The 54,446-nt window shown below is 44.8% G+C and carries 46 protein-coding genes; 24 read left to right on the top strand and 22 right to left on the bottom strand.

Annotated features, from left to right (window positions below):
• Nucleotides 1-1,166 (bottom strand): HD-GYP domain-containing protein (locus tag Q4519_RS15385; RefSeq protein WP_303513735.1); only part of this gene is annotated, 1,166 nt, incomplete at its 3' end.
• A gap of 114 nt (nucleotides 1,167-1,280) precedes the next feature.
• Between Q4519_RS15385 and metA the strand changes: the two genes are divergently transcribed.
• The 10 genes from metA to cobD all read left to right on the top strand — a co-directional run bounded on the left by metA (nucleotide 1,281) and on the right by cobD (nucleotide 18,013).
• Complete coding sequence (metA, locus tag Q4519_RS15380) at nucleotides 1,281-2,207, top strand: homoserine O-succinyltransferase (protein ID WP_232803727.1); 927 nt, start codon at nucleotides 1,281-1,283, stop codon at nucleotides 2,205-2,207.
• A gap of 132 nt (nucleotides 2,208-2,339) precedes the next feature.
• Nucleotides 2,340-6,032, top strand: coding sequence for a methionine synthase (gene metH, locus Q4519_RS15375; protein WP_303513732.1), 3,693 nt, complete (start codon nucleotides 2,340-2,342; stop codon nucleotides 6,030-6,032).
• 135 nt (nucleotides 6,033-6,167) lie between these two features.
• Entirely contained in the window at nucleotides 6,168-6,335 is a 168-nt protein-coding gene (locus tag Q4519_RS15370; protein WP_232803725.1) for a rubredoxin, read from the top strand.
• A 5-nt stretch (nucleotides 6,336-6,340) separates the two neighbouring features.
• A complete protein-coding gene (gene prsT, locus Q4519_RS15365) occupies nucleotides 6,341-9,133 on the top strand; it encodes an XrtA/PEP-CTERM system TPR-repeat protein PrsT (protein WP_303513726.1) in 2,793 nt (930 codons plus the stop codon).
• A gap of 177 nt (nucleotides 9,134-9,310) precedes the next feature.
• Entirely contained in the window at nucleotides 9,311-10,396 is a 1,086-nt protein-coding gene (locus Q4519_RS15360) for an EDSAP-1 family PEP-CTERM protein (RefSeq protein WP_303513724.1), read from the top strand.
• Nucleotides 10,397-10,565: 169 nt separating this feature from the next.
• Nucleotides 10,566-11,387, top strand: coding sequence for a PEP-CTERM/exosortase system-associated acyltransferase (locus Q4519_RS15355; protein ID WP_303513722.1), 822 nt, complete (start codon nucleotides 10,566-10,568; stop codon nucleotides 11,385-11,387).
• A gap of 91 nt (nucleotides 11,388-11,478) precedes the next feature.
• A complete protein-coding gene (locus Q4519_RS15350; RefSeq protein WP_232803721.1) occupies nucleotides 11,479-13,080 on the top strand; it encodes an FAD-binding oxidoreductase in 1,602 nt (533 codons plus the stop codon).
• A gap of 18 nt (nucleotides 13,081-13,098) precedes the next feature.
• On the top strand, nucleotides 13,099-15,900 hold the full coding sequence (gene prsT / locus Q4519_RS15345; RefSeq protein WP_303513719.1) for an XrtA/PEP-CTERM system TPR-repeat protein PrsT: 2,802 nt from the start codon (nucleotides 13,099-13,101) through the stop codon (nucleotides 15,898-15,900).
• Nucleotides 15,901-15,976: 76 nt separating this feature from the next.
• Nucleotides 15,977-16,942: an adenosylcobinamide-phosphate synthase CbiB gene (cbiB, locus tag Q4519_RS15340; protein ID WP_303513716.1), complete on the top strand. Its 966-nt coding sequence runs from the start codon at nucleotides 15,977-15,979 to the stop codon at nucleotides 16,940-16,942.
• Nucleotides 16,943-18,013 (top strand): threonine-phosphate decarboxylase CobD, encoded by a 1,071-nt coding sequence (cobD, locus tag Q4519_RS15335; protein WP_303513714.1) that lies wholly within the window; start codon nucleotides 16,943-16,945, stop codon nucleotides 18,011-18,013.
• A gap of 91 nt (nucleotides 18,014-18,104) precedes the next feature.
• Here the strand turns inward: cobD and Q4519_RS15330 are convergent, their stop codons facing one another.
• The 6 genes from Q4519_RS15330 to Q4519_RS15305 all read right to left on the bottom strand — a co-directional run bounded on the left by Q4519_RS15330 (nucleotide 18,105) and on the right by Q4519_RS15305 (nucleotide 21,759).
• Entirely contained in the window at nucleotides 18,105-18,581 is a 477-nt protein-coding gene (locus Q4519_RS15330) for an Lrp/AsnC family transcriptional regulator (protein ID WP_232803717.1), read from the bottom strand.
• 325 nt (nucleotides 18,582-18,906) lie between these two features.
• A complete protein-coding gene (gene pyrI, locus Q4519_RS15325; RefSeq protein WP_232803716.1) occupies nucleotides 18,907-19,362 on the bottom strand; it encodes an aspartate carbamoyltransferase regulatory subunit in 456 nt (151 codons plus the stop codon).
• The gene (pyrB, locus tag Q4519_RS15320) at nucleotides 19,359-20,294 is read right to left on the bottom strand and encodes an aspartate carbamoyltransferase (protein WP_232803715.1); all 936 of its coding nucleotides are present in this window, start codon (nucleotides 20,292-20,294) and stop codon (nucleotides 19,359-19,361) included. Before pyrB ends, pyrI begins: the two co-directional genes overlap by 4 nt.
• A 146-nt stretch (nucleotides 20,295-20,440) precedes the next feature.
• Nucleotides 20,441-20,668 carry a hypothetical protein gene (locus Q4519_RS15315; RefSeq protein ID WP_232803714.1) on the bottom strand — a complete coding sequence of 76 codons (228 nt, stop codon included), beginning with the start codon at nucleotides 20,666-20,668 and terminating at the stop codon, nucleotides 20,441-20,443.
• A 1-nt stretch (nucleotide 20,669) separates the two neighbouring features.
• Complete coding sequence (locus Q4519_RS15310; protein ID WP_303513710.1) at nucleotides 20,670-21,215, bottom strand: hypothetical protein; 546 nt, start codon at nucleotides 21,213-21,215, stop codon at nucleotides 20,670-20,672.
• Nucleotides 21,205-21,759, bottom strand: a complete 555-nt coding sequence (locus Q4519_RS15305; protein ID WP_303513708.1) for a sigma-70 family RNA polymerase sigma factor — start codon at nucleotides 21,757-21,759, stop codon at nucleotides 21,205-21,207. The genes Q4519_RS15310 and Q4519_RS15305 overlap by 11 nt, the downstream gene beginning before the upstream one ends.
• Nucleotides 21,760-21,968: 209 nt before the next feature.
• Here Q4519_RS15305 and dacB point away from each other — a divergent pair, with 209 nt between their 5' ends.
• Nucleotides 21,969-23,414 (top strand): D-alanyl-D-alanine carboxypeptidase/D-alanyl-D-alanine-endopeptidase, encoded by a 1,446-nt coding sequence (gene dacB / locus Q4519_RS15300; protein ID WP_303513705.1) that lies wholly within the window; start codon nucleotides 21,969-21,971, stop codon nucleotides 23,412-23,414.
• A gap of 91 nt (nucleotides 23,415-23,505) precedes the next feature.
• Nucleotides 23,506-24,198, top strand: a complete 693-nt coding sequence (locus Q4519_RS15295; protein ID WP_303513703.1) for a hypothetical protein — start codon at nucleotides 23,506-23,508, stop codon at nucleotides 24,196-24,198.
• Nucleotides 24,199-24,382: 184 nt separating this feature from the next.
• On the opposite strand, the gene Q4519_RS15290 is transcribed toward Q4519_RS15295, so the two are convergent.
• The 3 genes from Q4519_RS15290 to Q4519_RS15280 all read right to left on the bottom strand — a co-directional run bounded on the left by Q4519_RS15290 (nucleotide 24,383) and on the right by Q4519_RS15280 (nucleotide 27,756).
• Nucleotides 24,383-25,405, bottom strand: a complete 1,023-nt coding sequence (locus Q4519_RS15290) for a GGDEF domain-containing protein (protein WP_303513700.1) — start codon at nucleotides 25,403-25,405, stop codon at nucleotides 24,383-24,385.
• Nucleotides 25,406-25,461: 56 nt separating this feature from the next.
• The gene (locus tag Q4519_RS15285; RefSeq protein ID WP_303513697.1) at nucleotides 25,462-26,700 is read right to left on the bottom strand and encodes a retropepsin-like aspartic protease; all 1,239 of its coding nucleotides are present in this window, start codon (nucleotides 26,698-26,700) and stop codon (nucleotides 25,462-25,464) included.
• A 66-nt stretch (nucleotides 26,701-26,766) separates the two neighbouring features.
• Nucleotides 26,767-27,756, bottom strand: coding sequence for an MDR family oxidoreductase (locus Q4519_RS15280; protein ID WP_303513695.1), 990 nt, complete (start codon nucleotides 27,754-27,756; stop codon nucleotides 26,767-26,769).
• Between the two features lie 154 nt (nucleotides 27,757-27,910).
• On the opposite strand from Q4519_RS15280, the gene Q4519_RS15275 reads away from it, so the two are divergent.
• Together Q4519_RS15275 and csdE are read left to right on the top strand one after the other, a co-directional pair.
• Nucleotides 27,911-29,131 (top strand): aminotransferase class V-fold PLP-dependent enzyme, encoded by a 1,221-nt coding sequence (locus Q4519_RS15275; protein ID WP_303513693.1) that lies wholly within the window; start codon nucleotides 27,911-27,913, stop codon nucleotides 29,129-29,131.
• A complete protein-coding gene (csdE, locus tag Q4519_RS15270) occupies nucleotides 29,131-29,562 on the top strand; it encodes a cysteine desulfurase sulfur acceptor subunit CsdE (protein WP_303513692.1) in 432 nt (143 codons plus the stop codon). The genes Q4519_RS15275 and csdE overlap by 1 nt, the downstream gene beginning before the upstream one ends.
• Nucleotides 29,563-29,639: 77 nt before the next feature.
• Here the strand turns inward: csdE and Q4519_RS15265 are convergent, their stop codons facing one another.
• Together Q4519_RS15265 and tcdA are read right to left on the bottom strand one after the other, a co-directional pair.
• Nucleotides 29,640-30,554, bottom strand: coding sequence for an immunity 49 family protein (locus tag Q4519_RS15265; RefSeq protein ID WP_303513689.1), 915 nt, complete (start codon nucleotides 30,552-30,554; stop codon nucleotides 29,640-29,642).
• 209 nt (nucleotides 30,555-30,763) lie between these two features.
• Complete coding sequence (tcdA, locus tag Q4519_RS15260; protein ID WP_303513686.1) at nucleotides 30,764-31,543, bottom strand: tRNA cyclic N6-threonylcarbamoyladenosine(37) synthase TcdA; 780 nt, start codon at nucleotides 31,541-31,543, stop codon at nucleotides 30,764-30,766.
• A 129-nt stretch (nucleotides 31,544-31,672) separates the two neighbouring features.
• Here tcdA and Q4519_RS15255 point away from each other — a divergent pair, with 129 nt between their 5' ends.
• Nucleotides 31,673-32,500: an ABC transporter substrate-binding protein gene (locus Q4519_RS15255; RefSeq protein ID WP_303513683.1), complete on the top strand. Its 828-nt coding sequence runs from the start codon at nucleotides 31,673-31,675 to the stop codon at nucleotides 32,498-32,500.
• A gap of 25 nt (nucleotides 32,501-32,525) precedes the next feature.
• Here Q4519_RS15255 and Q4519_RS15250 read toward each other — a convergent pair whose 3' ends face one another.
• Nucleotides 32,526-32,864, bottom strand: a complete 339-nt coding sequence (locus Q4519_RS15250) for a hypothetical protein (RefSeq protein ID WP_303513680.1) — start codon at nucleotides 32,862-32,864, stop codon at nucleotides 32,526-32,528.
• A gap of 301 nt (nucleotides 32,865-33,165) precedes the next feature.
• Between Q4519_RS15250 and Q4519_RS15245 the strand changes: the two genes are divergently transcribed.
• The 4 genes from Q4519_RS15245 (at nucleotide 33,166) to Q4519_RS15230 (ending at nucleotide 36,171) form a co-directional block, all read left to right on the top strand.
• Nucleotides 33,166-33,531, top strand: coding sequence for a diacylglycerol kinase (locus Q4519_RS15245; protein ID WP_303513678.1), 366 nt, complete (start codon nucleotides 33,166-33,168; stop codon nucleotides 33,529-33,531).
• Nucleotides 33,528-34,427 (top strand): phosphoethanolamine transferase, encoded by a 900-nt coding sequence (locus Q4519_RS15240; protein ID WP_303513676.1) that lies wholly within the window; start codon nucleotides 33,528-33,530, stop codon nucleotides 34,425-34,427. Before Q4519_RS15245 ends, Q4519_RS15240 begins: the two co-directional genes overlap by 4 nt.
• Entirely contained in the window at nucleotides 34,402-35,175 is a 774-nt protein-coding gene (locus Q4519_RS15235; protein WP_303513673.1) for a phosphoethanolamine transferase, read from the top strand. Before Q4519_RS15240 ends, Q4519_RS15235 begins: the two co-directional genes overlap by 26 nt.
• A gap of 156 nt (nucleotides 35,176-35,331) precedes the next feature.
• Nucleotides 35,332-36,171 carry an ABC transporter substrate-binding protein gene (locus Q4519_RS15230; RefSeq protein ID WP_303513671.1) on the top strand — a complete coding sequence of 280 codons (840 nt, stop codon included), beginning with the start codon at nucleotides 35,332-35,334 and terminating at the stop codon, nucleotides 36,169-36,171.
• A gap of 234 nt (nucleotides 36,172-36,405) precedes the next feature.
• Here the strand turns inward: Q4519_RS15230 and ilvC are convergent, their stop codons facing one another.
• On the bottom strand, nucleotides 36,406-37,893 hold the full coding sequence (gene ilvC / locus Q4519_RS15225; RefSeq protein WP_232803699.1) for a ketol-acid reductoisomerase: 1,488 nt from the start codon (nucleotides 37,891-37,893) through the stop codon (nucleotides 36,406-36,408).
• A gap of 170 nt (nucleotides 37,894-38,063) precedes the next feature.
• Between ilvC and ilvY the strand changes: the two genes are divergently transcribed.
• From ilvY to Q4519_RS15210, 3 genes are all read left to right on the top strand, one after another.
• Nucleotides 38,064-38,942, top strand: a complete 879-nt coding sequence (ilvY, locus tag Q4519_RS15220) for an HTH-type transcriptional activator IlvY (RefSeq protein WP_233054622.1) — start codon at nucleotides 38,064-38,066, stop codon at nucleotides 38,940-38,942.
• Nucleotides 38,943-39,030: 88 nt separating this feature from the next.
• Nucleotides 39,031-39,834: an AAC(3) family N-acetyltransferase gene (locus tag Q4519_RS15215; RefSeq protein WP_233054624.1), complete on the top strand. Its 804-nt coding sequence runs from the start codon at nucleotides 39,031-39,033 to the stop codon at nucleotides 39,832-39,834.
• Nucleotides 39,835-39,917: 83 nt separating this feature from the next.
• Entirely contained in the window at nucleotides 39,918-40,196 is a 279-nt protein-coding gene (locus tag Q4519_RS15210; RefSeq protein WP_232803696.1) for an accessory factor UbiK family protein, read from the top strand.
• Nucleotides 40,197-40,421: 225 nt separating this feature from the next.
• Here Q4519_RS15210 and Q4519_RS15205 read toward each other — a convergent pair whose 3' ends face one another.
• The 3 genes from Q4519_RS15205 to Q4519_RS15195 all read right to left on the bottom strand — a co-directional run bounded on the left by Q4519_RS15205 (nucleotide 40,422) and on the right by Q4519_RS15195 (nucleotide 43,932).
• On the bottom strand, nucleotides 40,422-42,494 hold the full coding sequence (locus tag Q4519_RS15205; RefSeq protein ID WP_303513662.1) for a bifunctional 2',3'-cyclic-nucleotide 2'-phosphodiesterase/3'-nucleotidase: 2,073 nt from the start codon (nucleotides 42,492-42,494) through the stop codon (nucleotides 40,422-40,424).
• Between the two features lie 273 nt (nucleotides 42,495-42,767).
• On the bottom strand, nucleotides 42,768-43,286 hold the full coding sequence (locus Q4519_RS15200) for a methylated-DNA--[protein]-cysteine S-methyltransferase (RefSeq protein ID WP_303513659.1): 519 nt from the start codon (nucleotides 43,284-43,286) through the stop codon (nucleotides 42,768-42,770).
• 1 nt (nucleotide 43,287) lies between these two features.
• A complete protein-coding gene (locus tag Q4519_RS15195) occupies nucleotides 43,288-43,932 on the bottom strand; it encodes a hypothetical protein (RefSeq protein ID WP_303513656.1) in 645 nt (214 codons plus the stop codon).
• A gap of 288 nt (nucleotides 43,933-44,220) precedes the next feature.
• Between Q4519_RS15195 and Q4519_RS15190 the strand changes: the two genes are divergently transcribed.
• The gene (locus Q4519_RS15190; RefSeq protein ID WP_303513654.1) at nucleotides 44,221-46,188 is read left to right on the top strand and encodes an alkaline phosphatase D family protein; all 1,968 of its coding nucleotides are present in this window, start codon (nucleotides 44,221-44,223) and stop codon (nucleotides 46,186-46,188) included.
• Between the two features lie 5 nt (nucleotides 46,189-46,193).
• Here Q4519_RS15190 and Q4519_RS15185 read toward each other — a convergent pair whose 3' ends face one another.
• From Q4519_RS15185 to soxR, 4 genes are all read right to left on the bottom strand, one after another.
• Nucleotides 46,194-46,583 carry an MmcQ/YjbR family DNA-binding protein gene (locus tag Q4519_RS15185; protein ID WP_303513652.1) on the bottom strand — a complete coding sequence of 130 codons (390 nt, stop codon included), beginning with the start codon at nucleotides 46,581-46,583 and terminating at the stop codon, nucleotides 46,194-46,196.
• Between the two features lie 56 nt (nucleotides 46,584-46,639).
• Nucleotides 46,640-47,428, bottom strand: a complete 789-nt coding sequence (locus Q4519_RS15180) for an ABC transporter permease (protein WP_303513651.1) — start codon at nucleotides 47,426-47,428, stop codon at nucleotides 46,640-46,642.
• A 147-nt stretch (nucleotides 47,429-47,575) separates the two neighbouring features.
• Nucleotides 47,576-51,343, bottom strand: a complete 3,768-nt coding sequence (locus tag Q4519_RS15175; protein ID WP_303513649.1) for a metallophosphoesterase — start codon at nucleotides 51,341-51,343, stop codon at nucleotides 47,576-47,578.
• Nucleotides 51,344-51,520: 177 nt separating this feature from the next.
• A complete protein-coding gene (gene soxR, locus Q4519_RS15170) occupies nucleotides 51,521-51,967 on the bottom strand; it encodes a redox-sensitive transcriptional activator SoxR (protein WP_303513646.1) in 447 nt (148 codons plus the stop codon).
• A 77-nt stretch (nucleotides 51,968-52,044) separates the two neighbouring features.
• Between soxR and Q4519_RS15165 the strand changes: the two genes are divergently transcribed.
• A complete protein-coding gene (locus tag Q4519_RS15165) occupies nucleotides 52,045-52,845 on the top strand; it encodes an SDR family oxidoreductase (protein ID WP_303513645.1) in 801 nt (266 codons plus the stop codon).
• Nucleotides 52,846-52,924: 79 nt separating this feature from the next.
• Here the strand turns inward: Q4519_RS15165 and Q4519_RS15160 are convergent, their stop codons facing one another.
• Nucleotides 52,925-54,226 (bottom strand): protein kinase, encoded by a 1,302-nt coding sequence (locus Q4519_RS15160; protein WP_303513643.1) that lies wholly within the window; start codon nucleotides 54,224-54,226, stop codon nucleotides 52,925-52,927.
• Between the last annotated feature and the right edge of the window lie 220 nt (nucleotides 54,227-54,446).

The raw sequence follows: 54,446 nt of genomic DNA, 5'->3' as shown, positions 1-54,446 counted from the left end.
TTTTCGATGGTCAACCCCGCTTCTTCGAGGTCGATAATTGGTGCTTCTGTTCTTGGCACTGCGGGATCAAATACCAATACCTTAGGAAATAATAAACGGTCAGATGCAACTGACATCACCATGCCTATTTGCTCGCTAGATAGTTGTACTACACTGCCTGGCGGATAAATACCTAATAGTTTAATTAATCGACCCAAATAGTCTTTGTTAAACTGTTTTGCTTGTTGCTTAAAGAGAATAGAGAGCGCTTGGTAGGGGATTTTGGCATGTTTAATATTGGTAGGGTGGCAGATATTATCATAGCGATTTACTACTGCTACAATTTGAGCCAACTTATCAATTTCATTAAGCTTTAGTCCTGCAGGATAGCCACTGCCGTCGGCACATTCATGATGCTGTAATATGATAGTTTTAGCTTGTTCGGGAAACTCCTCAATGAGCTGCAGTAAATCAATTGCGTATTTACAATGCATTTTATAAAGGTTTTCTTCCGCGTTACTTAGTGGCGACGCTCTGCGAACGATTTTCGATGGTAGTTTAATGGTGCCGATATCATGAAACAAAGAGCCTAAGCCAAGCATTTTTATTTCTTCTAAGGTGCAACCTGAGGCTTTGCCGAGCATCATGCTAAGCACACTCACATTTAAAGAATGGTAATAGAGCGCCTCCGTTTCTTTGGATTCTCCCATTAAATGTAATACGGTATTTTCCGCTTTCATCAAGGATTCAGCCATTGTATCAATTAATTCTACCGCATCACTAATTGCATTGAGTGGTCGGCTAAGTATCTTCCCCATCACAGATCTGACTTGAGACATACTCTGAGTAAACTCTTTTTCGCATTTTTGTAATTGCCGACGATAGTTTTTCAGTTCTTCAATGCGTTCTTGCTTGTCTTGCCACAGTTGCTTTTGCAACGCGAGTACCGCATCTTCTTCTTCATGAGACAGGGTCACAATAGGTGTGTTGGCTGCTAAGGGTAGGTTATCTGATTTTTCGGGCACGATAGTGACATGCTTAAGCCCTAAGTTGCGGATCACATCAATTTGATCTTGCGACTTAATCTTAAAACTGCTGAATAAAAATGGGTGATTACCCCAGTTAACAGGTAACTTCACATAATTACCGAGTTGTAATCGATTCACCGATATTTTTAGTTCGGCCATATCATCCTTGGCATTAAAGAGAGTCTTATAACTTTAGCATATCGCAAGTCCTAGCTGACAAGCTAACTTCTTTTATGTAGACTTCTGGAAGTCTAGACATTTTTGGAGATAATCATGCCCATCCGTATTCCTGACGCCTTGCCAGCTGTTGACGTGTTAAGATCTGAAAATATCTTTGTGATGCCTGAATCAAAAGCGATGCATCAAGATATAAGGCCCCTTAAGGTATTGATCTTAAACTTGATGCCGAAAAAGATTGAGACCGAAACGCAACTAATGCGACTGCTGTCAAATACACCATTGCAGGTAGATATCGAATTAGTCCGAGTCGATGCGCGAGCTTCAAAAAATACCCCTAAAGAGCATTTAGATGAGTTCTACCAAGACTTTGATCGAGTTAAATCGCAAAAATGGGATGGCTTTATCATTACGGGGGCGCCGTTAGGTACGGTACCGTTTGAAGATGTCTATTACTGGGATAAATTTGTAGAAATAGTGGAGTGGTCTAAGCATAACGTCACTTCTACACTATTCCTATGTTGGGCAGCACAAGCTGCGCTAAATGTGATATATGGGCTGAAAAAACAAAGTCATGAGCAAAAGCATTCCGGTGTTTTTGAGCACCAAACTTTTAATCAGCAGCATCCACTGGTGCGAGGTTTTGATGACTTCTTTCAGGCGCCTTTATCGCGCTATGCCAAGTTCTGTCCAGAAGAAATAATGGCGCAAACTGATTTGAATGTTTTTGCCAACTCCGCAGAAGCGGGCGTTTATCTGGCCGCCACCACTGATTGTCGACAAGTCTATATTACCGGCCATCCCGAGTATGACTATGACACTTTGCACCAAGAATACATTCGTGATCAGAATGAAGGATTAGCGCCGCAAATCCCGATTAACTATTACCCGAATAATGATCAAACCCAAGTGCCCAGAGCCAGTTGGCGTAGCCACGGCAACCTTTTGTACAGCAACTGGTTAAATTACTGCGTCTATCAACAAACGCCGTATGATTTAGATCAGCTTGGCCGTACAGAATAATAGTTGCCAGCGTAGCAAATAGAATAAAGCTACTGATTTAATCGTTATAACTAAGGTTATCGTAACGTCTATCTCAGTCCAAAATATGATAAACTCGCGTAAATTTTGTGCGCGTTACAGGCAGTAGAAGCAATGGAAAACAAAAAGCAGTTATTGGAAGCTCAATTAGCAAAACGCATCTTGTTAATTGATGGCGGTATGGGCACGGAAATCCAGTCATATAAGCTGGAAGAAGCCGATTATCGTGGTGAGCGCTTTGCCGATTGGCATTGTGATGTCAAAGGTAACAATGATTTACTTGTACTAAGCCAGCCACAAATGATTGCTGATATTCACAAGGCTTATTTGGATGCCGGTGCGCACATTCTTGAAACGAATACATTCAACGCCACTACGATTGCGATGGCGGATTACGAAATGGAATCTTTGTCTGCTGAAATCAACTTCGAAGCAGCGAAAATTGCGCGTCGTGTCGCTGATGAAAAAACGGCAGAAGACCCGACTAACCCACGCTTTGTTGCTGGTGTATTAGGCCCAACTAACCGTACCGCTTCTATTTCACCCGATGTAAATGATCCCAGTTTCCGCAACGTCACATTTGATCAGCTAGTTGAAGCCTATAGAGAATCAACCAAGGCGTTAATTGAGGGTGGTGCTGACATCATCTTGATTGAAACCATCTTCGATACCTTGAATGCTAAAGCCGCTTCTTTTGCTGTAGAAACAGTATTTGAAGAAATGGGCATCATTTTACCCGTGATGATTTCGGGCACTATCACCGACGCCTCTGGCCGTACCTTATCGGGTCAAACCACCGAAGCGTTCTACAACTCCATGCGTCATGTAAAACCACTTTCCTTTGGCTTGAACTGTGCACTGGGCCCAGATGAACTGCGCACCTATGTACAAGAGCTATCACGCATTTGTGAAACCTATGTTTCTGCTCATCCGAATGCAGGCTTGCCCAATGCCTTTGGTGAATATGACCTAGATGCTCAGGAAATGGCAAAGCACATTAAAGAATGGGCTGAACAAGGTTTCTTAAACTTAGTAGGTGGCTGTTGTGGTACTACTCCGGCGCATATTAAAGCCATGGCTGATGCTGTGGAAGGTGTCAAGCCGCGCGTACTGCCTACTATTGAAGTGGCATGTCGCTTAAGTGGTCTTGAGCCACTTAACATCAACGCAGATACTTTATTTCAGAACGTTGGTGAGCGGACCAACGTGACCGGCTCCGCCCGTTTTAAGCGTCTAATTAAAGAAGAACAATACGACGTTGCATTAGAGGTTGCACAGCAACAGGTAGAGGCTGGCGCACAGATCATCGATATCAACATGGATGAAGGCATGTTGGATTCGCTGCACTGCATGGAAAAATTCCTCCACCTTTGTGCTACCGAGCCAGACATTTCTAAAGTGCCAATCATGATTGACTCATCGAAATGGGAGATCTTAGAAGCAGGCCTGAAATGTGTGCAAGGTAAAGGTATCGTTAACTCCATCAGCATGAAGGAAGGTAAAGAAAACTTTATCAACCAAGCTAAGTTGATCCGCCGTTATGGTGCCGCCGTGATCGTAATGGCATTTGATGAATTAGGCCAAGCTGATACTCGTGAGCGTAAATTTGAAATTTGTGAAAAATCATATCGAATTTTGGTTGATGAAGTCGGCTTTCCACCTGAAGACATTATTTTCGACCCCAACATTTTTGCTGTTGCCACCGGTATTGAAGAACATAATAACTACGCCGTTGATTTTATTAACGCGGTTAAAGACATTAAAGAAAACCTACCCCATGCGATGATTTCGGGTGGCGTGTCTAACGTATCTTTCTCGTTCCGTGGCAACAACCCGGTGCGTGAAGCTATTCATGCCGTGTTTTTATACTACTGTATTAAAAATGGCATGGACATGGGGATCGTTAATGCGGGCCAACTGGCTATTTACGATGACATCCCTGCAGAGCTAAAAGAGAAAGTAGAAGCCGTAGTACTGAACACTCACCCAGGTGCTACGGAAGAGCTATTGGATATTGCGGCAAAATATGCCGGTACCGATGCCGAAGCTGAAGACCCAAAAGTTGCCGAGTGGCGCAGCTGGCCGGTAAATAAACGTTTAGAACATGCGCTAGTCAAAGGTATCACGGAATTTATTGAAGACGACACCGAAGAGGCGCGTGCGGCAGCAGCACGTCCACTTCACGTGATTGAAGGGCCATTAATGGATGGCATGAACGTGGTGGGTGACTTGTTTGGCGCCGGTAAAATGTTCTTACCACAAGTGGTTAAATCGGCGCGGGTAATGAAACGCGCTGTAGCTTATTTACAGCCTTACATTGAAGCCGAAAAAGGCGAAGGGACGCAAACCGCTGGTAAAGTGGTCATGGCGACGGTAAAAGGTGACGTTCACGACATAGGTAAAAATATCGTTGGTGTGGTACTGCAATGTAACAACTACGAAATTATTGATCTGGGTGTGATGGTGTCGTGCGATAAAATCTTAAAGGTGGCCAAAGAAGAAAACGCCGACTTAATAGGCCTATCTGGCCTGATCACGCCATCGCTTGATGAAATGGTCTACGTGGCTAAAGAAATGCAACGTCAAGGCTTTACTATTCCATTGTTGATCGGCGGTGCCACTACATCAAAGGCGCATACTGCAGTAAAAATTGAACAAAATTACGACCAGCCAGTAGTTTATGTGTCAAACGCTTCACGTGCTGTCGGTGTGTGTCAAACCTTACTTAGTGAAGATGGCAAACCTGCCTTTATTGAGCGTTTGAATAAAGACTATGAAACAGTGCGTGAACAACACGCCCGTAAAAAGCCGCGTACACCACCAGTGACGTTAGAAGCTGCACGCGCCAATGGCTTACAACTCGATTGGGAAAATTACACACCCCCAGCGCCATTAAAGCCGGGTGTACATAAGTTTGAGAATTACTCAATTAAAGAGATTCGCGAATATATCGACTGGACGCCGTTCTTCCTGACTTGGTCTCTTGCGGGGAAATATCCACGTATTCTCAACGACGAAATTGTTGGTGAAGAGGCTAAACGTCTGTTCAAAGACGCTAATGACATGCTTGATGAGCTTGAAGCCTCAGGCAAAGTGCAAGCTGCGGGGATTATTGGCATCTTCCCAGCTAACCGCGTTGGCGATGATTTAGAAGTGTACACCGATGAATCGCGTTCAGAAGTGCTAACGCATTTACGCGGCTTACGTCAGCAAACACAGAAAGGCAAAGGTTACGCCAACAACTGTTTGTCCGATTTTGTTGCGCCGAAAACTTCAGGTAAAGCCGATTACATTGGCGCCTTTGCAGTAACCGGTGGTATTGGTGAATCTGACTTAATCGAGGCATATAAAGCCAATCACGACGACTACAACGCCATTATGATGTCGGCGGTATGCGATCGTTTAGCTGAAGGCTTTGCTGAGCTACTGCATAAAAAGGTGCGTAAAGAAATTTGGGCTTATGCTCCGGATGAAAACTTAGATAACGACGATTTAATTCGTGAAAAATATCAAGGTATTCGTCCTGCGCCGGGCTATCCTGCTTGTCCTGAGCATACCGAAAAGGGCGAGATTTGGAAGCTGCTTAATGTTGAAGCAGAGATCGGTATGAAGCTGACAGAAAGCTATGCTATGTGGCCGGGAGCTGCCGTGTCGGGTTGGTATTTCTCGCACCCAGAGAGTAAGTATTTTGCGGTGGCGCAAATTCAGCAAGATCAAGTTGAAGACTATGCCAAGCGCAAAGGCATGACACTGGTTGAAGCTGAGCGCTGGTTAGGGCCTAATTTGGGCTATAACCCTGATGCATAAGTATGACTAAATCAAGTTGATATCATTTTTTAAGCCGCATTATGCGGCTTTTTTTATATCTGTAAATTTGCCAGCTATGCTTAGCGTATCCTTTCTAAAACGGTAGAGACGATACCAGTCATTATGGAGAAAAGAATGCGGCGATGGCGTTGTCAGATTTGTGGATTTATTTATGACGAACTAAAGGGATTACCAGAAGAAGGGATCCCTGCAGAAACTTTGTGGTCTGACGTTCCTGAAGACTGGACCTGCCCTGATTGTGGTGCAGATAAGGCCAGCTTTGATATGCAGCCGATAAGGTAAAGAGCGTGCGCTATTTATTAAAAGTAGCAAGCATTGTCTTTTTTCATTGTTCCCTGTGCCTCGGCGCGCTATTGCTTAGTGCTTGCGGCGGGCCATCCACAGCGGAACATAAGGCTCTCGCTGAACAGTATTTGCAACAACAAGATTGGACTGCTGCGGCTTATCATTTAAAGCAAAGTATTCAGCAAGATGGTAAGCAAGGATCTGTTCGGCTGCAATTGGGAAAATTATACTTACGGCAATTTCAACTTGATAATGCAATAAAAGAGCTGCGTATGGCGAAAGCCCTGGGCCTCACTGCAGCACTCCCCCCGCTCGCACAAGCATATAGCTGGCAAGGAAAGTACGCCGATATTTTACATCTTCCAGTTAACGCCCAAGCGCCTTATAAAGAGCAAGCAGAGCTGCTTATGTTAAAAATAGAAGCGGCTTTGGTGTTAGACCCACTAGCTGATGTTGAAAGGTATCTTGAAACCTTATCTCAGATCGCGCCTAGCTCGCGTGAATTTTGCTTAGCGCAAGCTTATTATTGGTTGGCCCAGCGCAAATTAGAGCAGGCACAACCCTGGCTAGAAAAAGCGTTAGCGTTAAACCCAACCGATCAACGAAGTTTATGGTTGCAGGCTAAAACCCTCTATTCATTAAAGCAATATGATGACAGCGCTAAGACTCTAGTGAGCTTGCTAGCGCTTTCTCCAACTCGTGTTAGTTACTATCTGCTAGCCGTTGATGTTGCCTTTGCTATGGGGGATCTCGAGTTAGCTGAGCACTATATTAATCAAGTTGAAGACTTAGATAACAAGCAACCACAGCATATCTTTAATCAGGCATATTTAGCCTTGCAGCATAAAAACTTTACTCAAGCGATTGCGCTAACAGATAAGCTGCTTCTAATTCAGGAACATTATGGTGCAAGATTAATTAGTGGCATTAGTCATTATTATTTGTCTAATTGGGAGCAAGCGTACAGCCAGTTTGCTCGCACGGCGGCGCAGCTACCGAGCGAGCATATAGTGCAACAATTGATGGCTGATGTTTTATTAAAATTAGGGCAAGTTGAGCAATCCGCTGAGGTTGCTAATGCTGCTAACTGGCATGATGTTAATCAATTGCCTTTACTCCTTTCGCTCTCTTCTGGCCTACAGCAGCATGGGCAAGTTGAAATGAGTCAGCGTCTATTACACAAAGCGCAACGTATGGTTGAGGCTGGTGGCTCAGGTGAATTAAATACCGGTATTATTCAGTTATTGTCCGGTGATCTTGAGGCTGGTATTGCTTCTCTTGAAGTGGCGCTAAATGATGCTAATGACAGCGAGGCTAGCAGCGGCCAAGTGTTGCTATTTAATGCTTACCTCACAGCGGAAAAATGGCTTCAAGCAGAACGGCTTGCTTTGAGCCTATTTAATACCCCAGAAACTAGAGAGTTAAGCTATCAAATGCAAACTGTCCTATTACTTAAGCAGCAGCAATGGGATTCCGCATTACAATTGCTACAGCGTGCCTTATCAGAGCGGCCTAACGCAACAGGCTTATTATACCTTTCGGCTCGCACGCAGTTTTTTCAAGGCAATATCATGGCCGCTCGAGCCACCATCGAGCAATTACTCCAGCTACAGCCTGATTCTCAGCAAGGGCTAAAGTTGGCGACGTTAATCGATCTAAAAAATCATCAAATCGACCTTGCGATAGAGCGGCTGTCACAACAATCACCAGTGTCGCTGTCAGTTGCTAATCGGTTATTGTTAGCGCGTTTATATCTTCTCCATCAGCAACCTGATGCTGCATTAACTTTATTAATGGAGATGCCAAACCAAGAGAAACTAAGTCAAACATGGCAATTTTTGGTCGCCATGAGCCATCAGCATTTGCAGCATTGGTCGCAGGCCGAGCAAAGCTTAATGAATTTGCTAAGCGCGCAAGGGCTAACAGAGGCAACATTACTTCCTTTGGCACAAGTCATGTTAATGCAAAATCAATATGCCGAGCTATTAGCTGTTTTAGAGCAATACCCTTTACTGGACAGCTCCGCCTATCAGGCTCTATATGTTCGATTGTTGATCCAGCAACAGCGTTGGTCTCAGGCTAAGGTTGCGTTAAGACACGCTAAAATGAACTTTCCAAATCAAGCCGCCACGTTTAATCATTTACTGCTACAGCTCACATTAGCGAGGGGAGAAAGTCAAACAGCGGAGCAGCTACTAGAGCAGCGAATGCAGCAACAGTTTGAGCGGCAAGAAGTGATCGACTTAGTGCATATTTATCGCAATCGCCAACCGGACAAAGCCTTGTTAACACTAGAGTTGGGTTTAAAGCAATTTCCGAAAGACTTGGTGTTACTACAAACACAGGCCCAGTTACTGTGGCATTTAGGTAAGATTAAACAAGCACAGTCAACTTGGCGTTATATTATTACTTTACAACCAAACGATGTCATCGCGTTGAATAATCTTGCTTGGCTGAGCTATCAAAATGGCAAGATAGCTGAAGGCTTAAGCTTGATTGAAACTGCTTATCAGCATCACCCAAATCATCACAAAGTGCTGGATACTTATAGCGCTCTGCTGGTCGCGCAATCCCGTTACCCTGAAGCGATTGTGTTATTAGAAGGTATTCCTGAGGCATCAAGGGAGAAAAGCATGTTATTACATTTGGCCCAAGCATATTATGGTAACAATGATTATGGTAAGGCTAAGCGAGTGCTAGATGAATTGTCGTTAACCGAAATGGAAGCTTCTATGCGGATAGAAGTTCAAGCTTTACGAGCAATGATAGATGCTAATCTGCGAACCACTTCATAAACATCACGCTGTCAGGATCTTTTACACTGTGTCATAGATCGACCCTTGCTTAGTAATAGAAATAGCTCCAACACATTGAAAATATAAGCCTAAAAATAACTGGCACCAAGTATGCAAATACTGATTTCAGAGGCAGCTGTACCGCCTTAGAATCATCTAACATACGAGGTGTACACCATGGATAAGTTTAAGAAAACAGCACTTAATATTGCCCTAGCGGGAGCGGTATTAGCAGGTTTTTCACTTCCCGCACAGGCGACTGGGGTGTTGGCTACAGCCACGATTGAATTGAAAAATCTCCGCTTTCATGATGATGGTGGAACGAATTTTTCGAATCTTAATTTTGGACCAACTTCAACCTCAGGTGCTTTGCCCTCTGGTACTAACAGCACGGGTCTATCTGCGACCTTAGATGGCGTCACTAAAGAAGAGGGTGGCATCGCCGTATTGCCATTTGATGTCATTGCTTCTGGGGGGTCTATAGCATCATTGGAAATTGATCTTGATTCAAATGACTATTGTGTTGGTTCAGGTTGTACCTTAATTAATAATGACTTTAACACTAATATCATGAGTAGCAGTTCACTGGACTTGGTCAACCGTTCGTACTCCGATTCCTTACTACGTGGTACCGCTATTGATTATGACCTAAATCAGGATGGTGTTATTAATGGTGCAGGGGTATTTATTGATCATGACTTAGATCCTCTTACACCTGATGTAGAAGTGTTTGACTACCTTTCTACAGGTACGCATGTCGGTGCTGAGAGCACTGTGGAATTGATGGCGGATGGCTTAGGGTTTGCTGACGTGGATACTCAGTTAACTTCTTCAGTGTCCTTTGTTTGGACTGGCGGTGACACACACTTCAATATCTCATTCGACGCCTCTGCATTTGCCGAAGCGTTTGTTGATGAGCTTCCTTCAGCCCCAGAAAGTGCGAATGCAGTAGCGGAATACAGTCAAACATTTGAGTTAGTTGATGAATTAACGGGGGATATTATTCTAGAGTGGGCTAGCTTAGATTTGAATCGCTCTCGCTCTAGAACGGACGGGGCTCCAGGTTCGCGTACAGCCAGCTTCGCGGGCCCATTAACATTAACTTCAACTGACTTGCTTGTTAATGGTAGAGAGTATAGCTTTCAAGCAACAACAGGGACTACGGTAACTGCCTCCCTTAAAGTTCCTGAGCCAGCATCCATTGCATTGTTTGGGTTAGGTCTTTTGGGACTTTCGCAAATCCGTCGTAAGAAACAAGCTTAAGAAAATCACAAGCACCTAGTTGTCTAGGTGCTTTCTTATTTCTATTCAATTAATTAGCCTAGTGTAAAAAATACTGACAGTCGTATCATATTAAATAGTGGATTATTTATTTGTGTTAGCTTTTAGGCTGGTTGAGTGGTTCCGTATTATGCAGTCATGGAAGTGGTATATGGGCAAACTTAAGCGAAAAATTATTCACTTACCCGGTATCAATTATTTGATACGTAAGGTTGTATCATACAAAGCAAGCCGTGAAGCTAACGAAATCGCCCATCACTTTGACGAATACTTAAAACCACTTATTGCCCATGAACAGCATCTTCGCGATGAAGTACACAAAATCCGCCATCATGTCTATTGTGAAGAGCTTGCTTTTGAACCATCTCGACCAGATGGTATGGAGCAGGATGATTTTGATCCCTTTTCTATCTTCTGTGTGATAGAGCACAAGGCAAGTCATCACTATGCCGGGTGTGTCCGTGTCGTAACGCCACAAACGCCGGATCAGCAGCTACCTTTAGAAAAATATTGTCAAGGTGCCATCACTGATCCTCACTTAAACCCTGTTAACTTTGATCGCAACAAAATTTGTGAAATATCTCGTCTGGCTGTGCCTGCTGAGTTTCGCCGGCGTAATGCTGATAAATTTGCTGGGGCTGAAACTGGCGCGGTGAATGAAGAAACCTACTCAGAAAAAGAACTTCGTTGCTTTCCTTTTATTGCCATTGGCCTTTATTTAAGCGCGGCTTCAATTGTGATTAATCGCGATATCGAGCATTGCTTTGTGATGATGGAGCCTAGATTGGCACGGAGTATGCGCTTTGTTGGGATTAAATTTAAACAAATTGGCCCTACCGTTGAGTACCATGGTAAGCGAGCGCCTTATTACATTAACCCTATTTTATTTTTGCGTAATTTGTCACCTGGCTTCAAAGTGTTGCACCTGAACTTGGAAAAAGGGTTGGCGAAAGATGTTCGCCATTTAGAGTAATTCAGCCCATGGCTTTTCATGTCTTTAACGGGGCGTTAATTGGAGAACTTAACTACACTCAACAATACCGATTCTGGATTGGGGGAGTAATATGGAAGACACACTGCTAGATAAGTATGCCGCGATTGTCGGAGAAACTCATGTGTTAGCCTCGCCCGAGCAGCTACTTCCTTACGAGACCGCAACTTACGAAACATCGAACAAGGTGAAGGCGGTGTTGCTACCCAATTCAACCGAACAAGTACAAGCATTAGTTAAGTTGGCTAACGAGCATCTAGAGCCACTATATCCGATCAGCTCGGGTAAAAACTGGGGTTATGGCTCTGCGGTCCCTACCGCCGATGGTTGCACTATTCTCGATTTAAGCCGGATGACAAAAATAGTTAAATTTGACCCTGATTTGGCTTATGTCACCTTAGAGCCTGGTGTGACGCAAAAACAGCTATACGATTTTCTACAACAGCAAGGTGGTCATCTGTGGATGGATGCCACCGGTTCCTCACAAGATTGCAGCATTATTGGCAACACCATGGAGCGCGGTTTTGGTCATACCCCGTATGGTGATCATTTTGGTAGCGTTAGTGGTCTTGAGGTAGTGTTAGCCAGTGGTGAGCGTTTTAAAACCGGCTTTGGTCGGTTTCCACAAGCGCAAGCGGCGGAGGTCTATCACTGGGGCGTCGGCCCATACTTAGATGGTCTGTTTAGCCAATCGTCATTTGCAGTTGTAACGCAAATGACGGTGTGGTTAATGCCTAAACCAGCTTATTTTCAAGCTTTTTTTTGTAGCGTGGATAAAGAAGACTTTGGCCCTATGGTCGATGCTTTGCGACCATTACGACTTGATGGCACGCTAAAAAGTGCCATGCATTTAGTGAATGGCGACAAGGTTGTTTCTGCTTTTGATCAATACCCTTGGCAAGAAATGAAAGGAGAATCGCCTCTTTCCAGAGAGTGGCTGGCGCAACGTTTAAAGCAACTTGATGCGAAGGAGTGGAATGCTTCGGGGGCGTTATATGGCACTTGGCTTGAAGTCGCTATTGCTCGTCGCAAGATAAAAAAAGCGTTGGCCAATATTCCTTCTCGCAAGATCAAGTTTCTTGATGACAATCTGTTAAAGCTAGCGCGTTTTGTGCAAAAACCTTATCAGATGATCACAGGCTTTGACTTAAAAGGCGCCCTTGATAAAAGCATACCTGTTTATTTACTAAAACAGGGCGTTCCGACTAACGCCTTTATCCCAAGTACCTATTGGCGGAAAAAAACGCCGCCGCCAGAGATGGATCAAGCACATCCCGATCGAGATAAATGTGGCTTACTCTGGCTGGCCCCTGTTGCCCCGATGACAGGAAAGCATGCAACGCGCTTGGAGCATCTCGTTTATAAATATCTTTTGGAATATGGTTTTGAACCTGCCATTTCAATGACCTTATTAACCGAACGATGCATTGATTGCGTTATTTGCATTACTTATGACAGAGACAATCCAGAGGAAGAGCAACAAGCTTTGGCTTGTCACGATGCTTTGTTTAGCGCATTAACCAGCGAAGGCTACTTCCCTTACCGCTTATCAACGCGCGCAATGGAAATGCTACCTGCTGCAGCGCCTGCGTATATCAAGGTTGTTAATGATATTAAACGCGTCTTAGACCCTAACTTGATACTGTCACCTGGCCGCTATCAAGAAAAGGACTAAATTTTAAAGGACACTAATATGATTAGCTTGAGAGTAAAACCTTATATTGTCAGTATTTTATATCTTAGTTTGACACTGTTAGTCGGTTGTGGAGAAAGCAGCATCAATGAACAAGAGGCTTATGAAAAGGCGATAGCGTTTCAGCAAGCTAATGAGCATAGCAGTGCGATTATCGAATTTAAAAATGTCATTAAAGTGAACCCAGAGCGAAACGACGCCAAAAGACAACTGGCTGATTCCTACATCTATATCGGTATGTACCCTTTTGCCGAAAAAGAGCTAACTAAAGCGCTTGCGCAACAAGATTCGCCTGAAGTTAAACTCAAATTGGCCAAGGTTTTATTAATGCTTAATAATGAGTCGCGCTTAAAGAAGGTATTGGCCGAACGAGAAGATTGGCCCGTTGAATTTGAGGTTGACGCTTTGGCAGTGACCGCTCAGGCAGACCTACTTGCTAATCGGCCTGAGCTTGCTTTAGCAACACTGAAACAAGCTAAAGACCTTGATCTGGTAACGGCTGAGTTATTATTTGCGAGTGCGCTACAAGCACTCTCATTCGATGATCAAGAAGAAGCGCTAGCAAACGTCAACTTGGCTTTGGGAAAAGAGCCCGAATTAGTTAAAGCCCAAATATTGAAAGGGCAGTTATTAATGGATAAACAAGAGTTTGAAGCTGCTCTAGCCTTGTTTAATCATGCTGCAACCCTGCAATATGCTAACCCTGAATTATTAATCTACCCTGTGCGTCTCTATATGCAGACCAATCAAGTCGAATTGGCACACCAGCAGTTAGATAAGTTAATTAAAATTATCCCTAACCATATAGAAGCTAATTACTTTAGAGCATATCTACAATTACAAGCTAAGGACTATGAGCAAGCACTCGCTTCAGCTGATAAAGTGCTTAAAATCGACAATGACCATATTGCAGCTCATTTTATTTCAGCTGCAAGTGCTTACTCGCTTAAACAATATGAGAAAGCGTTTTCCCATGTTTCGAAGGTGACTTACGCTTATCCTAGTTATGCCGAAGGGCTAAAATTAAAGGCGGCGATTCAGTTCAAATTAGGCGATGAGTTAGCGGCGACCGAAACCTTAAGTGCTTTAAACGCCTCTGATTTTAATCAGCAAGACATCGGCTTACTGAAAGCGGCAGGACAAACACGACTACAAAATGATGATTTCTTAATGTCGCAGCAGTTATTTGAACAAGCGGCACAGCTTGCGCAAGATGATAAGTCGATTGATTTACTGATGGCGCAGACTGCCTTCTTACAGCCTAATGTTGATAAAGGGATTGAGCTGCTAGAAGAGATAAAGAAAAAGCTCCCAGATCAAGAAGAAATTGAAGTTGCGCTGATTGTTAGTCATTTGAAAAAAGGTGACTTTAACGAAGTATTACAACGAGCTAAGGCGCTACAAATGCGTTTGCCTGAACAAGGAGTGGGGCTGGTATTACAAGGGATAGCCTATGCCCTTAATCAACAGCTTGATTTGGCTGAACAGGCATTTTTAGCGGCCCGAGAAATAGAGCCCACCAACTTGGGAACATTACAGAACCTAGCGGCAATAGCATTACAGCAAAAAGACTATGATCAGGCGAAGCAATATTATTTAGATGCACTCACGATAGATAAAACAGACTTGAGTAGTTTATTGCAGCTGTATTTACTCGCACAGCGTAAAAATGAGATAGAGCAAGGTCTGGCTTACTTAAGGCAAGCGCTGCAATATCACCCCGATAGCATGGCTGCTAATCTTCCCATGATCGAGTATTTTTATTTTAACAACCAACCACAGCAAGCCTTAGTGTTGGCCAATAATATGTTAGAAAAACACCCGCAACCAACACCTGAGCAAGCCAAAATCTTGTTCTATAGTGGTGTGGTGCTGCAATACTATAAGCAGTGGGAAGAGGCTAAATCTCGTTTAGAATCATTTGTAGATCGCTATCCAGCCAGTTATTTAGGGCATTTCCATTTAGCCACTGTATATGCCATGAGCAATGAGCTACCTGCCGCACGAAGTGAGTTAGATAAGGCGATTCAGGCTAATGCTTTTTACCCGCCGATTGCTATGCTTGATATTCGTTTATTGTTAAGCCAGCGAGAGTTCGTGGCAGCGCGGCGTGCCATACAAGGCTACCGTGAAAAATTCCCAAACACTGTGGTGGTTGATGAAATGCAGGCTCGCCTTGAATTGGCTCAAGGTAATTTCACAGAGTCGATAAATTTATACCAACAAGCGTTAGCTGTATCAGAGACTAATTATCTGGTCCTGCAATTGGCAAATGTTCACTGGTCGGCTGGGCAAGTGGATCAAGCGATTAAAGTATTAACGGATTGGCTTAATAAATATGACAGCGATATTTTGTCTCGCAGGGTATTGGCTGATTATTTGATGGTTGCGGGTCGTGACCAAGAGGCTATTGATAATTTAGTTAAGTTAGGTGCCCAAGTTAAGCCTGATGTGCATGTTGAAAACAACCTAGCTTGGCTTTATCAAAAGCAAGGGAAAACAGATTTAGCCCTTGGTCATGCCGAAACGGCCCATGATTTAGCGCCCGATAATGCAGGGGTAATGGACACCTTAGCGGTGATTTTATTGCAAAAAGGAGATGGCATCACCGCAGAGCGGCTACTTACTCGCGCGGCGCAATTTGCGCCTGACGATCCTGATATCCAATACCATTTAGCGCAAGCGATGATTAAAAACGGCAAAAAAGAAGCGGCGAAAGTGGTGTTAGAAAAGCTCATTAGTAATCATCAAGATTACCCAGCCTTAACCGAGAGTAAGGCTTTACTCATGTCGTTATCTTAGTTTCTGATATATAGGGGTTTCCTATTGCGCTTAAGTTTTGTTAGCTTAAGCGCTTTCTGTTACTAGCGACCCTGTAATGCTTCCTTCTACTGTTATAGCTTTAGCTTATCTTTGTGATCTTATTATTGGCGATCCGTATCGCATTCCTCATCCTGTGCAAGGTATTGGTGCACTGATCAATGCCGCTGAACGTTTACAGGCTAAAGTAACACTGACTAAGAAAGTGAAAGTGTTTGGGGTTTGCGCTAATCTGACTGTTTTAGTGTTTGTTTTTTGCCTGAGTTTATTGCTAGCCAACCTTCATTGGTTGGTGGAGCTTTATTTTTTATACACTTGCCTAGCGACAAGAAGTCTTTATAACGAAGGGGCAAAGGTCTGTCGTATCTTAGATCAAGGAGACATGGCGCTGGCACGCAAAGAACTTAGTTACTTAGTCAGTCGAGACACGGCAGATATGGAACAAGCCCAAATTACCCGCAGTGCGATGGAGACTATCTCAGAAAATACCGTTGATGGTATCACTGCGCCGCTGTTCTACATGTGTCTAGGTGCGTTAGTGTCACCTTGGTTACCCGGCGCTAGTTTGGCTTTTGCCATGACTTATAAAGCGATTAATACCTTTGATTCTATGTGGGGTTATAAAAATGAGCGTTACCTTGAACTGGGTTGGTTCTCGGCACGTTTGGATGATTGGGCTAATTGGTTGCCTGCTCGTCTAACAGGGGCGGTGTTGTTACCTTTATCTGCATGTTTGCTTCGTTATGATTGGCGCAGTGCTTGGCGCATATTTTGGCGTGATCGTTTAAACCATGCCAGCCCTAATTCTGCTCATCCTGAAGCCGCCGTGGCGGGTGCCTTGGGGGTGCAGTTTGGTGGTGTAACGTCGTATTTTGGCCAACGCTATAACAAGCCGACCATCGGAGATAATAATAAACCGTTCACCACAGAGTTAATCAATAAGAACCTGAACTTAATGTTCGTTTGTTCTTTACTTTGCCTTGGGGGCGTAATGTTGGTGTTAATGATAGCAGGTGGGATGTAAATGGAATTACATGGTGGAAATATACATAAGCTAGCGCGTGATACTGACACTGAAGAGTGGTTGGATTTTAGCGCTAATATTAATCCGCTTGGTTTGCCTGAAAGTGTAAAGACGGCCTTGGTTGAACAACTGAGTTGTTTAACGGTTTACCCTGATCCTGAATATGTGAAATTGCGTCAAGCTTTGGCGAATTATTGCGCTCAGCCCATTTCGCATATTCTTCATGGTAATGGTGCGACCGAACTGATTTATTTGTATTTTAGGGCTATTAAGCCTCGCCGAGTTCTTATTGTTGCGCCAACTTTTGCTGAATATGAACGAGCGGCGACTAGCGCAGGAGCGCAAGTTGATTATTGTGTGTTAGACAGTGAATTGAATTTTCAACTATCCACTGAGCAAATTGCTTTAGCGCTGGCGCAGCACAATTATGATGTATTGGTTGTTTGTAACCCTAATAACCCAACGGGTGGCTTTATTGCGCAAGAACAGATGAAGCGGTTAGCTGAGTTTGCTTTGGCGCATCAATGCCGCATGCTGGTGGATGAAGCGTTTATTGAGTTTGTTGATGATGGTCATGCGCCAAGTATTGCAGATCTAGGCTTGTCTCATGTGTTTGTGGTGCGCGCCTTAACTAAGTTTTTTGCGTTGCCGGGCATTCGTTTGGGTTTCGCTATCAATGTCGATCAAGAATTAACCCAGCAGATCAATCATGAACGTGAGCCTTGGAGTGTTAATGCCCTTGCCGAAGTGGCCGCTATCAGTGCGTTGCAAGATCAGGCCTATATACGGGGCTCGCTTCGTTGGTTACAACAACAGCGCGAATACTTATTAACAGAACTACATCAGTTAGCGGGATGGCATGTTTATCCATCTCGGGTTAACTTTGTCTTGTGTCGTCTGCCAACTGGTTTAACCGCCTCTAATTTGCGTCAGCGCTTACTAAAGCAAGGTATTGTGATTCGTGATGCCAGCAATTTTTATGGTTTGGATCAGCGCTACATTCGCTTAGCGGTAAAAAGCCAGCAAGATAACCAACGCTTGATTGACGCATTGCAGCTGGTGCTGGCTTGAGTTCATACGCATTGCGCTTCTATCCCTGAAAGCGAAATGTTGCCGTCAAACATACTTTATCTAGCTGAGTTCGCCTTAGGCAGAACGCAGGTTACTTAATATGGTTTAACGGCAACGCAGTATTTTGGAAAATACTGCGTAGCATAAAGCTAGAGCGTACGCCGGTGACGCCTGAAATACGCGTTAATTTACCCAGTAAAAATTCTTGGTAAGCTTCCATGTCTGGCACCATTACCTTCAGTTGGTAATCGGCATCCATTCCTGTAATTAAACAGCATTCAACAATTTCTGGATATTGCGCTACTTCTTTTTCAAAGTTTTCAAAGCGATCCGGTGTGTGTCGATCCATGCTAATGTGGATATACGCGGTTAGTTTTAAACCCAGCTTTTGTGGGTTAAGTAAGGTAACGTGTTTATCGACATAACCTGCTTCTTCTAGGCTTTTAACACGACGAGAGCAAGGTGATGCAGACAAGCCAATTTGTTCTGCCAGTTCCAGATTACTGATTCGGCCATTCTCTTGCATCAAGGTTAAAATGTGTCTGTCGGTGCGATCTAGCTTAGTCATTATTCGGCTTCCATGTTGATTGCGCATAAATTAAATATATTGGAATAGTATTGCGCAACTAATCATAAATGTAGATAAAAAAGGTAAGTTATTGCGTGGTTTGTTAGCTATTATTTTTCTTAGTGAAGGGCACAGCTAAGCAGATAGAATATTTACCCTGTATTCTGGCAAAAACCTTGTTACCGCAAGTGAGTAGCCGCTTAGGCGTAATATCACCACGCACCCAAGCCTACCGGCAAAGTTGAATGAGACCCAAGTTCAAAATGAAGAGATTAAAAAAAGCGATTCAGATGAATCGCTTTTTTTATGTTTGCTTGCTTGGACGTTAGTCTAGTTCTTTAAAGAAAGAGGTCGCAAAACTTTTTTCACAATAATGGCACTTAAGCTTAATTTGTTGTTTTTGTTTAATGTAAAACAAGCTATCAACCGGCTCATTGTGGCTAATGCAGTTTGAGTTCGGGCAGGCCAACACGCCACTAATGGCTTCCGGCAAGGCAACCTTAAACTTCTTTACTACATCGTAATCGTCAATCAAGTTGATGGTGGCATCTGGTGCAAACAAAGCGAGCTGATTGGCTTGCACACCGGTAATTTGGGTGTTCTCAATCTTGATTAAGTCTTTGGTTGTGTTGCCACCCGTGGGTAAGTTTAAGCCAATAGTGATTTTTTGGTTGGTATCGGTCAGCTGAAAAAACTTAAGGATTTTAACCCCTTTACCAGCCGCAATATGATCAATCACCGAGCCATTTTCAATGGCTTGAACTTCTAACTTCTTTTTCATGCTTGCTCCTGAAAAAAGTTGGACAGCACCAAGGCTAGCAGGGCTTGTCTGGCATACACGCCATTTTCGGCTTGTTCAAAGTAGTAAGCGTACGGTGTGTTATCGACATCGATAGTAATTTCGTCAATGCGAGGTAACGGATGTAGGATTTTTAGGTTTTCTCGTACGTTTTCTAGCATGCTACCTGTCAGCACAAAGGCTGATTTCAGGTGTTGGTATTCGGTTTCGTCAAAGCGCTCTTTTTGAACTCGTGTCATATACAAGATATCGAGAGAGCCTATTACCTCTTCAATGCTGCCATGGATCGAGTAGTTAATGCCAGCGTCGTCTAACTCTTCCAAAATGTAGTCTGGCATCGCTAAAGCTGGGGGAGCAATAAAGAAAAAGTTACAGTTAAACAATGATAAGGCTTGCGCTAATGAGTGCACGGTGCGGCCATATTTCAAATCACCAACAAAGGCAATATTGAGGTTCTCTAAGCTGCTTTGTGTTTCATAAATAGTGAACAGATCCAGTAAGGTTTGTGTCGGGTGTTGGTTTGAACCATCGCCACCATTAATGACTGGAATAGAAGCAGATTCAGCCGCTAAGCGTGCTGCGCCTTCTTGTGGATGACGCATAAAGAAAGCGTCGGCATAAGAAGATATCACTTTCACTGAGTCGGTAAGGGTTTCCCCTTTTTGGGCTAGCGAGGTATTGCCGCCACTGTCAAAGCCGATGACCGAGCCGCCTAAACGTTGTACCGCTGTTTCAAATGAAAGGCGAGTACGAGTGGATGCTTCAAAAAAGCAACTAGCGACTATTTTGTTTTTCAGCAATTCGGGTTGGGGTTGGTGCTTGAGTTTCTTTGCTGTTGCTACGATGAGCTCAAGTTCGCTACGAGAGAGATCAGCGATTGAGACTATGTCTTTCTTAAATAAGGGGTTCGTCATTTTTAATCCTGCCGGGCGCGTGGAACAACCGGAGCAAGATTATAGCACCCCTTGTCAGGTGATGCTGCTTAATATTGAGCATACCAGCAGCATTTATTTAGAATGGGTAAAGGCATGAATAGCGCCTTTATTGTTGATGCTCGGTATTAGTCTCCGCGATACAGCGCCGCGTCAACAATGCACCAAATATGTAGCGGCACGGCAATAATTAGAAAGATGCCAAAGGTAAACCCAGCAATGCCGTATGCGGCATAGGTGAATAGACAAAACATCAAGGCAGCCAAAATCCGCCCTTGTACCAATTGGCCTAAACCGCAAATGAAAAAACTACATACCGCGGCAATCACATTGCCGGTAGAACCTTGAGAAGCCATATTATCTCCTAGTTAATTTAATTTCTTGAATAACAATGCTGATAACCTCACCCTCTGAGGTGCCAGCATGGCCTTGAACCAAGGCTTGCTGATGCTCAAAATCGGCAATATTGCGAGGCGGGTGTTCAATTAACACATCTTGTTCAGAGGTAACTAACCACCATTGCTGATCACGTTGTTCTATTTTGCCTTGGAATTGTAATGGCTCTGTAACATCCGCCTCTGCCATCATTTCTGGCGCTGCGCTCTTCATTAGAGCAGGGGCTGAGATTGACATAGGAGCAACTTCAGCCTGCGGTATAATGTGTTCTGGCTCTTCTTGTTGCGCCACGAACACTGCAGCAACAAAGAAGGAAGCTGCAATTGCCGGCAAAAATGGCATATTCCGCCATGAACGTTTTGGTGCAATCGATGTAGGTTTGGCAGCAACAGCACGTCGTGAGGCGGCTAGAATTTTATCATCGAGCGCACTGCTAGGCATGTCGTTGCTTTGTTGTTGATACGCTTTGCTAATCGCATCATCATTAAGCGGTGATTTATGGCTCATATGAAACCCCCTGTTTAAGCTTGGCCATGGCATAGCGCAAGCGACTTTTTGTTGCTTCAAAACTTGATTTTGTTAGGTTTGCTATTTCTTCTAAACTAAATCCAGCTTCGTGGCGCAATAAAAACACTTCTTTTTGTTGTGCAGGTAACAGCTCTACCTGACTGAGCAACTCATCTGCTTGACGACTATGGGTTAGCTGTTCAGACAGATCCGGTAGCTCGTCTTCTGGCTCCACAATATCATCGAAATCAAGAGTCTGAGCTTTGCTGTTTTTACGGTAATAATTGACTAAGTGGTTGTGCGCTAAGGTATATAACCATGTTGTAAACTTCGCCGTTGGTTGATAGCTTTCTCGTGCATTGATTAATTTCATCCAAATATCATGATGTAATTCTTCCGCCACATCCGCGCGGCTACAATGGCGTAAAAAATAGCGATAAACGCCGCCTTTATGTTTTTGATATAGCTGCTCAAATGCCGCAGCATCTCCTTTACCGTAGTTCAGCATTAGCTGTTCATCGGTTAATAATTCGGTCTTAGTCAAGCGTGCTCCGCGCAACAAAATCTAGATGCGGTCAACATACCTTAGGCCTGCATTGCGCTCAAGTTTTGCGACATATTTCTGCATATAAATTGAGCATTCAGGGGTATAAACCACGTTTAATGTTAATTGGGTTAACATTGTGATTATTTGATGCTTTTTTTAGGTAGAAGTCCTAAGCTATTAGTTCTTATTGGTTCGGGGTTTGACATATGTTACGCGGTGTTTTTTTTCTTTCTTTTATCTGTTTTTCTAGCATGGCTTTCGCAGGGGCGCAGTTTGATGACATGCCATCCAAGCCGGTATTGGCTTATGTGGTTGCTAAGCCTGATGGCACGATTATTAATCAGCAAAATCGCCATCTAAACTTGGCACCCGCGAGTACTCAAAAGCTGATTACGGCAACTGCTGCGCGTATGCACCTTGGTGGTAGCTATCGCTTTAATACTCAAATTGAAACCTTAACCGAGGCGAGTTTAAAGCAAGGAACGATTGCCCAAGATTTACGTTTCAGGTTATCGGGAGCGCCAGACTTTACCCGCAAACAGTTATGGGACATGCTGAAAACCCTCAAGCAAAGTGGCGTTAAGAAAATAACCGGTGACATTTTAATTAATGATGGCCGCTTTAATGGTTATCACTGGAGTAATGGCCAATCTTGGAATGACTTAGGGGTTTGTTATACCTCGCCAGCTAGTGCGGTGATTATCAACCGTAATTGTGTGCAAGGTAATTTGTCGGTCACAAAAGAAGGGGCTACGCGTGTGTTTATTCCTGCCCATGAACCGATACGAGTTGATAACAGCACTTATGCGTTAAAAACATGGAAGGAAATGCGACAGTCGCACTGCGCTTTAGAGCTAAATCGAGGTGATACTAATCATTATGAATTAATGGGCTGTTTTGTCGCGACCAAAGATCCTATTCCAATGAAATTCTCGGTTAATGATCCCGTTACATATTTTGCCAGTATTTTAGCGGCTGATTTAAAAGGGGCTGGTATTACTCATACGGGAGTCATTCGCCGTGAATCGACACTTGAGCCCGAAGGTGTGGTGTTAGTTCGTCAGCGTTCAGCAACGTTAGATAGTTTATTGAAAAAAATGCTGAAAAAATCCGATAACCTCATTGCTGATGTGGTGTTTAAAACATTGGGCGCAGAATACTATAACCAAGCAGGCAGTTTCCGCAGCGGTGAGGCGGCCGTAAAAGCGATATTGAAAAGTCAGGCCAAGTTAGATTTATCTGATGCCATCATGGCCGATGGTTCGGGCTTGTCGCGGCATAATTTAGTGACGGTTGATCAGCTGTTACAAGTGATGCAATTTGTTTATAACAATGATAATAAGCTTAAGTTATTAGATTCTCTTGCTGTCTCAGGGGTCGATGGCACACTAAAGTGGCGCACATCGCTGCGTGTGGATGAGCTTAAAGGTAAGGTTCGAGGTAAAACGGGTTCGTTAAAAAGTGTTGTTAACATGGTGGGGGTGATTGATACGCAGCAAGGGCCAAGGTTATTCGCCTATATGGTTTCGGGATATAACTTACCGCCGAAGCAAGCACGGTTATACAAAAATAGACTGAACCCCATTCGTCAATTTGAGCGTGATTTTTTTACTGAATTGCTTACTTTAGGGAAAACATCTAAAAATAAGTGACCCTAGTTTCAGATCGCGAATGATGTCCTAGATTGGTACTGTTGTTTTGATATATTGGTGTCATTAAGGAGACGGCTGAAGCGAGGATCAGATGAAGCGATTTATTCCTACATTAGTAGTACTGCTGGCTCGTCCTCGCTTGGGTGTATGTCACTTAGGGCTAGCGGAAACACTCGGCGCTAAGCGGGCGATGCAACTGAGCCAGCTGTTTATTGAATGCGCCCTTGAAGATGCCCGTATTTGGCCTGGTAGGGTTGTATTGGCGGTGCCGGAGCAAGATCGGGCATGGGCCGAATATCTCGCAGATACACACCAACAAAAACAACCTTGGCTGGTGGAGTGTCATGATTCGCAAGGCCTTATGAGTGAAACGCTCACTTATCTTGATCTGAGCTTACGCGAACAAGGCTTGCAGCAATTTATATATATTTTTTCTGATGCGCCAGCCCTGTCTGGCGATCACTACCGTAAAGCCATTCTTATTTTACAAAACTACGATGTGGTATTGAATCATGACGTGATATCTGGACTGAGCCTGTTAGCGAATACTCGTCCCTGGCCCAGTTTTTCCGGTATTGATTGGCGTAGTACTGCGGTGGCTGAACAGCTACAGCTAAGGTGTATCCAATCCAGCTTTCAAGTCAGTGATACTCAAGCTGCCTATGTCATTAGAAAAGCGTCTGACTTATTGCGGTTGCAGCATGATTTAGCGCAAGATAAGCGCCCTGCTAGAATGCGGCTAATGCAAGCGTTGCAACCTGTTTTTAGTCAAGTGATCGCTTAATCTTTTACCATGTAACCTCAGCGCTGTTTAAGCCTATCGCAGTCAGATAAAGAATACTTTACGGCAAAATTTCATTTTCGGGGATGAAAGCGTAAAGCGTATAAGGAGGTATCCACTGCGTTTTTGCAGGAAAGCATACGATATCGCTTATTCAAGATTCGGGTTATATACGAATAGCCGCAGGCTAAACCGACATAGGTAAAACGCGATTACGGCCTAAGCGTTTTGCTTCATAAAGCTGTTTGTCAGCCTTATCGATCAAGCTACTGGCACTTTCTTTAGTTGTGTATTCGGCTACGCCAAAAGAGGCCGTAATATGATCAACTTGGCGATTACTGCGTTTGTCTTTAACCGATAATTTTTCAATGGCACGGCGTATTGACTCCGCGAGTTGGCGCGCAACCCTGAGGTTTTTTCCGGGGACGACTAAGGCAAACTCTTCACCGCCAAAGCGATAGGCGGTAATGCCATCTCGACAGCTTAGCTGTAGGCGACGGGCAATGGCTTTAATCACCGAATCACCAAACAAGTGACCATATTCGTCATTGAATTTTTTGAAATGGTCTATATCAACCAAAATAAAGCTAAATGGTTGCTCGTGAGCACAAAGGCTAACTAAGTCATTATCTAATGCGCGGCGATTGAGCAGGCCGGATAAACTGTCATACAGAGCGTCTTTTTGCACCTGCTCTAGCTGTAGTTTGAGGCGTGCAACCTCAGCGCTAGCGGTATTGAGTTGATTGTTCAAAAAACGCGTAGAATGGCGGATTTCTTTTGATTCTGAAATGAGCCCTCGCACCAACTCCATCACCTCTTCAAATGACAGCCCCTCGTCTTCAACCCGTGATAGGCAATCAAAGTTTTTATCTATCATTTGCTGAAAATCTTGCGTGTCCGATAACGTGTCGGTCATTGAATGAGACACTTCGTTTAATAGTAGTTCAAGGCTTGATCTCAGTTGGCGAATGTCGGTTTCGGTTTTACTGGCGACATAGGTGCGATAGAGGGTTTCGCCGGTGGCTGGTGGACACATGCCATAATCGGTAATCGCTTGGTCTAACTCTTTGTTCATTTGTGGCAGGCTATTATCGACATAGGTGTACCACAAGGCATAGTTAGTCGGCGTGGTGGGCACTTGGTTTTTGATCATCAAGGGCACAGCTTTACGTAAATTCTCGGTCGATTTTTGAAATAATTTTTTGCTCATTGCTGCCTGTGCCTAAAGTCAAACTAAACGCTTTTACAAAATACTATAAAGATAAGTTAGCCCTGATGACGGAATAAGTACTTTCTTTCTAACGTTAGCTGATATTGTTGATGGTTTCTCTCTAAAGTTAAATTTATCGTTGGATTTTGTTTTGCCTTGTATTTGTTTTGCGACATAAAACACACGCTTTCTAGTGGGTTGGTGCTGGTATCGTTATTTTCTACCTGCACGATTTTGTCGCCCACCCTAATTTGCTTCATTGCTTTGCTCACTGTGGGTAGCAGTCGGCCTACGACAACGCCTTGCGCCGCGTCAAAAGTCGGGTAAAGGCCAAACGTAGACCAATCCTCAGCATGGCGAGCTTCGCCATTCGGTATTAAGCCAATGCGGCGCTGCTGCCAATTTATAGAAACGGTATATTGGCGCAGAAAGTCATTACCGAGTAAAGGCATACCTTGGTTAAAGTCGACTACCATATTGTCGATTTTGAAGTGACTAAGATAAACATTGTCAATTCGGGTCAAAAAGCTTTGATTGGCCTGTTGCGTAAATAGGGCAGAGTTTTCTTGGCTAAAAACCGGGTAAACGGGGTAGGCCAGATGTTCCGTCCTCTTTAGTTCTTGGCCTACTCTTATTGGTAAGCTTAAGCCTGCATTTTTACCTGTGTCTAAAATAACCGGAACATTCTTTACGGCTTGATTAAAATGCAAACGTAAGATGGGGCCACTACCCGCTTTTAACTCTATGGGTATTACAGCTGCATCTTTGGCAAAGGTTTGGGGGCGAGAGCTGAGTGTCAGTTGGCGCTGTTGATAATCTATCTTTATCCCAGGAAGCAATGAGATAAGGTTGTAACCTAGAATGCCATCTAGCTTAATACAAGAAAATAAGCCATTGGCCGGATTGAGGTCAAATACCGCTACACCAAGGTTGTTTATGGTTAAACCGTTCCAATTTAGTGACGGGATAACAGCGCCTTGTATATTGCTTGTTTCTCCGTTGGCGTCCATCGCCTTAAGGTGAGGTAAGGCTTGAACGGGTAAGTTAAGTTGCTGAGCTAGCTTTAAATCAATAGTGGAAATCGCTCCCGTATCAAACAGAAAACGATAGTGCTTACCTTGAATGCTAAGGTTTACTATGGGTAAGCCATTGTCAAACTCAAATTCTGAAGTAATGTTTGCTTGGCTAAATTGAATATCGGTACGTTGGTAAGTCGATAGCTCGGTTTTTGCCAGGCTGGCTGCGCTAAAGCTAAATATCATGAGGAATAAGGGGAGGAGTTGAGTCAAATCCATCTCACTTGGTCTTTGTGGTTAGGCAGTCGCTAGCAGTCATCATTTACTCCCAGCGACCCTGTAGTATTAATTTTTGCGCGTTAGGTCAACCAATAAGCGACCAGTCACTTGCCCTGCAATAAGTTGCTCGGCATATTCTGGCACTTGTGCCAAGGAAATAGTATTACAAGCGGCAGAAAAATAAGATTTAGGCAGTGTTGTGGCTAATAAATGCCATGCTTGCTGGCGCTGTTCGAACGGACAACTCACTGAATCGACACCTAATAATTTCACCCCGCGCAAAATAAACGGCATCACGGTTGTTGGTAAATCAAAGCCACCAGCTAAGCCACATGCCGCGACTGCGCCATTGTAATTTACTTGGCTTAATACTTTCGCTAACACATGGCTACCCACAGTATCGATGGCACCAGCCCAAAGTTGCTTATCCAATGGACGGTTTGGCGTCAGCATTTCTTCACGAGAAATAACGCGAGTGGCACCGAGTTCGGTTAACCACGGGCTGTTTTCGGCTCGGCCTGTCACGGCAACCACTTGATAGCCTAAGGTGCTTAATAGTTTTACCGCAACACTGCCAACGCCGCCGCTGGCACCCGTTACCAAAATTTCACCTCGTTCTGGGGTAATACCCGCCTGTTGCAGTGCTTGTACACATAAGCTGGCAGTGAGTCCTGCAGTACCAATTTGCATTGATTGTTCGGGCGTCAAATCTTCACTTAATGGCACTAACCAATCTGCTTTCACCTGCGCTTTTTCTGCTAAGCCACCCCAATGAGTTTCGCCCACGCCCCAGCCTGTTAATACCACTTGCTGGCCCTCTTGGTAACGCAAATCGTTAGATGAAATTACCTTACCGGTGAAATCGATGCCCGGCACCATAGGGAAGTTGCGGACGATTTTACCTTTGCCTGTGATGGCTAAGCCGTCTTTATAATTAAGGGTCGAATACTCAACTTGTACTAATACTTCACCGTCAGGCAGCTCCGTTTCTGCTATTTGTTCTACTTTGGCTAAGGTTTTATCTTGTTCTTGTCGTAACACTAACGCATTAAACATATTGTAACTCCTTAAGGTGAATCGAAATTTTATTATAAAGACGGTTTTAAGCATAAGCCCCGATAGCAAAGCCTGCAATCAATATAAACCCCTACCTTGTCAGCTTCCTTGTAAAAGTGGATCATAGGGGCTCTTGGTTAATAAGGTGGTTAGTTTGAGTCAGTCATTTTCTGTATCCGCGCTGCGAGCGCAGTTTCCTGTGTTGCAACAAAGCTGTAATGGTCATGCTCTGGTCTATCTCGACAGTGCCGCCACCACACAAAAGCCGCAGTCGGTGATTGACGCGATGAATAATTACTACCAATACAACAATGCCAACGTACATCGTGCGGCACATTGTCTAAGTGCTAAGGCAACTCAAGCCTTTGAGCAAGTAAGAGATGAGGTGCGCAGCTTTATTAATGCGCCTAAGCGTGAAGAAGTGATTTGGACCAAGGGTGCCACCGAGGCCATTAACCTCGTGGCGCAAAGTTATGGCGCCTTGTTAGAGGCAGGAGATGAAATCATCATTTCCACCATGGAGCATCACGCTAATATTGTGCCTTGGCAGTTATTAGCGCAGCAGTTGAAGTTAGTGTTAAAGGTGATCCCGCTGACCGACATCGGTGAATTAGATTTAGCCGCATTTTCGCAATTACTGACAGAGAAAACGCGTTTAGTCGCGGTGACGCATATCTCTAATGTGCTGGGCACGGTAAACCCCATCGCTGAGATTGTTGCGCTAAGCCATCAGGTAGGCGCGAAAGTGCTGGTGGACGGCTCACAAGCGGTGGCGCATTTGCCAATTGACGTACAGGCCTTAGATTGTGACTTTTATGTGTTCTCGGGTCATAAAATGTATGGGCCAACGGGGATCGGCGTGCTTTATGGTAAGGCTGACTTACTCAATGCCATGCCGGTATGGCAAACCGGTGGTGAGATGATCAAAAAAGTGAGCTTCTCAGGCACTACCTTTAATGCCTTGCCGTTTAAATTTGAGCCCGGCACCCCTAATATTTCAGGTGTGATAGGCCTTGGCGCGGCAGTCGCGTTTTTGCAACAGCAAGATCGCGCAGCATTATTGCACTATGAGCAGGGGCTGTTTGAGTATGCTAAAGCACAATTGTCATCCTTGCCCGACATCACCCTTGTTGGCAATGCAGCACAACAAGCAGGGGTGATTAGCTTTGTGGTGAAAGGAGAGCATCACAGTGATATCGCCACCTTACTCGATCAACAAGGTGTTGCCATCCGCGCTGGTCATCACTGCGCTATGCCATTAATGGAGTCGTTAGGGCTGGGCGGCACTTTGCGCTTGTCTATTGCTTGTTATAATGAGCAACAAGATATAGATAGTTTCATTATCGCCCTGAACAAAACCTTGGAGTTTTTATAATGCCCAATCAATTAGTGCCTAATTTGTTTGGTAATGAAATCAGCAGTGATGACGTGCTGGATTTATTCGCGCAGCAATCGGGTTGGGAAGCGCGCTATCGGCAAATCATTCTACTCGGTAAGCAGCTCAGTGAGTTACCACAACTCTTTAAAAATGAAGAACATCAAGTGGATGGCTGTGAAAGCGCGGCTTGGCTGGTCAGCCGTGAACAAGCGGGCGTTTGGCAGTTTTATGTTGCCAGTGACACCCGCATTGTTAATGGTTTATTAGCGATAGTATTGGCGGCTTATAATGGTAAAACCACCGAGCAAATTAATGACTTTGATATTGAAAGTTACTTTGATCAGCTCGGCTTATCCAAGCAACTTAGCCCGTCACGCGCGAACGGTCTGCATGCGGTGGTACAGGCTATTAAAGGGGTTGCTGTTTAGGCTTTGTAGGACCTGAGCTTGCTCAGGGAATAGGTGAGGTATTCGCCGAGCTCGCCTCCCACATGTTTTATGCCTGATTAAAACTGATAACTCGCCAGTGGCGGTAACTCTGATTCGGGCATAAATTCACCCTTGATCATCCACAGTGGGGTGTAGTCCGTTTCAAATTCCGGCAAGAGGCCATATTGGTGGTAACAATAAGAAGCAATGGCAGTAATGGGCAGTGAGATCCAACCCTCGGGATAAAAGTGATCCATATCAGTGCGCGTGAACCACGCCCTATGGGCTTCCAGCGCCTTGGTATAAGCGTCTTGATACCGCGTTTCACGCTCACTGCTTAGCACCACGCCAAGTAATTCCACCACAGGTAAAAATAGGTGATAAGCTGCGTTGGCACTCTCTTCACTATAAAAGTAATTCGGCGCCGAATAGGTAATCATATCCCCTAACAGACTGACTAAATCTGCCCCTGGGGTAAACAGCCCTTTGAGTAACCGCATAAACGCACAATAAAAATCTCGAGGCCCTAATACAGCGGTATTTTTGGCAAGTACGCCTTCGTCTAGGCCATGTAATACTTGCATATGCTCGGTGTTACGTAAAATCAGCGCCAGTGAAAATGCATCCAACCAATCATTAAACATTAAGGTATCGTCGCTTTCAGCTACGCCGGAAAACTGACGGTGCTCAAGGGTCACGGTAACGGGCTGGCCAACATGGGCCACCATGCAGATGGGGTTATACGCCATTTGCTCTAGATTGATTAACGCGCGCTGGCGCATGGCCTGCGGCGCATCCAGTAACTGACCGATACCCAATAGGTATTGCACTCCGCTAAAGTAAATCGACCAGCGGCCTCTGGCGGCATAGTTTTGATAAGCCACTTGCCAATCTTGAATCTTCTCGTTGAAATCGCGTTTTCTCGTTTCACTGGTAATGGTCTGTCCCAGTTGCGCTTTGATTGCGATGTAGTGATGGGGGTGTAGTGTCATTAACTTGCCTCTCTATAAATATTGACCTTGAGTGCGCCGCTTACCTGCCCCGTGCTGCCACTGATACTTTGATGCACCACCGCATATTTTATTTTATTGTTATCCTTTGCTGCCTTAAGTGCATCAAGGCTGGCTTTAAAGCTCTTGATCTCATTGTCTTGTGCATTAAATACAGGCCAATGATTCTCGGCCAGCAAAGGATTGGTTGTTTAGGTTTTATCCGCCAATTTTTTTAACACCCGCGACACCGCGACAAAAGCAAAGCTGGCGGTGACATGAGTGGCCGCGCCAAACCCTGAGCTGCAATCCATTTTCATATTGCCATCACTTTGCGCTTTGGCATGGCAAACACCACCGTCCAAATCAGGGTAAATCAATTGCTCGGTCGAATACACACAATCGACGCCAAACTTGCGCTTGGTGTTTTTAGTGAAGTTATAAAAGCGGCGCAAGTCTGAGCGAACCTTGGCAGCTAACGGGTCTTGAATGGTCTTGGCTAAATCACCCAGCTGAATTTGCGTTGGATCGATCTGACCACCGGCGCCGCCAATAGTAATAATCGGCACCTTATTGCGTTTGCAGTGAGCAATGAGTGCCGCTTTGGCGCGCACACTATCAATGGCATCCACCACATAATCAAACTCGGTGGAGATATGCTCAAACAAGTTCTCTTTGCTAATAAAATCGTCGATGCAATGCACTTGGCATTCTGGGTTTATTTCAAGAATGCGCGCTGCCATTGCCTCAATTTTTTGCTGGCCGATGGTGCTGGTTAAGGCGTGGATCTGACGATTGGTATTGGTAGTACAAATATCGTCCATATCGATCAAGCTAATTTGGCCAATGCCAGAGCGGGCTAACGCCTCGGCTACCCAACTGCCGACGCCGCCAATGCCAATCACACACACGTGTGCTTGCTGAAATGTTTGCAAAGCTGGCGCGCCATAAAGCCGTGCAATCCCACCAAACCGATTCTCAAATGACGACATGTTAACTCCTTTATTATTCTCGGCGCATTATACCGTGACACCTCTATTGGCACAGTTTTTTTGCATTTACCAAGATAGTAAGAGCCATCCTATACTGAAAACAAGCCTTGAATGGGAGTGACGTATAAAATGAGATGGTTGTTAATTTTAGTTGGCCTATTGGCTTGGCAAGCACAAGCTTGTGAAATCACCATGGGATATCGCACCACGGCGCGAATGCCAAATATCAATGCTAAGCCTAGCAATGCTGGCCTTTATCTCGATCTATACAGCGAAGCGGCACAAAATATAGGCTGCAAACTGAAGGTGGTTAGGTCGCCGAAAAACCGAATTCTAAGGCGGATTGCCGAAGGCTCAATTGACTTTTATCCTGGCTTAACCTTTACCGAAGAGCGCGCTAAAGACATATTCTTTGTTGAGAATGGTCTCTTCACTGCCTTCGTTGGGTTAACCCGCAAAGGAGGCGGGCAGATAACCAGTATCGATGATTTGGCTAACAAGACTATTTTGGTCGCGTTAGGTTCCCCAGACCCGAAGAGCGATAAAGTAGAGCTGCAGTACAAGCGCCCGCCAGAGTTATCATTTGATCGTGCGATCGAATTAGTGCTTGATAAGCAAGCTGATTTTTACATGGATGACTTTAGCACCTTGTATTACTATTTAGTGCGGCATCCGCGCGAATCTGAGTTAATGCTACATTTGAATTGCTGTGGTGGTTTGACTCGACTTTCGCTCGGATTTTCAAAAAAATCCCCCCATTTTCAAGCGGTGGATAATCCAGAATATGATGCCAGTAAGCCGCTGTCGGAGTTTAACTACCCCACAAAACTGGCGACAGGCACCGTGGCAGATCAATTTCGTTTAGCTTTACTGTCTCTAGAAGTGCAGGGGTTTACCGACACCTTGTTTAAAGATTATTACGGCGCTAGTTTACAAGAGCTAATGCAAGCAGATTAGTCGTTCGATTAATGCGGGATGGCAGCTAGCGAGCTGCCATTTGCTTTAATAGGGTAATTATTTCGTTTATCCAGAGTGAGGCTATATTAGCGATCTTTTCCTGCATATTTTGCATTTTACCCTGGCGCTTGGTGTTTTTAGTCAAGTTATAAAAACGGCGTAGATCTGAGCGAACCTTGGCAGCTAACGGGTCTTGAATGGTCTTGGCTAAGTCACCCAGTTGAATTTGCGTTGGATCGATCTGACCGCCGGCGCCGCCAATAGTAATAATTGGCACCTTATTGCGTTTGCAGTGAGTGCCGCTTTGGCGCGCGCACATCAATGGCATCCACCACATAATCAAACTCGGTGGAGATATGCTCAAACAAGTTTTTTTGCTAATAAAATCGTCGATGCAGTGCACTTGGCATTCTGGGTTTATTTAACCAATACGCGCTGCCATCGTCTCGGCTACCCAGCTACCCAGCTACCCAGCTACCCAGCTACCCACGCCGCCAAAGCCTCTTTTTTAGGCACAAAAAACCAAACCTCACACAAGCTAACACACCATGACAAAATTGCTACAGAACCAAGTAATAGGATCGCGTACCTTGCCATCATCACATCATGGCTATTATCCATAGCCTATTAAAAATATGAGCAATTGTAGAAAAATGGGGTTTAACTTGAAACCAAATAAGGTGGGTATTGAGCGCATTATTGATGCGACAGGCTATTCAATTAAAGGGCTAAAAGCGGCATGGATAAATGAAGCTGCATTGCGTCAAGAAGTGGTCCTCTTGGTGATTTTTTCTGTGGTAGCAACCCTGTTACCTGTGTCTAACTTAGCGCGCATTTTGCTTATTTCGAGTCTGCTGCTTATTGTTATTGTTGAACTAATGAACTCCGCAGTTGAAGCTGTCGTTGATCGAATCGGTGATGAGTGGCATGAACTGAGTGGCAGAGCGAAGGATATAGCTTCTGCTGCGGTGTTTATTGCTTTGGTGCTCGCGCTATTTGTTTGGGCTTCTGTTTTGCTGGGCTTACTATGATGCCAATAAAGTTACCTACCTTCAGGCTTTCCTTTAGCTACTTCACTTTTTTGTTGGCGCTTTACTTTGCTTTAATCGTCAATGTTCCTGTTTATAAAGAGCTGCACAGTATCTTAATACAACAGGGCGAATTCAAAGTTGGCTTTGCTATTTCGCTACCTATTTTTTTTATCGCTGCGTTAAATTTACTATTCAACCTGTTTACTTGGCCTTGGTTAGGGAAACCCTTCTTTGCTTTACTGTTGGTTCTGTCATCGATGGTGAGTTATGCAAGTTTTCATTATGGCACCCTATTTGACTATGACATGATGGTCAATATAGTTGAAACGGACCCTAGCGAAGCCAGCTCTTATCTAAGTTTATACTCGGTAAGTTGGACATTGATGATGGGAATTATTCCCGCTATTTTGCTCTTTGCTGTTAAGCCGATAACAGATGGGGCACTAACTCGGATGTTGTTGAACAAATTACTGAGCATGGCGTTATCGATAGTGGTTATTGTATTGATTGCTGCACTCTACTATCAGGATTATAGCTCTGTAGGTCGTAATAATTCTTACCTTAAAAAGATGCTGATCCCGACTTATTTTGTTCACAGTGCGAGTAAATTAGTCAACACAAGATACTTAACCACGCCACAGCCTTATCGCCAACTTGGCCTAGATGCCAAGCAGTCTGAGCAAGCCTTACAAATGGCCGAACAAAAACCCACCTTGTTAGTATTGGTTGTCGGTGAAACTGCGCGCTCGCAAAATTATGAACTCAATGGGTACGATCGCCCAACCAATAAATACACCCGAAACCTCAACGTCATTTCATATCAAGATGTCAGCGCTTGTGGCACATCAACAGCTATATCCCTACCTTGTTATGTTTTCTTATCTGCCTCGCTCTAACTTCGATCGCCAAGTCGCTAATAACCAAGATAATGTACTGGATATCCTTAAGAGAGCTGAAATATCTCAGCTTTGGCTAGAAAATAATGGGGGCGATAAAGGGGTCGCTAACAATATTGAACTATTAACCGTTGATCGCTCTCGTCAAGATCGCCTTTGTAACGGCAGTACCTGCTATGACATGGCACTATTGCAAGACTTTGAGCAAAACGTCGCTAAATTAAAAGGGAACATGCTAATTAATATGCATTTAATTGGCAGTCACGGGCCTACTTACTTTCAGCGTTACCCGGAAGAACAGCGTGTATTTAAGCCAGACTGTCAGAGGGCTGATATCGAAAACTGCTCTGTTGCACAAATTATCAACACTTATGACAACACCATTCTCTACACAGATCATGTACTGAGCGAAACAATAAAAAAACTCCAAGCGCTAGAGGTGCGCTATAACACGGCATTAATTTATGTCTCAGATCACGGTGAATCGCTGGGCGAGGGCGGTTTATTTCTCCATGGTATGCCTTACCGCTTAGCGCCAGAATATCAAACCAAAGTACCCTTGATGCTCTGGATGTCACCAAGCTTTGCGCAAGCTAAAAATATTAATCAAGATTGCTTAAAGGCATCTGCACGCCAAACGGATCTATTTTCACACGATTATATTTTCCATTCATTATTGGGCATCATGGACGTCCAAACCAGTGTGTATGACGCTCAGCTCGACCTTTTCAGTTCTTGTCGAACATAAAGCGAAAAACTGATGATACGCAGACAAGAACTAGGCCCTATTGTTATAAAAATTAACTCGTTACTTGGCAGAGTGGTTTTTTCATTGATAGAAATTTGAGGAGTAATAAATCGACACCATCTATACTGATAGAAACTCAACTAGGGTGGTTTATTCATGAAATGGTTTTTGATTTTAGTAAGCTTATTGCTTTGGCAAATGCAGACACAAGCACAAGCATGTGAAATTACCATGGGTTACCGGACGACGGCGCGGATGCCGAATATTAATGCTAAGCCAAATAACGCGGGGTTGTATTTCGATTTGTATACTGCTGCGGCAAAAAAAATCGGTTGTGAGTTAAAGGTGGTTCGTTCCCCGAAAAACCGTATTTTGCGTGGCATTGCTGACGGCAGCATTGATTTTTATCCTGGTCTTACTTTTACCAAAGAACGCTCAAAAGATATCTTTTTCTATGATAATGGCATTCCTGCCGCAGATGTTGGTCTAACTCGTAAAGGGGAGCCCAAAATAAAGAGCTACGATGATTTGCAAGAAAAAATCATTTTGGCCGCATTGGGTTCACCAGGTCCGCAAAGCACTAAGTATAAGCTGCAGTTCAAGCGTCCACCTGAACTCACATTCGATCGTGTTATTGAGCTGATTTTAGCCAAACAAGCCGACTTCTACATGGATGACTTTGGTACCTTATATTACTACCTGATCCAGCATCCACGGCAATCTGATTTAATGTTACATATGAATTGCTGTGGCGGTATCACTAGGTTGAAGCTTGGTTTTTCTAAAAACTCACCTCATTTTAAAGCGGTGAGCAATCTTAGTTATGATCCTGCTTTACCCCTAGGTGTTGATAACTACCCGATTAAATTAGACGAAGAAAGTATTGCTTATAAATTTCACATGGCGTTACTTGCGCTTGAAGAAGATGGCTTTACTAATACGCTATATAAGGATTATTACGGCGCGAGTTTGCAAGATTTAATGAACGAAGATTAGTTTTTAATTCAAGAGTTTAAATAGCCTTAACTCTGTTTAAACCTAGCGCAGCAAGATAAACTATGTTTACTGCAAAACTTCGTTTTCAGGGGTGAAAACGCAAAGCTATAGGGACATATTCACCGCGTTTTTGCAGAAAAGTATACTATTTTATTTATCCTTGGTCCGGATTAAATAAAAAAAAACCAAGGCATTAGCCTTGGTTTTTTTGTTTAAAACAAGTTGTTTGCTAGCTTATTTAGCCGCTTCAACGATTGCTTTCATGTCGCTCATGTAGCCACGTAGCTTCTTACCTACGATTTCTACAGGGTGAGTACGAATTGCTTCGTTTACTTCGATTAGGCGAGCGTTGTCTACTGAGTTAGTTTTCAGGTTTAGACCTTTACCAATCACTTCAGTGCTTAGACCGTTAACGTAATCTTTCAGCATAGGTACAGCTGCGTGAGCAAACAAGTAACAGCCGTATTCTGCAGTATCAGAAATTACCACGTTCATTTCGTAAAGTTTCTTACGTGCAATCGTGTTCGCGATTAGCGGAGTTTCATGTAATGACTCGTAGTAAGCAGACTCTTCGATGATACCTGATGCAGTCATTGCTTCAAACGCTAGCTCAACACCGGCTTTAACCATCGCCACTAATAGGATGCCGTTGTCGTAGAACTCTTGCTCATCGATAACTACGTCTGAAGGACCTTCTTTTTCAAAGCCAGTTTCAGCCGTTTCTTCACGCCATGTTAGTAGGTTTTTGTCATCGTTAGCCCAGTCTTCCATCATGGTCTTAGAGAAATGACCTGTGATGATGTCGTCCATGTGCTTGTTGAATAGTGGACGCATGGTCACTTTCAATTCTTCAGCCATGTCGAATGCTTTGATTTTAGCTGGGTTAGATAGACGATCCATCATGTTAGTGATGCCGCCGTATTTTAGGCCTTCTGTTACTGTTTCCCAACCGTATTGGATTAGTTTCGCCGCGTAGCCCGCATCGATACCGTCAGCAACCATCTTGTCGTATGCCAAGATAGCGCCTGTTTGCAACATACCACATAGGATAGTTTGCTCACCCATTAGGTCAGATTTAACTTCAGCAACAAAAGAAGACTCAAGTACACCGGCGCGATCGCCACCCGTTGCACTAGCGTATGCTTTAGCAATTTCAAAGCCTTGGCCTTTAGGGTCGTTCTCAGGGTGAACCGCCATTAGGGTTGGTACACCAAAGCCACGCTTGTATTCTTCACGTACTTCAGAGCCAGGACACTTAGGTGCAACCATGATTACCGTGATGTCTTTACGGATTTGCATGCCTTCTTCTACGATGTTGAAACCGTGTGAGTAAGCCAGTGTTGCGCCTTCTTTCATTAACGGCATTACTGCGTTTACTACGCTAGTGTGCTGTTTGTCTGGCGTTAGGTTTAATACTAGATCTGCAGTTGGGATTAGGTTTTCGTAAGTGTCTACGTTAAAGCCATTTTCTTTTGCGTTTTTGTAAGACTGGCGTTGCTCTTTGATCGCCGCTTCACGTAATGCATAAGAAATGTCTAGGCCTGAATCACGCATGTTTAGACCTTGGTTTAGGCCTTGAGCACCACAACCGATAACTACAATTTTCCAACCTTTGATGAATTCACAGCCGTTCGCGAACTCGCTACGATCCATGAAGCGACATTTGCCTAGTTGCTCTAATTGTTGACGCAAGTTAAGCGTATTAAAGTAGTTATTAGCCATGAGATGTTCCCTTTGCATAAATTTTTAGAATTTTTGGTAGCGCAGATAATTAATCTGTATGCCACTCGACGTAGAGCACTATATAACAAGAACTACGTTGCTTAAAATGATATATTTGCAAACTTATATTGCAAATATTGCAACGTAAGTTTAACGCAGCGGAGGTATTTATGGATTTAAAATCACTACAGGCATTTATCCACCTTGCTAATAGCCATCATTTCGGCAAATCCGCTGAAGCGTTGCATCTTAGCCCATCTACTTTAAGCCGTATTATTCAGCGCTTAGAGCAAGAGGTTGGCAGCAGTTTGTTACAGCGCGATAACCGAAGTGTGGCATTGACACCCGCAGGGCAAAAATTTCTTGGTTTTGCGCAGCAGCAATTAGATAGCTGGCAAATGTTAAAGCTTGATTTACAAGAGCATGACACGCAATTAGAAGGAAAGCTGAGTATTTATTGTTCGGTTACCGCAGCCTACAGTCACCTACCGGCTATTTTGGATCGTTTTCGCTTTGCTCATCCACAGGTTGAAATCGTGCTGGCAACGGGGGATGCTGCACAAGCAGTAGAGAGAGTGCAGTATGAGCAAGCGGATGTTGCCATCGCTGCTTGCCCAGATAATTTGTCGAGCCAGCTAAAGTTTTACAGCTTGGCGGAAATTCCTTTGTCGGTTATCGCGCCAATGATCGCTTGCTCTGTGCAGCAGCAAATGAGTCAAAAGCCGATTCCTTGGCAGCAACTGCCTTATATTTTGCCTGAACATGGCCCCGCGCGCCGGCGTATTAATTCTTGGTTTCGGCAAATGCACATTCGCAAACCCCATATTTACGCTAGCGTGACAGGCCACGAAGCCTTGGTCAGCATGGTTGCCTTGGGGTGTGGGGTGGGTATAGTGCCTGAAGTGGTCGTTGAGAACAGCCCTGTGCGCGACCGAGTGCAAGTGGTGAAAACCGATAAGTTATTAGAGCCCTTTGATCTTGGTGTGGTGTGTTTGAAAAAGCGCGCACCCGATCCGCTGATTAGCGCTTTTTTAACGGCGTTGAATTAGTTCACAGAATCGCCATTCTAGTTGGCCTAAATCATGGTGTATCAGGCAGAAAACCCTTATGGTGTAAATGCTTAATAGGAGCCTGCCAATGACAACAATAGAAGATATTCAACAAGCGATAGCGGATCTGGCGCTCGCAGGAAAAACCTTATTTATTCACGGTTCAATCAAGTCATTTGGTCATTTAGAAGGAGGCGCTGCAAGTTTATTTGATCCTCTTATTGCCGCTGACTGCACCTTGATCATGCCTAGCTTTACTTATTCACCTTTGGCTAATCCGCCATCCAGTTGGCAGTGTGCAGGCAATGGACACCGAGGCGAATGGGATTTTTTTACTCCAGAGCCTTTTGATGTGCAAGGTAATGATATTGAGCCGAGCATGGGCGCGTTGCCGAAGGCGTTGTTACACTATCCCAATCGTGAGCGTAGTCAGCATCCAATTAATTCTTTTGTTGGTGTGGGTCCTCACGCCGCAGAAATATTACAGCACCAGACCTTACAAAACGTTTATGGCCTATACGAAAACCAGCCACAGGCTTGGGTATTAACGTTGGGCGTTGATTTAACATCCGTAACACCGATCCATTATGGCGAGCAACTCAGTGGCCGTGAGCTCTTTCAACGTTGGGCACAGCAAATTAATCCGCACACGGGGCAAGTCGAAACCGTACTTGCTGCCATTGGCAGTTGCTCTAACGGCTTTAACAACTTAGCGCCTGTACTTGCACCTATTGCACGCGAATACACTGTTGGCGCTAGCCTGTGGACCTTGTATCCCCTTGAGCCTTTAGTGAAACGTTGTAAACGCGCCATTAGCGCTCAGCAAAGTATCACTCATTGCCCCGATCAAAATTGTATTCGCTGCCAAGATGCCATCGCCAGTGTTGGCTGAATTACATAACGTAGTCGCAAGGTTTAGGGGCTGTTTTTGTCGGGTAAAGGGGCTAGAATGAAGGCAGAATTTAAGGAGTTAATATGATCAACCCAAAGAAATTAGAAGAAATTGCCAAGCAAGTGTCCGAAGCTTTGCCACCCGGTGTAAAAACCATAGGTGAAGAAGTTGAGCGCAAAGTGAAGCAGGTATTGCAGTCACAACTCAACAAACTTGATCTGGTTAATCGTGAAGAATTTGAAGTGCAAACCCAGGTATTGCTGCGCACTCGTGAAAAGTTAATGGACATGGAGCAAAAACTGGCTGCACTTGAAGCAAAATTAGCTGACTCAAGTGATACACAGTTAAGCGAAAAGGAATAGTAATTCGCACGCTGCAATAAGCAGAAAGTATATTTTTCACCGAACCAACGTTGTCAATGTGTCGCGATACGCTTTGCGCTTTCATCTCTGAAGACAAAATTTTGCGGTGAAAACATACTGTTGGTGCGAATGAGAGACAGCAACAAAAAGGATGCTTTTCAGCATCCTTTTTTTCATCCTGGAACTACGGCCTAAGCCATTACTTTGCTCAGAAATGATTTACCACTAAGGGTTGGCAGATAGATCTATCTGATAAACCGCAAAGCCTAGCGCATCAGTGTATGCTAGTTTTGTCATATTACGGCGGGCATATTGAGCAATAAAGGCATCTGCCTTCGCTGAATTTTGCGTCTCAAAGCGGATGTCTAGCGCAACCGTTGCAGGGATACTTTTAAAGTCCCAGTTATAGTCGGCCGATGGATTCACTTGTGAGTTAAAACGGTTAGTAGCAGCCTCATAACCCGATTCAGCCTTAATATAGCTAGCCAGCGCTTCGCGATTGGTGTCAGGAAGCTCCAGTGCAACATAGTCGCTACCTGTCCCCGCAAATTTGCCACCAAAAGCACGGTAGTTATTTGAAGCAACAATAAACGTCATGTTGCTTAGCTCTTCACCTGAGAAAACTTGGCCATTGTCGTCGGTGTATTTCAAATCAACAATACGCTCGGCCCCAGCATTGATAACCTTACAATCGCGGTCGAACTTACTCGGTTGAGTAACATCAATCAGGTAAGTCACGCCATCAATAACGTCGAAGTTATAAGTTGGGTGGCCTTGCCAATTAATCAGGTACTGTGGCGTCGTAACATCCGGCTTGATCTGGTTAAATTGGTTGGCACTGCATTCCAGCCAGTCTTTAAGCTCCTTACCTGACACTTTTAACGCCACCATAGTGTTAGGGTAAAGATATAAATCTGCTGCATTTTTATAGGTAAGCTCGCCTGCATCCACTTGTACGTATTGGTCCGCATCGCTTTCGGTACTGTGGCGACCACCGGCTTTAAAAGGAGCGGATGCTGACAATACAGGCAGGCCTTTGAGGTCATCAGTCAAACTTGCTTTAACATGATCAATTTGTGCATCTGACACGATCTGCACTGTAGGATCATCTTGTACCAAGGTAAGAAAGCTATACATATTTTCAGACGCAACCCCAATAGGTTGGTCGACAAATGAGAGCGTCGCTAAATGTTCGTTTTCAACCGCATCTTGAATATCTTTGTCGGCGTCAACCATTGGTGTTTTATTAGCGCCATCATAAATAGGCTTCACACTTGATTGGCCGTTGGCGACTTGCCAAGTGTCATTTTTCCATTCAAGGGTTAGGTCTACCATGCCAAGGTTATCGCCCCAGCGACCCGGCATGACGGCAGGGATGCCATTAATCAGCCCTTTTTCAACATCTACTTCGGCGACATCGGCGTAATTTTCATGAGGGAATACAGAGTGACTATGGCCAAACATAATCGCATTAATGCCATCGACTCGAGTGAGCGCGTAAGTGGCATTTTCTGCCATCATATTACCCGGATTTTCACTAGAACCAATGCCAGAGTGGGGAATAGCAATAATAATATCGGCACCTTTTTGCTTCATTTCAGGTACAAATTTTTTGGCTGAGGCAACAATATCTCTGGCTTCAACTTTGCCCGTTAGGTTTTGTTTGTCCCATTGCATTATTTGCGGTGGGACAAAACCGATATAGCCAATTTTTAGATCATGCTTATTGCCTTTATTGTCTATTACCGGGGTGGTTTTGATTAAGTAGGGGGTAAATAAGTTCTCACCTTTTTTAATGCCGTTCCAGCAGGTTTCTTCGGCACAATAAACATTGGCATTAATGTAAGGGAAATCAGCGCCAGCTATAGCGGTGTGTAAGAAATCTAAACCATAGTTAAATTCATGGTTACCTATGTTGGCAACATCGTAATCGAGCAGATTCATTGCTTTAAAGGCAGGATGGACATCCCCTTCATTTAAGCCAATTTTTGCCACGTAGTCGCCCATCGGGCTACCTTGTAGCAAGTCACCATTATCAACCAGCACCGAGTTAGTTGCTTCCGCGCGGGCTTGTTTAATCAGGCTTGCGGTACGCGCCAGACCGATTTTGGGGTCAGTGGCGCCAGCGTAGTAATTGAAATCCATAATGTTGGTATGAAGATCAGTGGTTTCAAGCACTCTTAGCGCCACTGTTACATGCGGTTGTGCGGTTTTTTCGTCTGTCTTAGAGTCAGAGCCACAGGCCGTAAGGGCTAAGCTCGGTATAAGACACATAAACAAGTGTTTACTCGTCATCATAGTGATCGTTGCTCATTGTTAAAAAAGGAATACCGACAAGAACTTAACTGAAATAGTTAGATTCATAGGAAATGTAACTTAATACATTGCCTAGACTAGATTTGGAGGATGACAGCAAGGTGACGAATTATTATTTTTTGGTGACACTAAATGTCTTTTTGTTCAGTAGGTTATAGCTATTTGTATAGATGTGACATGTGATCGCCATGCTTTCAGCCACCTAGGTTTTGCGTACCTAAGTGGCGTGTAACATGGTTTGTTAAGTTGTACTCATTATAAAAATAGATTTTGCTCTAATTCTAACAAACGTTTTTTCAAGGGCAGGCCGCCGCCGTAGCCAACTAATTCACCATTGCGGCCAATAATGCGATGGCAAGGAATAATGATCGCTAAGGCGTTAGCACCATTGGCTGTGCCTACGGCCCTGACCGCGCCTTCATTATTAATCGCTTGTGCTAAGTCTAAATAGCTGGCGGTTTCACCGTACTTAACTTGAGTGAGAGCTTGCCAAACCGCTTGCTGAAACTCAGTGCCGACCAGTAATAAAGGCAAATCAAACTCACTGCGTTGACCGAGGAAGTATTCTTCTAATTGCACTATGGTTGCTTCAATAAGTGGATTACTCTGCTCAATAAATTCAGCCTTTAACTGCTTTTTCAGTCGATTGTCGACCGTTGTACGCATTTTACGGTAGCGAAAATCACATAAACACAGCTGGTTTTGATAGGTGCCGATGACAAACTCGGCGTAGGGATGCTTGAAATAGGTAACTGAAATTGTATTTTTCATCATGTTAAAATTGTGCCTTCCAGATTGGAACCGCTAAGAACTCACCCAAGCGTTGCGCTGATTCATCGACATCTTGGCCCTTGCCGTGATCCATTATATTGACGCGCTCACCGTCTTTTAATACCAGATTCATTTCATAGCTCATGTAGTTGCTGGAGCTACCATTGCTTGAGCTGGAACGAATATGCTCTGCAATTAGTTGTATGGCGTGAATGTCTTTAAGATAGCCTTGCTGACTGCGATTGTCATTGCCAAAGTCATCGAATACTTTTCCCCTAAAATAGATACCCTTGGCCTTATCGAGGGTGAATTTTTTGCCTTTGTGCAGAACAAAAAATCCCACACCGCCAAACATACCGCCCCATACCAACATAAAAAAGCCGAGAAATAACTCGCCACTGATAAAGAAATAGGGGCTACCAATCAGCAATGCCACAAATCCCGGAATAGCAAAAACTAAGGCAAACAACAAAGCGCCAATGGTTTTGGTTATCACTATTTGTTGGTTAGTTTGAATCAGTTTTTGCGCCTTAAAATTAGTGCCGCCGGGGTTGGCTGGCTCCCAACTGATCTTGGCAGCCAGTGGATCGTCAGTGTCTTTTAATTTCACCTCAACGCGATTAAGGTGAATATGCTGTATTTGCCCCATATGTAAACATCCCTTTGTAGTGGCGCCAATTGACAAATGATTGATATTAACAGTTGTTAGCATGCATACCCAAACAACTTCAAGATACAGGATTCAGAGCTACCCATTGCGTTCAGTTTGAGGCTACCTACAAATAGTGAGCATAATGAACGATTCCCAAAGGGGCGCTATTCCTGCGGTAGCTGGAACAAGGATAACTGCTGCGTTGTAAACAAATGCAAATTATTTGGGCAAAATGCGGCGGTCTGCGTACTATAAGACCATTACCTAGGTTGAAATAAGGGTGTTATGTCTGACGTTGTTTTACCGCTAGTACTTGCTGGTCCGATTCTTAGGCGCATCACCGCGCAACGATTAACCTTATGGTTAGCCACCAGTGCCGACGTGGCCATTGAGCTGACGTTATCACCAGCGCAGCAACCTGAGCAGGCAATTAGTCAAGCGCAGTTACAAAGTGCTACGCAAACATTGGTGGCCGGTAAGCACTTGGTCTTTCACTTGATTGACTTACCCCTTGAAACCGCACTGCCTGAGCAAGAGTGGATTGGTTATCAGCTTGATTTAATCCCGCAACAAGGCGCACAAGCGGGTCAGCGGTTAGGGTGGCAAACATGGGCGCCGCAGCTTTGTTATCCGCAGCAATCGAGTCCGGGCTTTATTATTAAGCCCCAAGTTGAGCATCTACTTCATGGCTCATGTCGCAAGCCTCATCACCCCAGTGATGATGGTTTAGTAGTGGTTGATCAGCAACTTAGTAAGTCGATGCAAGCCTGGTCGCAGGATGACATGACGGTGCCTGAACAGTGGCCATCATTATTAATAATGAGCGGTGACCAAATTTATGCTGACGATGTGGCAACGCCGATGTTGCTTGCTTGTCATCAGTTGATTAAGTGTCTTGAGCTTTTTAACGAACCTTTTTCCGCTGCCACTATTGATGATTCGACGCAATTACACAGCTCTCAAGCACACTATTTAAAGCGTGAGCAGTTACTACCCGATTGTCATGATGAGCAAGCCGAAGGTGCGGTCAAGGCTTTGTTTAAAGGGGTTAAGAAACCCATATTTACCTCCGACACCGCCCAAAACCATCTTATTTCGTTGGCTGAAGTGCTGGCGATGTATTTGCTGGTATGGTCGCCAGTGCCATGGCAGCTGATCAGCGTTACTCAGCCTGAAGGTTTAACGCCAGAGCAGCAAGGTGTTTTCACTGAAGAAGCAGAGACGATTGCACGCTTTAGTGCAGGTTTAAGCCAAGTGCAACGGGCGATGGCGCATTTGCCTTGTGCCATGATTTTTGATGATCACGATGTCACTGATGATTGGAATCTTTCGGCCGCTTGGGAACTGTCCGCCTATGGTCACCCGTTTTCAAAGCGTATTTTGGGTAATGCTTTAGTGGGGTACTTGTTGTGCCAAGGGTGGGGTAATGCTCCAGAGCATTTTTCAACGGCATTAATGGGTCAACTTGCACTGGGATTACAGCAACCCGGCACTCAACCTCATAACGAATTGATTCAACAACTTATCGACTTTGATCATTGGCATTACCAATGGCCGACCACGCCCGCTTTGGTGGTGTTAGACACGCGCACTCATCGCTGGCGTTCAGAGCGTAATTTAAATGCGCCATCGGGGCTTATGGATTGGGAAGCATTAACCGACTTACAACAAACGCTACTGGGTAAAGAAGCGGTGATTTTAGTGTCGCCTGCGCCGATGTTTGGTGTGAAATTAATTGAAGTGATTCAACAGCTATTTACTTGGGCTGGGCATCCCTTAATGGTGGACGCCGAAAACTGGATGGCGCATCCGGGCGCGGCGAATGTGCTGCTTAATTTATTTCGTCACTCTAAAACCCCGCAACACTTCATCATTTTATCTGGCGATGTGCATTATTCTTTTGCTTATCAAGTGCAACTGCGCGGTCGCCAAGGTGGCCCAAACATTTGGCAAATTACCAGTAGTGGGATAAAAAATGAATTTCCGGCACGTCTACTTGATGTATTAGACCGACTTAACCGCTGGCTTTATGCGCCTTACTCGCCTCTTAACTGGTTTACTAGACGACGCAGAATGAAAGTGATCCCCCATCGACCTGTTCAGGGGGGCAAGGGCGAGCGGTTAATTAACGCTTCAGGTATTGGCTATTTATCACTACAACCTGATGGCTCACCCGCCGAGGTTAAACAGCTGTGCAGCAGTGGCGAGCAAATTGGCTTTGAGTTAGATGAACATCAAGCCCGTTGGGAGTGATATTTTCACGGTGTGGGTGGTTGATTTAAGCCTAGCTCACGCTGTTTTTTCTTAGTTAGGCCTAATGACACCAAGCGATAAGACTCTTTCAGATAATAAGTTAAGGCTTCATCTTTTTCTGCTGAGTTATCAACTTGCTGGATCCACTTCATGCCGCGCGACGCCATATAAGGCGCAGGTCTAAAGCCCTCTTGGTGACTTAAAAAATCAAAGTTGAGATCAGAGGTTTTAAACACAAAAGCCGGCAGCACAGTACCATCGCTTTGCTTGGGTCCCCAGCCGCCAATGGCAAACACTTTGCCGCCTACTTTCCACACATCTGCACCGCCCCATTGCACCACATGAGTGGTAACGGGCAGTGCGGCGCAAAATTGGTTGAATTCGTCGTTGGTCATTACTCACTCTCCATTATTTATCTGGCTGCAATCGGCTCAATCATGACTTGGGTTAGTTAAGTTAATGTTACTTTCAATCGCCCCTCTGGGCTGATCTTTTGCCTAACAACCAAAAACAAACATAAGGTAATCGACACACTCATCATCACCCAAATCGCTATCATAATCAGCAATTGATATTTAATGGCCACCATTGGACTGGCACCGCCTAATATTTGCCCCGTCATCATGCCGGGTAAAGACACTATGCCTGTGGTAGCCATAGTCGCCAAAATGGGAGCGAGGGCTTTTTGCAGTGAGCTTTGTACAAACACATGACAAGCCTGCACTGAGGTTGCACCCAAAGCGATCGCACCTTCATATTCGTCCCAGCGATCTTTAAAAGCGGAAAAAAAGTGCTGCAAGCAAACAATGTTACTCGTGAGGCTGTTACCGAGCAACATGCCTGCTAGTGGGATCAGATACTGGGCATGGTAATAAGGTTGCGGCTGAATAATGACCAGTGACAGTAAGGCTAGCAATGGTAGTAGTCCAACGAGTAAGCCTAATAGCACCGGGGCAAGCATCGGTCGCACTGGTAACTTAGCTTTTTTAATAATGGCTGAGCTGCCCACCAATAGCATTATCAGTAGCCACAGCAAATTGACCCATAAGTTGTTTAAGGTAAACAGATACTGTAAATAGAGGCCGATGAGAAATAACTGCACCGTCATGCGCAGTAAACCGACCATGGCATCTTTGCCAATCTCTAACTGATAGCGAAAGTTTATCGCAAAGGGAATGATCAGCGTTAAGCTAAACAGGGCTAACTGCCACCATGCAATGTCGATGGAACCTTGGGTCATTGATTGGGTCTACTTGTGGTTTGATTGTGCAAGCATGCTGGGTCTTATACTAGACCGCACAAAGAATAGACTCAAGTGGGTTACCGTTGCGCGAACAACAAGTTTGTGCAGACAAAAAAGCGCCCCACTAAGGCGGGGCGCTGTATTTTATAGCATGCGTTTAAGCGCTAGCTGGTCGAAATAGATATCGTTGTCGTTACCGGCATTGCCTTGCCCGCCAACCACAATAATAACCTCTACTGCATCATTTGGCAGTTGCAGCACTTGCTGACGGTAGTCCCAGACCCGCGCATAGCGCGTGGTTAAACGAGCTAGTTCCGTCAGCTTGCCATCACCTGTGCGAACCAGTGCTTTAACCGCAGGTTTATCGCGATTCTCCCACGTGGTCATTGCGACTGACAGCAGCAGTTTTTCACCGCCGGTCACCGCAATGGACTGTTGCATCCAGTCTTGGTTGCCGTTGGCCGTTGCACCGCCGTGACCTTTACCCGCCCAAACTTTGCTGTTAGAGGCTGGGGCAAATTGCGAAGATGTTGGCACATTAATGCGCTGCATGACCCCTTGCGTAACTTGCCACTGATTGTCGTCGAGTAGGTTGTCGGAAATGCTACCTGTCACGGCGACAGGGGCGGTGTCAGACCAATCACTCCAAACCATGTTGCTGGAACGACTACGCGCACGCCAGTACAGCGTCTCTCCTGGCTCAACACTTAGGCTAGGGCGGTATTGGTTGTCATATTCATTCAATTTACTGCTATGCGTGGCTTGGCCGGGATAGAGCTTGCGCCAGTAAAACTGATCGTCACCGCCTATTGCTCTGCCACGTTGCGCAAGTAATTGCGCCAGCGGTAGCTTAGATATATCGGCCCCTTTTTGTAGGTTTTCAGGTTGATGGCCGATAGGTCGTGAGCCTGCAATTTTCTTCACATCACGCTGATATTGCCAGTTTTCTACGCGAGTATCATTACCCCACAAATCAAACACTAGGCCACTAAAATCAGCTTGTTTGCTGACTTGCCAGTGCAATTCATACGCGTTATCAACGCCGGTGACCGCCAGCGCTAAATCACTTAGTGTTTGTACCGATGGCGCGGCTGGTATGGGGGCTGCCACTACGCCCTCTGGTGCAAATTGAGCTTGGTCGGTTTGTGGAAAGGTTTGCGCGGTGCGGTCGAAGTCACGGCGCTTGGTCACCATGGTATTCGCGTTAAAATCAAACTCTAAGGTACTGTAGCCGTAGTGGTTGTTTGATACCGCAATGGTGTCATAGTCAAACACTTCACGCTCAATATAGGACTGGTCATTGAGTGGCTCTAGCGTGCCAGAGACACTTGCGGCATTGAGCCAGAGATGAGGTACATCGCGTGATTGACCGCGAGAATAACTGTGGGTATGACCATAGACATGACCAGAGGTAATGCCTGTTTCAGCACTAAAGTCTTCTAGCATACGCACGGCTTCACACATGCCAATTGATTCGCCTTTTAACCACATTTCCGATAAACACGGGTGGTGAAAAGCCGCCATTACAAATGACTTGTCATTCGACTGCGCCAGAGTATCGGTTAGCCAATTACGTTGCGTTTCTAGAGTATTACGATTAAAACGACCATTTATCCCCGAAACTGGGTAGCTATCTAGCCCGATGATGCGAAGGCCTAAATAATCTAGGGTGTACCAATGCTCTGGGTACTCACTACTGCCATTTTGAGGCGGCGCAAAATAGCTACGATAATTGGTCAGCTCAGCATCAGAGTGATAGTCGTGATTACCTGTTACGGGGATCATTGGCACATACGGCGCTATTGCTTTCATGCGCGCCATCAGGTCCTTACGCCAATTACTGCGATCGCCCCCAGTTTCGGTAATATCGCCCGCCATAATGATACCGGCCAAGGTTTGTGAACACTTCGCTACTTGGCCATCACATTCGTGTTTGATAATGCCATTCACAATCTCAGCCAGTACGTTTTCATTGCCCCTTTGTACGTCGGAGATAGCGATGAATTTAGCTTGCGCTTGTTGTGCACTAGAGGCTGGATAAGTGCGGAATTGATAGATCTCAGATGCTTGCTTACCCACCATCACACGATATTGATAGGTAGTATTGGGCGCTAAGTTAGTCAGTGTGGCTTCTTGCACCAACGCCATCGGGTCTTCTTTGGAAACGCTGGCGGCTACCTGTAGTGCCTGTTCGCCCTGTTGCCAGTATTCAACAACACCGCCTTTAGCCTGCATTTCGAACATGACCGTCATACGGTCGGGTCCGGGCGCTTGCAAATAAGGCGCTGAGATGAAATTTAACTCACAGGTTGCGTTTTTATCTAACCCTAAGTAATCCGAATAACACGCCATTGGCGCGGGCTCGCTAATCAGCTTATCGGCACTAATGCTATAGCGCACGATGGTTTGGTCGGTGAGAATGATATCGGCGTAATCATAACCGTGGTTGAGTACCGCTGAAATGTTGTTCGCGTACTTGCCAAGGCCGGGCCAAGTGCTGTCATTGATGGCTTTTGGATAACCTGAATCGACCGACTTAGTGGTTAAATTCATTCTGAGGTAGCTGCCATCATCTAAGAATAAAAATGCCCGTTGATCGTTCCATTTCAGTGCGCCTACTATGGTTCTGTCTGCGGCGATGCCCTGCCATACTTCATCCCGATCAACCGGGAAGCCTGGTAATACATTACCTGTAGCGGGGTCAACTTCAACATATTGGCCATCATTCAAGAACCAAGCATTACTCGCGTTGTTTAAGGCAAATGCCGCGGTGAGTTTCGCTGCCTGCTCTGCCGCGCGAGGGTCCTGCCATTCGTTGTAGCCAGTGTTGCCTGCAGCCGTGATCCAACCCGTTGCATCTACCCCAGCGCGAATTTCGAGGGGGTTATTATAGGGCGCATCAATTAAACTTGCGGGTAGGTGTTTCGGGTAGCCAGCGACCACACGATCGGCGGCTAAGTCATAGCGAGCGACGCGATTATCCGTTAAAAATACATCGGCGAAATCAGGCAATACGGTTGAAATACCAATAATCTCAGTGCCGTAGTTTTCTAGTCCCGACCAGTGACCCGCCACGGCTTTAGGGTACCCGTTATCGACCTTACCACTGCTGAGGGTGATACGATCATAGCTGCCGTCATTATAAAAAGCGTAAATACGGTCGCTATTACGCCAACGCATGACGCCGACGACGCCCGTTTGCATGCCTTCAAAGCGCTCAGACATCGGTATTGGATAGCCAGGTAAAATGGCTTGCTCGGCAATTGAATACTCTAAGTAAAGATCATTACTTAAGAACACCCCGAGGGTGTTGGCATCAAGGTTAAATGCGCCCGACAGCTGGTCAATATACTGGCCTAGACCTTGGTAAGCTGATTCGGATAGCGCTTGTTTATTAATGGATACTTCGCTGAACTGATAGTCAACGGTTAGTAAGGTATTGTTATCTCGCCAAATATAATGCTTGCCATCTCGTGCTACCGCCATCATAGGGTAGGCTTTAGGCGGCACTTTAGGCTGACAACTTGCTGCTTGCCAAAACCAGCCCTCGCGGGGCGTTTCCCACTTTCCGGGGGCATTCTTAGCCTGCCAGCATTGGCCTAGGTAAAAATAAATTTGGTCTGTCTGTGGCTTGGTTTGGCCTAGATCAAATTCAGGGTGAATGCTGGTGTTAATAAACGCTTTCGGCAATCCCTGTTTATTTAATAAATCCCATGCCTTAGGCCAAAATTCACCGACGCCGGGCTGGTATGATGCTAGGTTACACCAACCGTCGCTCGGCCAAGGTTTACACTGATAGGTATCGCCATTGTAAGTGACCTTGTCACCCGCTTGATAATGCTGTTGAGCGCTGCTCGCGCTGGCCCAACCGGCCCCCGTAATAAGTGCCATGCTAAGTATTATAGTTTTCATTCCACCTCCTAAATTGGTCTATGCCAGTTAAGCAGGCGGGTATGAAAGTTAGATTTCACCTAAGTGTCGTTTTAGATAAAGAAATATGACAAACAAGGTGTTATCGATGGTATTACATCTGGTTCTATTCGCTTTTTATGGTGTAAAAAATTGTCTGCGGCGGTTTAATGAATTGCTCTACTTAGCGTCTTCCAAGAGTATTGCGCCTGTGCCTATTGCTGATAATTCATCATTGTTGTTGTAAAGGGGGCAGGCTTTCATTGATAAACAGCCGCAGCCTATGCAACCTGTTAGCTGCTCTCTTAAATTTTCCAAATACCGAATACGGGAGGTTAGGCTTGCTCGCCATTGGCTTGCCAATTGCTGCCAATCCTTATCATTGGGAGTGCGGTTATTGGGCAGAGTAGCAAAAGCTAGCTTAATTTCTTGTAAGCTGATGCCCATTTTTTGCGCTGCTTTGATCACGGAGACTCGTCTTAGCACCTCTTTGTGATAGCGACGTTGATTGCCTTGATTTCGGCTGCTCTGAATGAGTCCCTTTGCCTCATAAAAATGTAAAGCGGAGCTATTTACGCCACAGCGCTTAGCGACTTGGCCAATTGTCAGTATTGCTTCTTGGGTCAATGCTTGCTGCCCTGAATATTTATCCGTCTTTGAATTATATAAAAATAATCCTTTATCTCAAGTTAAGTTGAGGTTTTATGCTGAACTTTGGTGTTACCAAATCGGAGCAGTTTTTTGCTGTTTATCTAAGGAGTGTTGAAGTGATGTTCACAGGCAAAAAAATAGTTATTACAGGAGCTAGTCCAGATTTAGGTCAAGCATTGGCAATTTTATTTGCTCAGTTAGGTGCTGAGCTGTTTTTATCGGCGCGCACACTGCCTAAAGCCGAAACGACGGCTGCCTTAGTGCGAGAAGTTGCACCGCAAGCGAAGGTGTCTTGTTTTCAAGTTGATGTGACGCAGCAAAGTGAGATTAAACAGTTTGCCCAAGATGTTGCTGCGCAGGCAGGAAAGGTCGATATTTTGATTAATAATGCCTCTTCATGGTTAACGGGTAATATTATTGAAGCCAGCGATGCTGACATTGCCGCCAGCCTGAATTCGACCGCCTTAGGAAGTGTATTGGTGACCAAGCATTTCTTGCCATTACTTGAACGCTCTACTTGCCCTGATATCGTATTTATCAATAGCACAGCCAGTTTACCTAACGATACTCACGGCACTTGTAATGAAGCCTTTAGTGCGGCCAAAGCGGGACAATCTACCTTTGCGGATAGATTACGACATCGACTTAAAGGCAGTGGAATTCGTATTTTGGTGATTTATCCTGCTGATTTTGATAGTCCATCGCCACTTGTAAAAGAAGAGTGGGATGAGTGTAGAGGCGCTAATCATTTAGGCAACATGACGGCTCGAAATGTATTTAATAGCCTGAAGTTTGCCCTATCACAAGATAGGATTTGTTCAGTTGATAGCATCGTGCTCAGTAACAATAAATGATGCTCAGTCCGCGTACCTAAAGCAACATGCTCTGCTTTGACTGCTACAAGAATTGGTAGCAGTCATATTTGGAGGGGGCTTACCTGTATTGATGTAATTGCGTCAATATTGCCGCAAAACTCGGCCTTTGTGCCATATTCTCATTCATACACGCCTTAGCTACTTCACTTAAGTTAGCTTTAAGCTCAGGCTGACCAGTGGTCACTTGGCCTAGTAAATCATCCAACAAGCAACCAAAGGCTCGCACTTCAATGGCTTGCATTGCCTGTTGCTGCGCAGTGGTGAGTTTGTTTAAGTTAGTCGCTGCGCCAAAGTCGCCAAACAAAATATCGCTGTGCAGATTCATTAAAATATTGTGGGCGTAAATGTCGCCGTGGCTGACCCCTTGCTGATGCATATGCGCTAAGGTGTCGGCCATTTGTTGGGCAATGCTTAAAATCTGCTTGGGGCTAAATTGTGTTCCTTCCACAAAAGTGTCGCGGGTGCAGCTTTGCAAGGAAGGGGGTAAGCCAAGGTTGGTAAACTGTGGCGGGATCAGCTCCATCACCAGAGCGAGTTGATCGGCTTGATCAACTTGGCCTAGCACTTTTATCAGATTGGGATGTTCGCCAGTGGTTAGGCAGCAATTAAGCTCATCACTGGGATAGCCGTCACTGGTAATGCCGCCTTTGAACACTTTTACCGCTACTTCATTTATCTGCTCGCCCTGCGTGAGTTGAGCGCGATAGATAATTCCTGATGCCCCTTGCCCTAACACTTCGGCTAATTGGTATTGGCTCGGGTCGAGGGTTAACACAGTGCTATTTTCACTGTGTTCAACATGGCTAAATTCATTACCCGAAAACGCCAGCCATGCCAGTTTTGGCAAGTTTAACAACCAATCGGGCACTGTGCTTAAGCGGTTTGCAGATAAGCGCACTAACTCTAGATTGCGACAATCTTCCATCGACTCAGGCAGGCTGGTGAGTTGATTACCGGCAAGGGCTAATTTTTGTAGCCGATGTAACTCGCCCATGCGTGCGGGCAGCTGCTCAATTTGATTGTCGGTTAAAATCAACCAGCGCGTTTGCAATGGTAAAGATGCGGAAGATACTTGTTTGATTTGATTAGACTTAAAGCCAATCATTTCCAGTTGTGGGCATTGCCCTAACGACTCAGGTAAATGCTCGAAACGGTTGTTAGAGGCAAAGATGATTTTCAATTGGTGCAATTGATGCAAATCGTCAGGCAGCTCAGACAGTTGATTGTTAGAGATATCGAGAATTTCTAAACTGTCGGCTAAGGTAAAAATTTCACGCGGGAACTCGGTTAAGTCCTCGGCTAATTGCAGACGCTTGCAGCCCGCTAATTGACCTGATTTAAGTTGAGCTAAGGTGTGCACTGGCGCTTCTCCCGAGTAAAAAAAGCGCCATGATAGCCCAGTTTTGGGTGAAACTGAAAACAGCATCTCTGGCAGAGGCGCAGGCTGGGGTCTGGGGCGTATCCAGAGAAAGGCACCCAGACTAAGCGCGGTTAAGGCTCAAGTGCGTATTAACATGAAGTCGATCGGTTAATAACATCGATGCCGATCACTTGTACTCTTCTTTGTAGAACCTTTTTTA

The sequence above is a fragment of the Motilimonas sp. 1_MG-2023 genome, assembly GCF_030547455.1.
GTDB lineage: Bacteria > Pseudomonadota > Gammaproteobacteria > Enterobacterales > CBDFNC01 > Motilimonas.
The sequence above is the reverse complement of the archived record's forward strand: the minus strand, read 5'-3'. Positions and strand labels throughout refer to the sequence as shown.

Coding starts and splice junctions, on each gene's coding strand:
- metA (WP_232803727.1), top strand. CDS start 1,281: ATGCCCATCCGTATTCCTGACGCCTTGCCAGCTGTTGACGTGTTAAGA.
- metH (WP_303513732.1), top strand. CDS start 2,340: ATGGAAAACAAAAAGCAGTTATTGGAAGCTCAATTAGCAAAACGCATC.
- Q4519_RS15370 (WP_232803725.1), top strand. CDS start 6,168: ATGCGGCGATGGCGTTGTCAGATTTGTGGATTTATTTATGACGAACTA.
- Q4519_RS15360 (WP_303513724.1), top strand. CDS start 9,311: ATGGATAAGTTTAAGAAAACAGCACTTAATATTGCCCTAGCGGGAGCG.
- Q4519_RS15355 (WP_303513722.1), top strand. CDS start 10,566: ATGGGCAAACTTAAGCGAAAAATTATTCACTTACCCGGTATCAATTAT.
- Q4519_RS15350 (WP_232803721.1), top strand. CDS start 11,479: ATGGAAGACACACTGCTAGATAAGTATGCCGCGATTGTCGGAGAAACT.
- prsT (WP_303513719.1), top strand. CDS start 13,099: ATGATTAGCTTGAGAGTAAAACCTTATATTGTCAGTATTTTATATCTT.
- cbiB (WP_303513716.1), top strand. CDS start 15,977: ATGCTTCCTTCTACTGTTATAGCTTTAGCTTATCTTTGTGATCTTATT.
- cobD (WP_303513714.1), top strand. CDS start 16,943: ATGGAATTACATGGTGGAAATATACATAAGCTAGCGCGTGATACTGAC.
- Q4519_RS15330 (WP_232803717.1), bottom strand. CDS start 18,581: ATGACTAAGCTAGATCGCACCGACAGACACATTTTAACCTTGATGCAA.
- pyrI (WP_232803716.1), bottom strand. CDS start 19,362: ATGAAAAAGAAGTTAGAAGTTCAAGCCATTGAAAATGGCTCGGTGATT.
- pyrB (WP_232803715.1), bottom strand. CDS start 20,294: ATGACGAACCCCTTATTTAAGAAAGACATAGTCTCAATCGCTGATCTC.
- Q4519_RS15315 (WP_232803714.1), bottom strand. CDS start 20,668: ATGGCTTCTCAAGGTTCTACCGGCAATGTGATTGCCGCGGTATGTAGT.
- Q4519_RS15310 (WP_303513710.1), bottom strand. CDS start 21,215: ATGAGCCATAAATCACCGCTTAATGATGATGCGATTAGCAAAGCGTAT.
- dacB (WP_303513705.1), top strand. CDS start 21,969: ATGTTACGCGGTGTTTTTTTTCTTTCTTTTATCTGTTTTTCTAGCATG.
- Q4519_RS15295 (WP_303513703.1), top strand. CDS start 23,506: ATGAAGCGATTTATTCCTACATTAGTAGTACTGCTGGCTCGTCCTCGC.
- Q4519_RS15290 (WP_303513700.1), bottom strand. CDS start 25,405: ATGAGCAAAAAATTATTTCAAAAATCGACCGAGAATTTACGTAAAGCT.
- Q4519_RS15285 (WP_303513697.1), bottom strand. CDS start 26,700: ATGGATTTGACTCAACTCCTCCCCTTATTCCTCATGATATTTAGCTTT.
- Q4519_RS15280 (WP_303513695.1), bottom strand. CDS start 27,756: ATGTTTAATGCGTTAGTGTTACGACAAGAACAAGATAAAACCTTAGCC.
- csdE (WP_303513692.1), top strand. CDS start 29,131: ATGCCCAATCAATTAGTGCCTAATTTGTTTGGTAATGAAATCAGCAGT.
- Q4519_RS15265 (WP_303513689.1), bottom strand. CDS start 30,554: ATGACACTACACCCCCATCACTACATCGCAATCAAAGCGCAACTGGGA.
- tcdA (WP_303513686.1), bottom strand. CDS start 31,543: ATGTCGTCATTTGAGAATCGGTTTGGTGGGATTGCACGGCTTTATGGC.
- Q4519_RS15255 (WP_303513683.1), top strand. CDS start 31,673: ATGAGATGGTTGTTAATTTTAGTTGGCCTATTGGCTTGGCAAGCACAA.
- Q4519_RS15240 (WP_303513676.1), top strand. CDS start 33,528: ATGATGCCAATAAAGTTACCTACCTTCAGGCTTTCCTTTAGCTACTTC.
- Q4519_RS15235 (WP_303513673.1), top strand. CDS start 34,402: ATGTTTTCTTATCTGCCTCGCTCTAACTTCGATCGCCAAGTCGCTAAT.
- Q4519_RS15230 (WP_303513671.1), top strand. CDS start 35,332: ATGAAATGGTTTTTGATTTTAGTAAGCTTATTGCTTTGGCAAATGCAG.
- ilvC (WP_232803699.1), bottom strand. CDS start 37,893: ATGGCTAATAACTACTTTAATACGCTTAACTTGCGTCAACAATTAGAG.
- ilvY (WP_233054622.1), top strand. CDS start 38,064: ATGGATTTAAAATCACTACAGGCATTTATCCACCTTGCTAATAGCCAT.
- Q4519_RS15215 (WP_233054624.1), top strand. CDS start 39,031: ATGACAACAATAGAAGATATTCAACAAGCGATAGCGGATCTGGCGCTC.
- Q4519_RS15210 (WP_232803696.1), top strand. CDS start 39,918: ATGATCAACCCAAAGAAATTAGAAGAAATTGCCAAGCAAGTGTCCGAA.
- Q4519_RS15205 (WP_303513662.1), bottom strand. CDS start 42,494: ATGATGACGAGTAAACACTTGTTTATGTGTCTTATACCGAGCTTAGCC.
- Q4519_RS15200 (WP_303513659.1), bottom strand. CDS start 43,286: ATGATGAAAAATACAATTTCAGTTACCTATTTCAAGCATCCCTACGCC.
- Q4519_RS15195 (WP_303513656.1), bottom strand. CDS start 43,932: ATGGGGCAAATACAGCATATTCACCTTAATCGCGTTGAGGTGAAATTA.
- Q4519_RS15190 (WP_303513654.1), top strand. CDS start 44,221: ATGTCTGACGTTGTTTTACCGCTAGTACTTGCTGGTCCGATTCTTAGG.
- Q4519_RS15185 (WP_303513652.1), bottom strand. CDS start 46,583: ATGACCAACGACGAATTCAACCAATTTTGCGCCGCACTGCCCGTTACC.
- Q4519_RS15180 (WP_303513651.1), bottom strand. CDS start 47,428: ATGACCCAAGGTTCCATCGACATTGCATGGTGGCAGTTAGCCCTGTTT.
- Q4519_RS15175 (WP_303513649.1), bottom strand. CDS start 51,343: ATGAAAACTATAATACTTAGCATGGCACTTATTACGGGGGCCGGTTGG.
- Q4519_RS15165 (WP_303513645.1), top strand. CDS start 52,045: ATGCTGAACTTTGGTGTTACCAAATCGGAGCAGTTTTTTGCTGTTTAT.